Origin of the sequence: Solibacillus sp. FSL H8-0538 (genome assembly GCF_038003525.1) — a bacterium.
In the GTDB taxonomy this organism is placed as follows: Bacteria; Bacillota; Bacilli; order Bacillales_A; family Planococcaceae; genus JBBOPI01.
Genome location: NZ_JBBOPI010000001.1, coordinates 1,499,116 through 1,556,786 on the forward strand (window position 1 = coordinate 1,499,116; position 57,671 = coordinate 1,556,786).

Sequence of the window (57,671 nt, forward strand, 5' to 3'; positions counted from 1 at the left end):
GGGGAGCGTGGAATAACGATTTCAGGCGGTGAAAAACAAAGGTTAGCATTAGTTCGTGCTTTAATTAGAGATCCAGAGGTATTAATTTTAGATGAGTCTACATCGGCATTAGATGTAAACACGGAAAAAATAATTCAAAAAAATCTTGCCATAATTAGAGAAAATAAAACGACAATTATTATTGCTCATCGACTTTCTACTATTAAAGATTCAGACATAATCTTTGTTATCGATAGGGGGACAATTGTAGAACAAGGTTGTCATTCTGAATTATTACAAAATAAATCATTGTATTATGAATTAGTGATGAATGAGATAAAAGATACTAATCAGTAAAAAAATTATAGGGTTGCTGTTTAAATTACATATGCGCTAAATAGCCTAATGTTCCATGATTTAGAATGTTGTTGAACCAATTAATATAGTCATCCAATTCAAGAGTGAGCTTTTCATGAGAAGTGAGGTGTGCTCAGTTGAAGAATTCTGTTTTAAATTAGGGATTATTTCGAAGTACATTAGAATTGTAGTGAAATTATAAAATAGCTATCTAGAAGTGTGCTGAGAGTTATCAACCAATCACTTGGAATGTCAACACTAAACTGGACAGCTTTTATAAGGACTGCTGCTTAAACTCAACTGGCGTTAGATAGCCCAGTGTTTGATGAATTCGAATGTTATTGAACCAGTTCACATAATCCCAAAGTTCAAGATCCAGCTGTTCTAGGGAAAGGAAAGTGCGTTGGTACACAAATTCGATTTTAAAACTCTTAAATGTGGCTTCTGCTCATGTCTATCATAGGGACATCCCTTTGCACTTAGGGAACGTTGAATGCCGAATGCCTCGGTTACTTCTGCCATTAATTGATTATCAAATTCGGAACCACGATCTGTGTGAAATAATTGTACGTTGGTTAAGTTACCTTTAATACTGCTCAATGCTTTATAAACAAGCGCTGCGTCTTTGTTTGGCCCAGAACTTGCTCCAACTAGTTCTCGGTTGAAAAGATCCATAAATAAGCATACATAGTGCCATTTTTTTCCGACACGGACGTATGTTAAATCACTGACTAAAACAGATAATTCTTTTTCTTGTTGAAATTCACGGTTTAAAACATTGGCGACAATGGCTTCATTACTACGTTTTTTCTGAGGTTTGTAGTAGGCCACTGTGTAATTAGATGAAATTCATAGTTGTTTCATAATGCGACTGATACGACGTCTTGAAATGAATTTTTCTTGTTTCGCCAGCTCTTCTTTTATTTTACGCTTACCGTAATGATCACGACTTTGTTTGAAAATGACATAAATCGCCTGCTGTAACTCAGCTTCTTCTGCTTATCTTGCATCATCTTCACACTTTTTGACTTGATAATAATAGGAACTTCGAGGAATTTGTAGGACATCGCACATTGTGACTGTCGCTTTGCTTTCATCAAAGAAAAGATTTGCTGATACCGAGTATTTGTGAGTATTGGTACGAATCACATCTACTTTCGTCCCGAGACCTACGCTGCTTGCTTTAAAATGTCATTCTCCATGCGTAAACGTTGAACTTCTTTACGGAGTTGCAGTAATTCTTTTTCTTCTTTCGTTCGATTATCTTCCACAGTAAATGAGCCTGTATTTTGATGATTTTTAATCCAGCGATCTAACGCAGAAGGTGTAATTTCGTATTCTCTAGATATGTCTGCACGAGACTTACTTTTTTCATAAAGCTTGACCATTTGTAACTTAAATTCAGCTGTATAGGTTTTACGTTCTCTTCTCATTTTGACATTCTCCTTTGGGTAGTCTTTTTAGTGTACTAGCCCTTATAAGAACTGTTTAACAAAGTGTAGCCTATCCATTAGCCACAGGTAACTACATTCAAAACCACCACAACATCATCTTAATGGGCGCTTCAGGCAATGGAAAAACGTATATCGCGAATGCGTTAGGTGTATATGCCTATCGTCAATTTTACAAAGTAAAATACATTCGCCTACCAGAATTATTAGATGAACTAGCCGTAGCAAAATACGAAGCAGACGGCAGCTACCGAAAAATCATCCAAAATTATAAGAAAATCGATTTATTAATTCTCGACGAATGGCTTCTTACAGACCTTTCAGAAGAAAACGTATTAAGTGTTTTTGAAATCGTAGAAGCCCGCTTAAAACGAGCATCAACTATTTTCTGTTCTCAATTTGCGCCAGAATGCTGGCATGCCAAACTTGGCCAAGCCCAAATAGCCGATGCCATTCTAGACCGCATTGTCCATGACTCCTACCATATTTTAATTGATGGACAAGTATCAATGCGTGAGCGCCACGGCCTAACACCGATTAAACGCTAGAAGCTAATTAGCCTTAAATAAGAAAAGGAAAACGATCGCCTGAATAATCAACGATTGTTTTCCTTTCTCTTTCACTATAAGTGGCTCAATTGTCCGCAACAGGTGGCTCAAACATCCGCACTCGGTGGTATAATGTTCCGCACTGCTGGCTTAAACGCTCCGCAATACTCAAACAATACTTACGAGGGTTATTTTTCTGGAGTGAAGGTTAAGAAGAATTTGCTTTATCTACTCAGTAGAAAAGCATATTTTTTCACTTATCATAGCCCCTGACACAAACGAATCGCCAAATAAACTTATAAGATAGTGAATATCAGAGAAATCGTGATATGGAAAGTAAATATCTTATTGAAAGGAAAAGTAGATACATTATTATTTTTCTTCAATATCTCTGAAAGTCTAGGACAGGTTTTATTACTCTCTCTTAATTTTTGATATAGCTCCATTAAATAGAAAAGAATGATTTAGTATTATAAAATACGTGATAATAAACTTCATCAATTGAAAGCTTTTTTATTTCGGATATCGTTTTAATAGACTCTTTTATCATGGAGGGATGAGTCATCTTTTCGGTAAAAGGCCCTTCAAACGGCCATGGACCATCTGTTTCGACCATGATTTGCTGAAGTGGATAGGATTGAACGAGCTGTTGAATTTCCTCCTCATACAAAACATCGGGCGTGACAGAAATGTAGTACCCGTTTACAGCCATTCGCAGGATCGTTTTGGAATCACCTTTGAACCAATGAAAATGGGCTTTTGGAACGGAGTATCTCTCCAAAAGGTCACAAACGATGGGTGCATCTTCATAAACAGCATGAAGGACGATAGGTTTTTCTAATTCCTTACTTAGTTTAATAAATGCTTCTAATAGTTCAATGTACTGGCTACGTTGAAAAGTCGTTAGTTTTTGTTCTTTTCTTAAATAATACGGAAGCCCTACTTCACCAACTGCAACCATGTCATTTTGATTGCTCTTTATCCAACTGAAAAGTTCATCCACTTGCTTCTCCGTAGGGGGCGTTTGCTCAGGATGATAGCCGAAAGCGGGCTTAACCTTTGAGTATACTTTGGCAAGATCCTTATTTTTTTTACTTGAGTCTAAATCAAAAGAAACAGATATTAGTGCTTCTAAAGATGAGTCCCTTTCAATGATATCCTTTATTTCTTGATCGTTATAATGATCTAAGTGAATATGTGCATCAATCATTTTTAGCAACTTAATCACTCTCCTGTTTTTTTGAGAGAATAGTAAATTTTCCTTTTCCATTCTAAGAACTCGTCTTCTAGAAATAGACTTTCCTCTCTTGGACGTGGAAAAGAAACGTGAAATTCTGCTGCCACTTGAGAAGGTTTATTGGATAAAACAATAATTCGGTCGGATAGAAATAATGCTTCTTCAATATTATGTGTCACAAAAAGGATGGTTCTTCGATGTTCTTCCCAAATCGATAAAAGCCATTTTTGCATATCAAGCCGTGTTAATTCATCTAAGGCGGAAAAAGGTTCGTCCAAGCAAATGATGGATTGTGGACTTAATAATGCTCGAATAAAGGAAGCCCTTTGTTTCATACCACCTGATAATTCATGAGGATACGCATTTTCATAACCCGTTAATCCAGCGATATCGATCATTTCTAATGCTGCTTCTTTTTCTTTTTTTCCTTGCAGTTCTTGCCCTAGCAATACATTTTCAAGAATCGTTCTCCAAGGAAGGAGAGAAGGGGTTTGTGGCATATAGCTAATAAACCCCCGTTTTCCGTTAATGACTTGATGATCTAAGTGGATGGTTCCTTTATCTGGTGAGAGGATTCCTCCGATAAGACTAAAAATAGTACTTTTCCCACTACCTGATGGCCCAAGAATCGAAACAAACTCATTCTTTTCAACTGTGAATGCGAGATTTTTGATAACTTCATTCTTGTCAAATTGCTTAGAAATATTTGAAACCGTAAGATGACTCACTTCAATTTCGCCCCTTTCAACTGCCACCGAACGAACCTTCGCTCAATAAGAACGATTATAGAAAAAAATAATAAACTTAATGTCACAATAGCAAATATGGCCACAAATACTCTATCTGTTCGAAAGGATGAGGAGGCGAGGGTCATATAAACACCGATACCATTCTTCGCTCCAAGCCATTCAGAAATAACTGCCCCCATGACACTGTAGGTAGCGGATATCTTCAAACCTGAAAATAGTGAAGGAAGGGCATAGGGAAGCTCCAACTTCCAAAATAATTGCTTATTCGACGCACCTGCCATAATCATGTAATGCTTTAATTCATTGGAAGTTTGCTTAAATCCATCTAATGCGGCAACAGTGATTGGAAAAAAGCAAACGAGCGTGATGACGATCATTTTTGGTAATAATCCAAAGCCAAACCAAATCACCAAAAGAGGAGCCAAGACAATAATTGGAATGTTTTGTGATATGATTAACAACGGATAAATCGATTCCCGAATGAAAGGGAGCAAGTGCAATAAAATAGCTGTAAGTAAACCGATAAGTAAACCTAGTGCAAATCCGAGTAAGGATAGTTTGACGGTTGATAATAAATGTGGGTAAAAGTTGGACCAACCATCGAAACCTTCATAAAATATTTTTGTCGGAGAGGGTAAAAGCCAATTAGGAATACTAAATTTAATCACAATCGTTTCCCATACAATGAATAAAAGGAGGAGAACCAGTAATGGTCTCCACCCTTTCGATACGATCTTCATCATTATCTATATTTCTCCGTAAGCTGATCCATTAAGATGCCTGATGGCTGGTACAATACTTTTATTTGGGAGATAACGTTACGGCTTCCCATCTCAATCATACGATCGTTCATTTTCGTGATAACCTGAAGTAATTGCTGTAAATCGCCTTCCATTGTTGTTTCGAGAGGATGTACCTCAAATTTTACCCCGGACTCTTGTATCACTCGGATTGCTTCATCTACATACGGAATTACACTTTCGCCATTTTTTGTTTTTGGTATGATTTGAATACTGATCAGTGAATTTGTCATTTCATATCCCCTTATTGTGGTAAAAATTCATTTGTAAATGCTTTTTTGGCATCAAGCTCTTTCTCAAGCAGCCCATTGTCAAACATCCACGAAGCATAATTTTCCCATACTATTTGTTTTTGCTCGCCCCATCTTGGTGCATCATCTTGATATTTAGAGGCTAGCCATTCTTGACTTTTTTTAACAAGCTTTGGATCCAATTCAGGCACTTCTTTAATTAAAATGTCGGCAGCATCGGATGGATGTTTAATAGCAAACTCATACCCTTTGGAAACAGCTTTTACAAAAGCTTTTACTGTATCTGGGTTTTCTTTAATCATGTTTTCATTAGTTGCGAGAACTGGCGTGTAATAATCAAGTTTATCAGAGTAGTCTGTTAAATATACCATATTGAGCTTTTCTCCACGCAGCTCTGCCTCTACACCAGTCCAGCCATAATAAATCCATGCGAAATCGATGTCTCGTTTCACAGCTGTAAAGAAATCAGTATCTCCCATATTAACAAACGAGACTTTATTTACATCAGCATTTTCTTTTTGCATCAAGGAAGAAATAACAGATTTTTCAACTGGTGAGCCCCAGCCCCCATATGTTTTACCTACAAAGTCTTTTGGTGTAACAATGTTCTTCGCAACTGGTGAGGCAAAACCAGATGTATTATGTTGAATGATGGCTGCTATGGAAACAAGAGGAACGTCTTGTATGCGTGCTTGTGTGATTGATTCTTGATAGCTAACGCCAAACTCTGATTTGCCTGAAGCCACAAGCTGGTCTGCTCCAGCATCACCTGGCATAATGATGTTCACATCTAATCCTTCGTCTTTAAAATAGCCTTTTTCTTTGGCTACATATAAACCGGTATGATTCGTATTTGGTGTCCAATCAAGTACGACAGATACCTTTTTAAGAGAGTGTGTGTCTTTCTTTTTCGTTTCTGATTCTGATTTCGGATTGCTACAACCTGCAATTATAAATAATGAACATAATACGATTAACCACTTTTTCATTTCTATTCCTCCTATTTACATAATAAAAAAGCACCCTAGGAGAGAACCTAGGGCACATATAAGCAAACAAAATTAATTGTTCAAGAATATGTTCCCTCCGCTGGTATCAACCAGATCAGGTTCTAAGAGTCAACATCTTAAGGATGTAATCTCAACCGGCAACACCGGTCCCCCTACAATTCTAGCTATTAAATTATATTCCAAACTCATTATAACAGAATCCTTTATTTTGACTAGTGAAAAATATGGGAATTTGGTAGGAGCGGGTGAAAAGAAGAAATGATTATTTTAGAAGGTAAAGCATGGGCAAGTCATTATAGATTAAAGTGAGATTTGATAATAGATAATTAAAGAGAAAATAATTAATCACTAGTATTGAATAAATAGTGTCATAGAAACTTTCTAGTTACGGATATTTAAACGGTTAGTTTAAGATTTTAAGGAATCTTAATATTGTTAAAAAATAGTAAAAAAACCTCATTTTGATTAGTCGCGCTGAACCTTACCATAAATAGGTGCGGTTTTTGACTCATATTCCCCACACTAATAGCTTGTGTCTTTTCTATTACAAGTTGTTCCATTGCATATGCGTGAAACCACCGTTCACTATTGTGAAGGAAGTTTATATTCTTGTATGACTCCCACTGGAAATATATTCGTTTCCTTTTCTGATGAAAAATTTTAAAAAGGCAATTGTAAAATAAATTTAATAGACTGATAAAACAAAGCGAAAACTCCTAACGTGATTGTATATACAACAATCACGTTAGGAGTTTTTGCTTTTCTTTTAGTCGGAAGTAGTTAATATTTAATAACTAATCATATTAAATGCCATTTTTGTAATATTTTTATATTATTTTACAGTTACTTTCATCTTATTTCACATCTGTTTTGTATTATTGGGAGTGAAAGGAGATTGCAAACATTGAAAAAACTATTCGTATTAGGACTAATATTGTTAAGTATCATCTCAGTAGATTTAATAGACAACAAGCACAAAATAAATGCTGAGGCAGCTGAATCTAGTTTAGAAAAAGATGTACCAAATAAAACAAATTGCGCATTTTGCAATATGGTTGTGTACCAAAAAAAAGATAAAATGGGTGTTTTTTCAGCGCAGGCAATTAAAAAGAACGGAAAGGTTGTTTATTACGATGACATCGGTTGTCTTTTATACGATGAAGTAAAACATAAAACAAAAAATAAAAAGTATGTTCGTGATTACAAAACATTAAAGTGGGTTCAAGCTGAAAAGGCCACTTATGTTAAAACATCGCTAGCTTCACCAATGGACGATGGTTATATATATTTTGCTAAAGCAGCAGATGCGAAGAATTATATTGCCAAACATTCAGGTACAGAAATTGTCCGGTTTCAAACTGTTCAAAATGAGAGTGTTCAGAAATATCAATAAGTATATTTAAAAACACAATAAATTCAGAAAGGAAAATAAAGAATATGAAAAAATATATAGGGTTTGTATTGTTTATATGTGTAATTTTAGTAGCATTTTTAAATGGTAATCAAAATTCAAGTGTATTTGCAGCAACTACAGATGTGCAAGCTATTAAAAATGGAGAAGTAGTTTATTATAAGGATGTATTTTCATTGTTATATGATGAATTAAATGAAGGGGTTACACTCACAAAAAAAGTTCGGGATTATAGTACAAAAAAATGGGTTGCGTTAGATTCAGTAACGATTGTTAAAATTAATGCTTCAAAAAATATTTATTTCTCAGAAGCAGCAGCTGCAGATAAATATATTAAAGCTTATAAAACGAAAAAAAACGTTACATTAAAAAAGGTTAAATTAAATACAATTAAAACTAGTGCCCAGGCAAAATATAATAAGGAAGCACCAAGTATTGTATTAACAGCGGGTACAACAAAGCCAACGAATAAAGATGTCACAGTGAATGTAGCTGTTACAGATAATAAGAAAGTGACCTTAAAAAAATGGGCAATTGGTACTAAACCAACAATTAAGTTTTCATCTGCAGACACAACATTCACAAATAATTCATTTACAGTAAGTGAAAATGGAACATATACAGTTTATGCTTTAGACGATAATGGCAACAAAAGTACAAAGTTAATAAAAATCTCTAATATTGATAAAATAAACCCAACTATTTCATTAAGTCCAAGTACAACGGATGCTTCAAATGAAAATGTAGTAGTAACTGCTTCAAATGAAAATGTGAAGGTAGTATCAAAAAAATGGGCAAGTGATAACCAAACAGCTATGTATTTCATAAAGAATGGTACAACATTTACGGGCAATACGTTCGAAGTTTCAACTAATGGAACATACACAGTATACGCCGAAGACGATGCTGGAAATACGAGCATTCAAACAATCACAATTTCAAATATCGATAAAACTGCACCAGCAAAAACCCTTTCAATACCTGAAAGTGATGCAACAGCAGTCAGTAAAAAAATACAAGTTTCAACTAATGATGATAATGGGATTCAAGATCAAAAATGGGCATATGGAAATAAAGGTGTAGAATACTTCGTTGATAAAGGTTCTAGAATAGCACCATTACAAAATGCGAATCAAAAAGATAAAATTATCACACTAAAAAATGGTGTTTATACCGTAAGCCCGAAATATAAAAAAGCGCACCTTTTCGGTACGCACGACGAATGGCCATCTATCTGAAATTTTTTCGGATAGATGGCTATTTAGCACATGTGGCTTGGATATTTTTTGACCAAGGCATGTAGTTAATTAAAATTTGGGGTTGCTGATGGATCGGTAAATTCGGCAGCTCTGTCATTAACGTTACTAGGTATTGATAGAAGTCGATACCATTTGCTTTTGCTGTTTCAGCCAAACTTAAGCAGATCGCATTCGCTTTAGCACCAGCTTCACTAACAGAGAAAAGCCAGTTCTTTCGGCCGATCACATTAGGGCGAATCGCATTTTCAGCTGGATTATTATCGATTTCAATGCGACCATCGAGCAGAAAAGCTTTTAACCCATGTACACGATTTAATGTATATTCGGCAGCTTTTGCCAAGGCATTTTTTCCGAAGAAAGGGGATTCATCTACCCATTTTAGAAACTTTTCTACAATCGGTTTCGAATGTTTTTGCCGTGCTTTTCGTCGTTTACCTGGTGAAAGATGCTTAAATTGACGTTCTAAGTGATACAGTTGGTCACAGTAATCCACACCAATTTGACCGTTTCTGCTATCAGCTTTCAGCCAATAACGTCGTACATGCGCCCAACAGTTGGCGAACGTGACATCAGGTAGATTGCCGTATGCAGAATATCCATCACAAATCACGGTTCCTTTAAAGCCAGCTGTAAAGTTTTCTAATACAGAACGACTTCTCGATAAAGCACTTTGGAAAAGAACGATGATTGGTCCTTGGCTTGGCACGCTTCGGAACACCCAATTGTAGGCATTCGATTGACCTGATTTACCATCTGATCGTTTAATAATTTGCGCATACGTTTCGTCCACATGCAGAACAGATTTTGCTGTTAATGTCTGCTTCATCTGCTCATAAACCGGTAGAAGCCAATCTTCTGCTGCACGAATGACCCAATTCGATAAGTTTTTGTCATTGGTAAGCAGACCAAATCGGTCCCACTCCTTCACCTGGCGGTAAAGAGGTAAGTACTGGATGAACTTATCGTAGATGAGTTTTGCTAAAACAGTAGGTCCTGCAATGCTACGTTGAATGGCAGCTTGCGGTGCTTTTCCACGTTTCATCTGCGCTTTTTGAGTAGTATCTTTTTTACAATGCCTACACTCATAAGCGTGTTCAATATGTTGAACACGCTTCATTGTAGCCGGAATGAATTTTGCTTCCTCACGCGCAATGGTCGTACCAGCTTCGGTCATTTGACCAAGGCAACAGTCACATTGCGTGTTTTCAGGATGATGGTGAATTTCTTCTATTTCAATCCCGTCACGAAAAGAATCATTCCGTTTTTTCTTATGTAATTTACGGACAACGGTATACGTAATCATTGCCGTGCTTTGTTCTTCTGTCTGCTCAGAATCGCTAAAAGACGGATCGTCTTCGAATAAAGAACCTTGTCCGTCTGGTGCTTTATACTTTGATTTTTCCGATTTTGAACCGTATAAAGCCTTGGTTAATTGGCGAACTTGTTCAGTCAACGCTTCGATTTGTCGATTTGACTGAGCTAATTGTTGCTCAAGCATTCGAATTAATCGTTCATTTTGATTTTCTTGCTTAGGAGAAACGTTCGTCAAATCATTCACCACATTTCCGTTCAGTATAAGTTATGGATGATTATACCACCTTAATAGGTGGGTTTAAAAGACACCTTTTGCAGATTTCGCAATCGCTTTTGGCTGCTGAAGCGATAAACCTTCTAACAGCCAGCGAAGTTCCTTTTGTGAAAGGTTACGTACTTCCTTTTCATCTTTTGGCCATTGCAGTTTGCCATTATCTAATCGTTTATAAAGCATGGCGAAGCCATCTCCATCAAAATACAAACATTTATAACGGTCTTTACTCGTTCCAGAAAATAAGAAGATGGAATCACTATATGGATCAAGTTTAAAAGAATCCTGAATGAGTGTTGCGAGACCGTCAATACCTTTACGCATATCGGTCTTACCGCAAATAATGTAGATGTTCTGCACGCTCGTAAAATCATGCTTCATTGATTATTCAGCTCCTTCACGATCGTTTGGATGATGTGCTCATCTACGCCATTGAAGAAAGAGATTACTGCGGTAGCTGTTTTAATTACGCAGCTTGGATCAGAAGGAGATTGCGGTGAATTTGTAAATGAAGATTCGTCAATGATAGGGTCTAGCGACACGGGGACAATTGTTAGTTTAGTTGTTGGCATAGAAAACACCTCCCTTATTTGATATATCTATCGTACCGGGAGGTGCCTGTCATATATATGCGTTATTTGATTACGGGCTTACTTTATACCGTGTATGCTGAGGACAAATTGGGGAATAAAGCAGTAAAAACAATTACTATTGATGGAATATCTGAATTTACAGAAGTAACACAAACGGGTGTACATTGTGAAGTTTGTCGTATGGATCTTCATAACACTGACCCAAATAAAGTGTATTCTGCCAAAGCGCTTGACCAAGAAGAAAATACACATTATTTTTGTAGAATTGGATGTATGTATCATCAAGAGCAGGCAAATGGTGTAGCATATACTAATAAATTTGTTCGTGATTATAGTGCAACAGCACCACGCTTAAATAACTGGATTGCAGTTGAAAATGCAGTAACTGTGAAATTCAATAATCGTGAAACTGCCAAAGGAATCATGGGGTGGAAACTTTTCCATTTCACAGATTTATCAAGTGCAGCAAACTATCTAGCTGTGAGTAAAGAAAAAGTAGTAGCTGAAAAATTAGGAAACATCATTCAATATGCGAAAACGAATAATAAGGGTATGAATTATCAATACGAGGTCGATAAAGCAGTACAGTAATTTTAAATAACAAAAATTTGAATATTTATTATTTTAGACTAATAGAAAAGCGAAAACTCATGTATCGTAATTGTTGTAGAGACAAGTCACGATAGGAGTTTTCGCTTTGTGTCATTAGTTGAAATATTCTGTTTTATGATTACCGCCTTTTTAGGATTTTTACCTTATTAATATACAAATTTGGAGGTATTACATTCGTGGTTAAAAATTTGATTTCCATCATTATTATCATGGGTTTAATAACGATAGTTGCGATGAATGTTCTCGGTAACGAGAAAGAAACAGTGAAAACAGCACAAACAGCTAAAAAAAACGAAACAGCATCTACTAATGAAAAAGAGGATACGACATATCAAGTAGAGTATGTAGCACCAGATTTTGAGTTGAAAACGTTTGAAGGTGAAACAGTACGTTTGTCGGATTATGTAGGTAAAAAGGTGATTTTAAATTTTTGGGCAACATGGTGCCCACCTTGTAAAAAAGAAGTGCCACATATGCAAAAGGTTTATGAAGAGTATAAAAATCAAGGTGTTGAAATTTTAGCAGTTAACGTAACAAATAAGGATAAGGGAGAAGAAGCGGTTGCTAAATTTGTGAAAGAACATGGACTTACTTTTGAAGTTTTGTTAGATGAAGAAGGGTTTGTAGGTAATACATATCAAGTACTTACGCTGCCAACGACTTATATGATTGATACAAAAGGAAACATGGTTGACATCATTGAAGGTCCAATGAATGAGGCATTGATGAAAGAATTAATTAACAAGGCTGAATAATAAAAATTAAACAGTACTAAAGAACTTATTGAGTAAACACTATATTTGACGAGGATAATGTGTTTTTGTATCCTTTTGACTACAAAACACCACTACTCATTGAAAAAGAGATAAATCAGCCTGAATTATTCACCTGAATTTAAATTATTGAGAACTATAGTAGATTTACAATGTGAAAGTCAATTTAGAAGGATAAATAGCCGAATGAGAGAAGGTTTGAAACGAGTCTTGGGAAAACACCGATTTTTGGGTAGACTTCTCCCTGGTGCAAGTTCAATTTTAAAAAATTTGATTTAGTTGAATGTGAGCCGCTGCACTCGGGTCAGTACGTCCCAAAAGAAGTGTTCATAGACAAAACTGGAGGATATTTTGAAATACAGTGAAGGACCAGATTTTACTAACTTACTTGCGACTTTGATCAAGCGTGTTCGTATCGTTTGGATTTGAATCCCATTTTAGTTTTTAGGGAAACTGAGTGTGCGTAGCCAGTTCGTGAAGTTATTGGCAAGCAGATTCAACATCATCCGAGCTTCATTGACGAGAAAATCATGACCTTTCATCTTGCCTCGCTGTGTGTATGACTGCACAATGGCTTGTGGTGAAAAGGTTTCACCAAGATTTGTCACAAAAAAGCATGCGAAAAGAACAGTTCACCTGCTGGGCGCATGGACTGAAAATAATACGGCTAGGCTTCGACCAAGATGAAGCTCGATAAATCGATTCTTCGACGTAGCTTTCAGTTATGGAAACATCATTAATTTCATGTGTTGGGTGAAGTTCTTTCGCAAGTGCCTATAACTTGGCGTTCACTTTTAAACGAATGATGAAGTACACCGATTCTTTTTCACATAATTCGTAGAGGCCAGGTACCGCAAAACCACTATCACCACGTATGAGCGTAGAGGTTTCTGGAAATTTTTCATTATAGTGTTCGATGAGTGTCTACTATTCGGGGTTCAGTTCACGCTCCGATGGAATCATTCTTTGGGCACTTTAAAGATGAAGTCTATTTCAAGTCGGTGAATAACTTATTCGAATTAAAACAAATGGTGGATCATTATATGGAGTATTACAATCCTTCTCACAAGCAATGGCATCTAAAAAGATGGCTCCAGTAGAATACCGGAACCATCTCTTCACAGCTTAGACTGCCCAATCGCTTTTTATTAAACTGTCCGTTAAATGGGGTGCAGTTCAAATTTTTTGAGTCACTCTTTTTTTTAGCGAATTACCACAGTCACCATTAACATGAAGTAGATACTAGTCACAAATAGACAACTAAACAGAAAAGATACAATAATCGGTGCTTTTTTGAAAAATGATAATACAATTAATCCTATAAATAAGATGGATAGGAAAAAGAACAGTACTGTATCTAAGTTCACAACAAAGCCAATTGTACTACTAGAGTTGATAATGTCAGCGTGAAATAGACGAAATAAAGGTGACACTGCATCATTCGTTAAATAATTGCCATGAGGGGGTGAGTGTTGTGAAAAAGCAGCTGTAATCGTAAAAATTGTCAATAAAATAAAGCCTTCCACACGAATCCATGGAATTGGATTGAATGACGCATCTTTAGATAATCGATATTTAACAATTAAACTATTCACTAAAGCATAAAAAATAAGTGGCAGTAGGAATAAATGTTTTATTAATAATCCTTGTCCATACGAAACCATCCAAGATCCGATATACCCATCAACCATTACATCCATTAGAAACAAGCCACTAAGAGCCGTAACAGCTAAACAGCAAATAGCAACTAACGAAAACCAGTTCAAAAATTTGAGCCAATTATTTTTATTAATCGAACACCAAGAAATAATAAGTAGAATCCCTACCCAAATGCTGATCGCTGTTAAATGAAGAAAGTCGCTTATAATTCCTATTATTGGATCAAGAGCACCTGCATGGCTTGACCAAGCAACTGTTAAAATTAGTCCAAATGTTAATAGTGCCCCTAAAAAAGAAAAGATGCCCTGTTCAGTAGATCTCGCAAATGAAATTAATAGAACTAACACAACGGAGCCAAGTAGGGTAAAATCCCATGCAGTCCCAACTGTATAGGTTGTTAAAACAATTTTAAACGTTTCAAGTAAACCTAAGCGTGGAGCAATATATAATGTAATATCAAGAACAGGAATAAATGCGAAAACTGGTAGTGTAATGGCACTAAGAAGGAATATGCGCTTTGGAATTTTTATGTCAGGACGATATTTGCTTGGGACAAGTAGAAGAATAAAACTTCCAACTAAGACCGAAAAGCATAAATATAAAAGCGCCTGACTAATAATTACTAATATTTCCATGAATTATTTCTTTCTTTTTGTAAGGAAGAAGAAACCACTTACTGCAACGATAACTAAAAGAACGATTAGAATTACTGTCGTGGAAGATGATTCTCCCTCTTCATCCGCTGAAACTACTTCTTTAATTTCTGTCGATTGCTCAGTTTTTCCGTTTGTTTCTTCAATCGCTTTCGTTGTTTCTGAAGGTTCCTCTGTTACTTCTTCTACTGTTTCAGGATCTGGCGCATTTACTGTAAATGAGAATTCTCCATCTAATGGGTGACCATCTGCACTAATAATACTCCAATTAACTTGATATTCGTTATTTGGAAGTGGCTCAGCAACAGTTCCTGTTAATGTACCTTCACCAATAATAATTTCTTGTAGTTCAACAGTTTGACCCGATGTCGTTGTTACATCTATAAAACTACCTTGTTCAATTTGACCGTCAAATTCAATAACAATTTCATTTAATGGTTCCGTTACAACGTCACCATTTGCTGGATTGGATTCTCCTAAATGTGAGTGAGCAAATGCACTATTTGAAAGAGACAATGCTAGTAAGGCTGCTGCTGCAGCAGAAAAAATATGTTTCAAAATATGTCCTCCTAAACTTTTCACTATTTGAAAAATAAATAGTACTATTTATTTTCAATAATGATTATATAAAAAAAATGTGAAATTTAAATGAAGTATTCTGTAAAAAATAGAAATTTCATAGTCACGCACCTACTGTATCAAAGTAGTCCTTTTAAGTCTACTAAATAACCAAGTAAAGATGAGTTAATCATAATGGAATGGAAAAAAATAACCGACTAAATTCGTCTATAAAAAAGTGGAATTGTGAGAAGAGTTTATTAAACTAACGATTGCGTTGATCCAACAAGGGTCAACGCTATTTTTTTGAACGTATTTTGTACTAACGTAATATAGAAAATTTAGATTAAAAAAAGGCGAGGCAAATATAGGTGAATCAGGTTTTTAACTAATATCACGACATCATGTTTAATAATAATTTGATTTCAGCTTTTTGGTAAACTGGAATGCCCTGTACATTTGTGCATGAATAAAAAGGTTATTTCATCAAGAATAATCCCAATTACTGCGGGTACAATAACATCAATAATAGAATAAAAAGACCAAATTTTTTCTTACTCATTAAATTCAGATGTTTCACTACATTTTGCTGCTCTAAAATTAATTACTGAAGAAACTGTACACTTTGAATTTTTTGCAATTCGGTGTCTACAACAGGAGGAAAAACAACATGAAAATAGTAAAATGGTTCGTAACACTTGCCGTCTTATCATCACTAGTATTAGCCGCATGTGGCAATAATACAACAACACAAACAAAAGAGAGTAATTTAAACGCCCTTGAGCAAATTCAACAAGACGGTGTCATGACAGTTGGTATTATGGGAACCTATGCACCTTATAATTTTTTAAATGAAAATAAAGAATATGATGGCTTTGACGTGGACATTGCAAAAGAACTCGCAGAACGAATTGGCGTTGAAGCAGAATTTGTTGCGCAAGATTTTTCAGGACTCATCCCTGGCTTACAAAAAGATAAATTTGACATTTTAGTCAGCCAAGTAACGATTACAAAAGAACGACAAGTACAAATTGACTTTTCTGAACCCTATATTACAAACGAAGTAAAAGTCATCGTACCCAAATCAAATACAGATATTCAAACGGTTGAAGATTTTAAAGGTAAAACAATCGGGGTTGGCCTTGGAACAAACGATGAAACGTATTTACGTAATGAATTAATGCCAGAAGTCGGTGATTTTACAATTAATACGTATGATGATGTGATAACAACATTAAAAGACTTAGATGCGGGTCGGATCGATGCAACAGTTAATAATGTATATGCATTAAAACCAATTATTGAGGAAAATGGTTATGCTGTAAAAGCTGTTGGTGAAGCGATTAAAGCAGATCAAGCAGCAGTCGCAGTGAAAAAAGGAAATACAGAACTTGTAGAGGCATTAAATACAGCACTTAATGAAATGAAACAAGATGGTACGTATAAAGAAATCTTTGTGAAATGGTTTGACGAGGCGCCACCAGCGCAAATAAGAAAGTAGGTCTCTTTAATGAATATCGTTATTGAAAATCTTCCTTTCTTATTTAAGGGGGCATATTATACATTACTAATTACAGTGGTGTCGATGTTCTTCGGTTTAATCATTGGCTTACTTACCGCGATTGCTCGAATTAAGGGCAATCGCGTTCTACGTACGATTGCAAGAGTGTATGTATCCATTATTAGAGGAACGCCGCCACTTGTTCAAATTGTCATTGTCTACTACGGTTTAGTGGACTATGGCATCGAATTTGGGCCTTTAACCGCGGCTTATATTGCACTCAGTATTAATATTGGGGCTTATGTTTCGGAAGCTTTCCGCGGTGCCATTCAATCCGTTCCAAAAGGACAAACAGAAGCAGCAAGGGCAACGGGGATGACAGATAGACAAGCGATGCGTCGTATTGTGATTCCGCAAGCAATTCGTTATGCGATCCCGCCACTAGGGAATACATTTGTCGGCATGCTGAAAGAAACCTCGCTCGTTTCAGTTATTGCCGTAACCGAATTAATGCGTTCCGCGCAATTATTAATATCACAATATTACGTCTATATGCCGTTTTATTTAGCCATCGCTGTGATGTACTGGGTAATGAGCACAGTCTTCACAATTGTATTGCATAAAATTGAGAAACGATTGTCTGTTTACTAAGGGGGCAATAAGTATGATAGACATCAATCAACTACAAAAAAACTTCGGAGAGAACGAAGTATTAAAGAGCATTTCATTATTGATACCAGCACATCAAGTCGTTGCAGTCATCGGGCCGAGTGGTTCAGGGAAGAGTACATTTTTAAGGTGTATTAACGGTTTGGAAACCATCACGAGTGGCACAATTACTGTGAATGGTCATGAAATCAATTCATCGGCGCCGAGAAAAGTGCTACAAAAAGAAATTCATGCTATTCGTCAAGAAACGGGCATGGTATTCCAACAATTTAATTTGTATCCACATAAAACCGTTGTGGAAAATGTGATGGAAGCTTTAGTAGTCGTGAAAAGATTGAAAAAAGAAGCGGCACATCAAGTTGCATCTGACTTACTAGCAAAAGTAGGACTTGCCGCAAAAGAAGATGCTTTTCCATCTCAACTATCAGGTGGTCAACAACAACGTGTCGCCATTGCAAGGGCACTTGCGATGGAACCAAAATTGATGTTATTCGATGAACCTACTTCTTCGTTAGACCCAGAGTTAGTAGGGGAAGTATTAAAAGTAATGAAAAATTTAGCAGAGGATGGCATGACAATGGTCATTGTTACTCATGAAATGAAGTTCGCAAAAGACGTTGCCGGTCGCATTTTATTTATGGCAGATGGTGTTATTGTGGAAGATGCCGACCCAACTGCATTCTTCGAACATCCACAAACAGAAAGGGCACAGAAATTTCTACGACAAGTTTCAGAGTTTTAACTTTGTAGTGGATAATAGATTGTTAGCCTAAATTTGTTGCATCATTGCGACAATGGCAAACTGAACTGCTTCCTGCAGACCTAAGTTCGAGACAAAATGTGGACATTGGGTAGCGGAGCCTAATTGATTTGAGAAAGGAAGTAAACAATATGCAAATTAAAGCAAAATGGCAAGGTGGCCGTGCCTTTGAAGCTGTCGGTCCAACTGGATACCCGATAATAATGGATGCTACAGCTAACTACGGTGGAGAAGGGAAAGCCGCAACGCCAACTGAACTGTTATTAGCAGCATTAGCGGGCTGTATCGGCATCGATGTGACAATGATCTTAAAACCACATTTAGAGACCATCAACAATATCGAAATTACAGTAGACGGCGAACGCCGTGAAGAAATGCCAACAGCCTTCACAGCTGCCATACTAACATTCACAGTAGACGGCAACATCACACCGAAAAAAGTATGGCGCGCCATTCATTTAGGTGAAGAAAAATATTGTGCAGTCTCTGCATCCTTAAAAGCAGACATAACGTACAAGCTAATCTTAAATGGTGAAGAAGTATCCTCAGAGCAGATATAATGCAAAAATAAGAACGATTGTGAGAGATTTTGGTGCTCGTTCAATCGTTTTTTCTGTTTTATTACAAATAACACTTATATACTGATCTGAAATTAAGAGTAGTTTGAAAAAAGTTTCCTCACTCAAGGAGGGAGAATGGCAGAACTAATAAAAAATTCTCAATGAAAGATAGACGTCAAAATTGAATTTTAAGATGAACATCATGCACAGGGTTCAGCAATTTATTTTAAAAGTTGCGTCGATGATTTTAATGCAACGCTAATGAAAATAAGCTGACATGAAATATCAAGTGAATTACTTCCGATTAATGGGATTTTAAAAAACCACTGTAAGCCCGAAATATAAAAAAGCGCACCTTTTCGGTACGCACGACGAATGGCCATCTATCTGAAATTTTTTCGGATAGATGGCTATTTAGCACATGTGGCTTGGATATTTTTTGACCAAGGCATGTAGTTAATTAAAATTTGGGGTTGCTGATGGATCGGTAAATTCGGCAGCTCTGTCATTAACGTTACTAGGTATTGATAGAAGTCGATACCATTTGCTTTTGCTGTTTCAGCCAAACTTAAGCAGATCGCATTCGCTTTAGCACCAGCTTCACTAACAGAGAAAAGCCAGTTCTTTCGGCCGATCACATTAGGGCGAATCGCATTTTCAGCTGGATTATTATCGATTTCAATGCGACCATCGAGCAGAAAAGCTTTTAACCCATGTACACGATTTAATGTATATTCGGCAGCTTTTGCCAAGGCATTTTTTCCGAAGAAAGGGGATTCATCTACCCATTTTAGAAACTTTTCTACAATCGGTTTCGAATGTTTTTGCCGTGCTTTTCGTCGTTTACCTGGTGAAAGATGCTTAAATTGACGTTCTAAGTGATACAGTTGGTCACAGTAATCCACACCAATTTGACCGTTTCTGCTATCAGCTTTCAGCCAATAACGTCGTACATGCGCCCAACAGTTGGCGAACGTGACATCAGGTAGATTGCCGTATGCAGAATATCCATCACAAATCACGGTTCCTTTAAAGCCAGCTGTAAAGTTTTCTAATACAGAACGACTTCTCGATAAAGCACTTTGGAAAAGAACGATGATTGGTCCTTGGCTTGGCACGCTTCGGAACACCCAATTGTAGGCATTCGATTGACCTGATTTACCATCTGATCGTTTAATAATTTGCGCATACGTTTCGTCCACATGCAGAACAGATTTTGCTGTTAATGTCTGCTTCATCTGCTCATAAACCGGTAGAAGCCAATCTTCTGCTGCACGAATGACCCAATTCGATAAGTTTTTGTCATTGGTAAGCAGACCAAATCGGTCCCACTCCTTCACCTGGCGGTAAAGAGGTAAGTACTGGATGAACTTATCGTAGATGAGTTTTGCTAAAACAGTAGGTCCTGCAATGCTACGTTGAATGGCAGCTTGCGGTGCTTTTCCACGTTTCATCTGCGCTTTTTGAGTAGTATCTTTTTTACAATGCCTACACTCATAAGCGTGTTCAATATGTTGAACACGCTTCATTGTAGCCGGAATGAATTTTGCTTCCTCACGCGCAATGGTCGTACCAGCTTCGGTCATTTGACCAAGGCAACAGTCACATTGCGTGTTTTCAGGATGATGGTGAATTTCTTCTATTTCAATCCCGTCACGAAAAGAATCATTCCGTTTTTTCTTATGTAATTTACGGACAACGGTATACGTAATCATTGCCGTGCTTTGTTCTTCTGTCTGCTCAGAATCGCTAAAAGACGGATCGTCTTCGAATAAAGAACCTTGTCCGTCTGGTGCTTTATACTTTGATTTTTCCGATTTTGAACCGTATAAAGCCTTGGTTAATTGGCGAACTTGTTCAGTCAACGCTTCGATTTGTCGATTTGACTGAGCTAATTGTTGCTCAAGCATTCGAATTAATCGTTCATTTTGATTTTCTTGCTTAGGAGAAACGTTCGTCAAATCATTCACCACATTTCCGTTCAGTATAAGTTATGGATGATTATACCACCTTAATAGGTGGGTTTAAAAGACACCTTTTGCAGATTTCGCAATCGCTTTTGGCTGCTGAAGCGATAAACCTTCTAACAGCCAGCGAAGTTCCTTTTGTGAAAGGTTACGTACTTCCTTTTCATCTTTTGGCCATTGCAGTTTGCCATTATCTAATCGTTTATAAAGCATGGCGAAGCCATCTCCATCAAAATACAAACATTTATAACGGTCTTTACTCGTTCCAGAAAATAAGAAGATGGAATCACTATATGGATCAAGTTTAAAAGAATCCTGAATGAGTGTTGCGAGACCGTCAATACCTTTACGCATATCGGTCTTACCGCAAATAATGTAGATGTTCTGCACGCTCGTAAAATCATGCTTCATTGATTATTCAGCTCCTTCACGATCGTTTGGATGATGTGCTCATCTACGCCATTGAAGAAAGAGATTACTGCGGTAGCTGTTTTAATTACGCAGCTTGGATCAGAAGGAGATTGCGGTGAATTTGTAAATGAAGATTCGTCAATGATAGGGTCTAGCGACACGGGGACAATTGTTAGTTTAGTTGTTGGCATAGAAAACACCTCCCTTATTTGATATATCTATCGTACCGGGAGGTGCCTGTCATATATATGCGTTATTTGATTACGGGCTTACAAACCACTCATACAAGCGGTTTTTTATTTTGCTAAATTATTGTGTATTTATTTGCATAATGCAAGTAAGTGAGATATAAATATTTCATGAGGTCTATAAGGGCAAAGAATAACTGAGAGTACTTTATATTCATGTTCAGTCAGTATTTTTCTTAAATGCCTTCTAAATTCTAGTTATTTAGTTTAAATTTGTTTCTATTCCGTATGTAACGTGAAATCGAAAGGCAACGCGAATTGCGTAAATAAAGAAATTTCCTCATTGATAATAGTTGTGAAAAACAAGTAAATTGGAGGGTGTTGGCATGAAAGAGATACTTGATGCAATTGTTTTTGGAGGTGGTCAGGCTGGTCTTGCTACAGGTTATCATTTACAGAAGAAGGGACTACGTTTTCTGATTTTGGAGGCAAGTAATCAGATAGGCGGGTCTTGGCCAAGTTATTATGACAGTCTGAAATTGTTTTCTCCAGCAGGCTATTCCTCTATGCCGGGCATGAAATTCCCGGGCAATCAGAATCGTTATCCTCATCGAGATGAAGTCGTTCGTTATTTACAGGATTACAAGATAAAGTTTCAATTGCCAGTTATTTTTAACCAACGTGTAGAATTGGTCGAAAAAGATAGGGGAGGATTTTTAATTCGAACGATGACAGGGGATATTTTTCGGGCTCGAACTATCATTAATGCGACCGGCTCATTTAGAAATCCATTTTTGCCAACAATTGCAGGGATGGAGATGTTTCAAGGGGACATACTCCATTCTTCGGAATACCGAAATCCGAAGTCATTTCACAATCAGAGGGTAGTGGTCGTAGGAGGTGGGAATTCTGCGGTACAGATTGCAGTTGAGTTGACCGAAATGAGTCAGACTTCTTTAGCTGTGGTTCGACCAATCCAGTTTGTGAAACAACGTGTATGGGGCCAGGATTTGCATTTTTGGTTGAAGCTGATTGGTTTTGATACCTTCCCATTCTGGAGATTCGGGAAAACTGCACCGAGGTCAAAAGCAGTGAATGATACAAACAAATACAAAGAACGAATAACGGCAGGAAAACCCTATCAAGAACCGATGTTTACATCCTTTTATAAGGGGGGAGTCATTTGGCCGGACGGGATAAAAGAACCAGTGGATACCGTAATATTTGCGACCGGCTTCAGGCCACAATTTCCATACCTGCAAGCAATTGGCGCACTTGATGAGGAAGGTAGACCTTTACATAAGGCAGGCATTAGCATAGTTCCAGGTCTTTATTATGTGGGGCTGGAAGGGCAGCGTTCCTTTGCTTCTGCTACATTAAGGGGAGTAGGGCAGGACGCGGAATTTATTGTGAAAAAACTAGTGCAGTGTCTTAAATAATGACATGATTTGAATACTGAGTGCGCTGTTTTTTAAAGACTTTGAACTGCGAGAATATGCCTGTAATAGCTCCTCCAACCATCTAGAAAATACACTAATTTTACAATTAGTGTATTTTCCGAGTATGTTATTAAGGGGCGGTTATATTAATTGTACAATACGAGAAAAAATTAGGAGGTGAGGAAATGGAAAGCAAACGTGAACTATTCCAAGTTCTAACTCAGAGCTTTGGATATTTAAATAAAAAATGTTGTTCAGTTGGTTCTGTAGATATCTCACCTGTACAAAGTCACATTCTCTATGAGATTGACAAGCAAACTGAGCCTTCGATGCAACAAGTTGCCGAAATATTAGGAATGGATATTACTACCTTTAGTAGACAAATTCAAACTCTTATTAAAATGAACCTAGTTAAAAAAACACCTTCATCTACAGATAAGAGAGTATCCATTTTATTCCTAACGGTAGAAGGTAAATTTGTTGCTACAATAATTGATCAGACGATAAATGAATATTTAAATAATGTTTTCTCACATATGAATGAATTTGAACAAGAAACAGTCATTCGTTCACTAATTTTATTAAACAAAGCCATGACAAAATCAAGTATCTGCTGCACACCTCATTCTTTATCATAAGTGTGACTAAAATATTCAATTTGGCTCATTTAGTCCATCTATCGACACAAATAATGATTAGAATAGGAATATTATCAGTACAATTGAAAAAATTATGATATACGGCTATTTGTGATGCGTACAGGAAAGGTGCACTATATTTTTGTAATTCGGGCTTACAGTTATCCAACATCGAAAAGTTTAATAAATGACAAACTCCCTTGAAAATGAATTCATTTTCAAGGGAGTTTGTGTTTTCTGAGAAATTTTAGTTATTATCCAAAAAATATGTTAATTGTATAGTTGTATCTTCTTGTAACTTATAAGCTAGGACTAACATATACCAACCTTTATCTTCTACTGAAAGGTCTATTGCAAACTGATCTGCATTAGGTGCAAGCTGCTCAACAGCTACAGAAATTTCTTTATTGGTTTTCGTATGCCTAAGACCGATTTGGTAAGGATTTAAATAGTGACCGTCTAAGCCTTTTACTAGGTTTTCTACTGTCGTTACTGGTCCAGTTAAACTTTTCACTTCAACGATTTGAGGATGCGCAATCACAGTATCTAATTTAGTTAGATCTTTAAGTGGTGAGAAATCTGTTATCGCATTTCCTGAAATATCTAGTGAAACTAAATTCTTCGCGTATTGTAAGCCTTCAAGACTCGTTATTCGCGTAGTAGGACAATAAAGACTAGTGAGTTCATACAGATCACGTAGCGTTATTTCTCCAGTAAGTCCTAGTGTTTGCTGTATAGATTTCTTGAGATTGTTATCTTTTATAATGATAATTTGATTGAAGTCGATTGCTACTAACGTTGCTTTAGCCTGAATTAGTGCTCCTTCAGCTTGATCGATTTCTACCTGAGTAGCTTGCTTATTCGCAAGAAGTTCGTCCGCTTTTGCAATGCTAGCTAGTAATAAATTCACACTCTCAGATGTATAGCCTTCAGCATCAATGGCTTTCGCATCTTCAAAAGCTACTACTAAATCTTTTGTGAAAACTCTATCCGCGTTCGCGAAATGTAATTTAGCATCTCCCCATGATCCATGGTCAGAACCGTTTCCATTACCGCCGTCAGTAACGACTAACTTCAGCTCTTTGGCACCGCTAATATTCACTTCAATAAATTTTTGTGGATCTCTTGATTGCATTAAGCCACTGTCGAATTGTTTTTCTCCATCAACAATAACCTGGAATGTTACAGAACCAATTGAACCGTACATCTGACGGTCTACACCCACAAATGAAGTGAAATAATCAGCGTCTTTATCTGTTAAATCATAGACGATTGTTGAGTTAGAATGGGCACCAATACCTTTCTGGTAAGCCTTCTCACTGCCATCTTCTCCTGTTAATCGTAAAGTTTTGTGACTAATTGCTAGATCTTTCACAGGTACTGCATAGCTGTTTTGAGTAGAATTCCAATCGAAATCTGAAAGGAAATGAGCATCTTCCATATTCACGACAGAAATCGTTCGTTTCTTCGTGATTTCATTGCCGTCACTATCCGTTACAGTATAAGTAAGCTCATACTTACCAGCTCGATCGAAGTTTACTTGATCTGCTCCAGTCACTTGTACAGCGGCTCTTAAATCGCCATCTTCAGCATCCGTTGCGAAATATTTTCCGTTGATGTCGATAGGCGTTCCGGCTTTAGTAGCAACGGATTTAGGGACTGTCAGCTGTGGAAGCCCAATTTAAATACTTCATTGTAGGCAGTTAAAATGTCTTTCCCGTATAAGTCAAACTTTTTAACCGAAGCAATTGGAGTATTAGTAGTTGCTTCGGCTGAAGTCACGATAATTTTTCCATTCGGATTTTTACTCGCTAAAACATTAATTGGGCCACCGACTAAATTAAAAGCCAAGGCGGCTACTGCAGCAATCTTAACAACTTTCATTAACAATTCCTCCTGATGAATTTATTCCTAAGAAGCACATTAGAAAGACACATCTTGCCCAAAATAGGGCGAGATGCTGTCCCTTCATATCTACTAAAAAAAGCTACTCCAAAAAGAGTAGCTTTATTTTTATAAGGTAATCAAATAAATCCACACAAAATGCTTCATTTTTAATGAGCCTTACTAAACAAAAAGTAGAATGTACTCTTCGGCAACTGGCTGACATAGTTATAAACTTTAGTCCCTATAGCTTTGCGTCCCTAAATTTCTTTAGGTTTGCTTATTTAATTTTTCTACTACAAAGAATAGCATGATAAAAACTATTTCAATAGAATAATAAGCACTAGATTTATTACCTCACAACAGGGTAATATGGCAAAATTACATCATACTAAAACGATTTAAATTGTCATATTATTTGTATCTAACATTAAGTTATGAGATAGTAATAACATCAGAAAGTTATTTTAATATAGGATTTGCAGTAGCTGTGGGGGATAGGAATGCGAAAGCTTATTAAATTTTTACTTCTATTAGTTGTAGTAGGAGTGATCGTTTTTGTCTATGCAACATTTATCGAATCAAAGATATTAACCGTTACGTCTCATGAATTTTCATATGCAACACAGAGCGAGGAAAAAGGGACATCCATTAAAATTGCTCATTTTACAGATACGCAAGTTGGGGAATTTTTTAGTATGGAGCAGTTCGAGAAGGTTGTTAAGAAAATAAACAAACAAAAACCTGATCTCATAGTTTTTACTGGAGATTTATTTGATATGGGTGCAACAGAAGCGGAAATTCAAGAGATTATCTCTCTGTTAAAAGAGATGAAAGCGCCTTACGGTAAATTTTCGGTTTATGGTAATCGGGATGTAGGAGGCGGCATGGTCCGAAACTACGAACGCTTACTTACGGATGCTGATTTTACGCTTTTACAAAATGAAGAAACGACGATTATTTTTCCGAACGGGGAAGAACTACTCATATATGGATTAGATGATGCACTATTAGGTTCACCTGATATAGCTGGTGTGAACGATATGCTATCTCGTAATCAAAATACCCTTGTACTTTTACATGAACCAGATGTAGCAAAACAACTTGAGTCTACGAATCATGCATTAATTTTGGCCGGTCATAGTCATGGTGGACAAGTGTACCTACCATTTATCGGACCTCTTGCTACTACTTCATTAGCAGAAGAATACGTAAAGGGTTGGTATGCTCTTCCTGGTAATGTAAACCCTAATTTATATGTGAATACTGGGATTGGAAATACCAAACTGCCATTTCGTTTAGGCAACATCCCGCAAGTGGCTCTTATAAATCTTCAATAACAGGAAGAAAAGCGCTAAAGCGCCTGCTTAGCCCCGACAGCTGCTTGCGAGCCCGAAGCGACCTCGAGGGGCTAGCGCTTTAGCCTAGACGTTGCATTTACTTTTTTTAAAGTTGTCCACATGGCGAAATTTTATAATTTCCTTAACAGCAAAAAACTGGTTAGTATTTCTAACCAGTTTTTATTTTAGGGTTATTTAATTGTACTTACAAAATCTATTATTCTCTATGCTAATCCTATAAAACTATTTCACACTCGGTAATAATTTATTCAACACTATTGCTACGATGGCAGCTGTTGCGACAGGTGAGCTGAATAAATATTGCACTGTCGTTGGTAAAGAATATAAGAAATCTTTAGGAAGGAGTGTTAAAGCTAATGTTAAAATCATCGGAACAGCGATTACGTACATTTCTTTTTCGCCAATTCTTTCATTTTTCATCACTTGTAAACCGCTGATTGCAATGATGCCACAAACAATGACAAACACACCACCGATTACGGCTGAAGGAATGGCAGAAATCAAAGCAGCTAATTTACCTGAAAATCCAAATAATACAAACCAAGCCCCTGCAGCGACAAAGACATGTCGGCTTGCGATACCTGTGATCGAAATGACCCCTGCATTTGTTGAGTAACCGGTTACTGGAGTGGAGCCAAGTAAAGAAGCGATGAAACAGCCAATTCCTTCCCCGATAACGCCACGATTAATTTGTTTATCTGTTAATGGTTTGTCGATTACATTACTGACAGCAAACCATGTACCTGTTGTTTCAGCCATTAACACAATATAAATAATAACCATAGTAATGATTGCAGAAATATTGAAAGAGAAACCAAAGTCTGCAAAAGGAATTTGCGGCATGCTAAACCATTTTGCTTGAGAAACAGCTGATAAATCTAATACACCCATAAATTTAGCTGCGAAACAGCCTACGATTAACGCAATAATGACCGAAGTGATACGGAAAAAGCGACCTTTCGTATGGAAGAAAGAACCTAGCATAACGCAAACAATCAATACTACAGCTGTAATAAGCGCTAAATAGATGTTTTGGTTGATCGTAGCACCTGCACCGTTATAGATATTACTACTTAACCCAATGGGCATTAATGAAAGACCAACAACAAAGATAATCGTACCCCCAACAATTGGAGGGATGAACGTCTTCACAATCGTATTGAATACTCCTGTAAAGCCTAAAATAATGACTAAAATAGCGCAGATTAAGCTAGCACCTAATACTGAACTCCAACCAAGTTCACCACCACCACTAGCGGCATATATACCAATAATGGCGCCTAGTGGCACATAAGATGGACCTTGTGCGATAGGGAGTTTCATACAAAAGTGAGTTTGGATAATAGTTGCAATTCCTGCTGCAATAAAGGTCGATTGAATTAAAGCGGTTGATTGGCCAGACTGTAAGCCGATTAACATCGCAATAAGGAATGGAACTACATAAACATCCATAGCCATTACATGTTGCAATCCTAGTAGAGCTGATTGAACGGTTGAAACTTTTTCATCGGGTAAAACGGTTAAATTCGTGGGACTGATTTTATCGTTAGCTTGCTTGTTATTTTGTGTTTCCACTAAGATGCACACCTCAAAATTTTATGTTATTTAAATAAATGTTCGACAGTATTTACTAATAGGGTATTGTTATTTTGTTTATTGAGCTCGTTTATGAACCTTGTTGCCTTGAACCCATACTTCACGAATGTTTTCTGGTCGAACAAGGTACATGATTTTTTGGAAAATATCGTTTAATTCTTCATTAATATCGAAAATCGGTAGTTTTGCAGATGCTAATTTTGTATCGATGATTTGTACATCCCAAGTATAGTTTTCTTGTAAACGACCGATTGGGAGGCTTAAACTTTCACCACCACCAGCAGTTGCTAAGTAGAAAGCTTCATTAATGGTAATTCGTGAATTTGGTAGGCCACGTTTTTCTGCAGGAAGAGATGGATCTACACCGTCTTCTAACATTCTAGATGACATCACAGCTTGTCTCGCATTATCGAAAAGGCTTGGTGAAAAACCACCAGAAATATCTGAGCCTAAACCAATATCGACACCTTTTGCATGTAGATGGGCAACTGGAATGACACTGTTAGCAAAATAAGCATTGGAGATAGGACAATGACTAATGGCAGTGCCTGTTTCAGCAAATAATTCTGCATCGTCATCATTTAAGAAATTACAATGTGCCATGACAGCTTTATCGCTCAATAAACCGAAATCATGTAAGGCAAATGCATCGTTTTTCTTGAAGCGCTCTTGTACGTACCCATGTGCCCAATCACTTTCACTACAATGAGATTGAATATGCGTATCGTACTTAGCAGCCAATTCCCCTAATCCTTTTAATGCTCCATCCGAACAACTTGGTATAAAGCGTGGTGTTACAACTGGATAAACACCTTGTTTCGTCGATCTGGCTAATTCTTTAACCGCTAAGATAAATTCTTCTGTATCTGCTAATGCTGTTTGCACATCCGCATCACGATAAAATTCTGGTGTTTGTTCAGGATCATCCATTACAACTTTACCAACTAAACCACGTTGTCCTTTTTTAGCGCATATTTCAGCGAGCAATAGGCTTGCCTCTTTATGAACAGTCGCAAAATAAAGCGATGTAGTTGTGCCGTTTGCAAGTAAAGTGCTTACTAAATCTTCATAGACCTCTTTAGCAAACTCTAAATCTGAGAACTTAGATTCAATTGGGAAGGTATACTTGTTTAACCAATCATTCAGTGGAATGTCTAATGCAGTTCCAGATTGAGCCCACTGTGGTGCATGGACGTGTAAATCAATAAAGCCGGGTAAGAAATACTGTCCTTCAGCTAATTGATGAAAGTTTTCTTTTCCTTGATAAATATTTAGTAATCCTTGATAGTCCGCATGATCAGGTGCAACGGCTTTTTCAATCATACCGTCAGCGTTGATACAGAATAGATAATGTTTTAAGATTTGTACTTCTTTTGAAGACTTACTTGAGAAAGCAGTCCCTCGAAACAAATGCGTATATTCAGTCATGTAATCCACCTTAATGTTCGTGTTTCTGTAATTGTATCGATTATTATAGGGCATTCTAACTGTTAAGTCTATAAAAAAACAAATTTATTGATAAATATTTATATTAAAATGATAGAATAAACTAGTTTTTTACAAATGATTAGTATTATATAGTAGAGAGATGTGGGGGAATGTGGATGTATTATAGATGAATGGATATATCTCGGTTAATTAAATGGAACTGAGATTACGAGAGGACTTGTCCGACCGTGAGTATAAACAAATGCCATAAAGAATTTAACCAAACAGTAGTCGAACTTTATCGCTTGTGTACACCGATCCATCAACTAGCTAGGGAATATGGTGTGTCAGAAATCATGATTTATTAATGGATTAAACTACATTCTTCAATTGAAGGAATGGGGGAGTTAACTGCAGCGGAAGTGGCTGCGATGCAAAAAGAAAACCTTCGCCTAAAACAAGAGGTAGACATCCTAAAGAAGGCTATGACCATATTCGCACAAAAATAAAAGACCTTGAGCTGTTCGACCTTCCTTCACTTCTACTATAAAAAATAGTAGCACAAACCATGGTCTCGGTTTGTACTACTAATGTTAGGATGTTTTTGTTTGTGATAGTAATTAGATTTTCTAAAAATACTAACTCCCTACAGTAATTAGTTTAAACGACCAAAACCTGTAAAGTGATTTTCCCAATATGCGCCGTCGATTTTACTAATTTGTACGTAATAACCACTTGCAGCAATCATTTGATTATCGCCAATATATATACCGACATGTGAAATCCCAGATTTATATGTATCGCTAAAGAATACTAAGTCTCCAATTTGTGGTGTAGATACAGGTGTAGATGCATTGTAGTAGCCTGCTGCTGATAAACGAGAAGTTGAAATACCTGCTTTATTATAAACATAAGTAATAAAACCTGAGCAGTCAAAGCCACTTGGCGATTCGCCACCGAAAAGATATTTTACGCCTAAAAATTGATTTGCAATTGAAACAATATTATTACCTACTGAAGAATTCGGTGAAGTTGGCTCCAATGTTGTTGAGCGACTCACAATTAATTTTTGCCCAACAGAGATTGCTGTAGAAGATAAATTATTTAATTTCATTATGGTTGTATACGAAATGCCATATCGACTACCAATTTTAGATAATGTATCGCCTGATTTTACTGTATATGTAGATGTTGATGTATTATTTAAATCAGTTGAATCCGATGTTGATGTCGTAGATCCATTAACTACAAGTTTCTGTCCAATAAGGATTAGAGTTGAAGATAAATTATTCCACTCCATTAAAGTTTTATATGAAACACCATACTGACTACCAATTTTAGATAGTGTATCCCCAGATTGTACTGTATATGTAGTCGTAGAGCTTGGATCTGGAGTAGTAGATGTTTGATTTTCACCGATAATTAATTGTTGTCCAGGAAAAATCAAAGTAGATGTTAAATTGTTTGCATTCATAATTGTTTTATAGGAAATGTTATATGCTTTTGCTATTTCATATAATGAATCTCCTGATTTTACTGTATATGAAGCTGCTGAAGCTTGTCCAACAGACGTTAATAAGACCGTTGTTCCTACTGTTAATGCTGCTAGCTTTGAAGACCATTTATTCATAATATTATATTCTCCTTAATTACTATTACTTAAAGATAATATAATATCATTGTGATATAACAAATCAGTATCAAAAATATAACAAAAACGTTTTTTCTGTAACATTTCAAAATTTTGTTCAATTAGTAGCTAAAATTGCATAAAATAGAGGAAAAATGATAAATTCTGCTCGTAGATGAGTTTGGGACATTGAATGATGGATTATTTTTGATGTTTTTTTGATGAGTTATACTTTCGTTTTCTCCGATGGTATCACATTGCCCGAGTATGTGTTGTGAAATCATGGATCATTGATAATAGGAAATACATATTGAAGAATAAATAAGAGTAGTCAAAACGGAAATAATAAATCCTTCTTGTTCAATTTTTCTATCCTTTAAGTTAATTAATTTCTAATAATTCTCGTGAGCATTATCTGAAATTAGAGGTGTAGCACAGGAAGTATTGCGAAAAGGAAAAGCCTGGAGACATTGACATATCTACGTTTTCGGGATTTTCAAAAGATGGTACGAACTGGTCTCGAACCAGCCCCGCCCCCATGAGTCGAATTTATCTAGCTTAAAAGATTGAGTTGAACTGAATTCAACTGAGTTAAAATAAGTCTGATTTAATAAGGGTTTCGTGACTGGAAAAATCTTTTTAGTAAAATAATACCAGAACAAAAAATAATTCTGCGGACAAAAGAATAAACAGATGGTCTGTATTACTTTTTGTGATAGAACAGTGTGTTACAGGTATAAAGTGATGTAGAATTTGGTTTTAAAGAATCAAAATATATAGTTGGAATGCTACACTTTTAACAGATGTGGCATTTTTGTTTTATAAAATAGTTGGTTTTACTTTTGATACGGTGAACGTTATTACAAGTAAATGAAGTTTTTTTAGAAAAATAAGAGGAGGAATTATAAAAAGGGGCGGCACCTCACGGTTGCAGCCCGTTATTGACATAATTAAAAAACTCACCTTAATCATTTTATTTCTACAAGAATACTGCACTAGGTCCGTCAGTAAACCTATTGTGCATTCGATTTTCCATTCTGTATTTTACCGATTTTTTGCTAGTAAGCCAGCGTCGCTGGATCGGTATTGCCAAATGTCAAATACCACGGTACTCCTAAAATTCCGGGAGGAACAAATACATCGAACGAGCCGCTCTCAACGTCGTAGCGACGTACCGAGCCAGTATCAGGTCCGTTTCCAGAAATGGGGACAAATAATTTTCCTTCCGGTCCAAACAGGATAGCCATCGCGAAGGCACGGGGCTCTCCGACTTCATCAAGGTCAATCTTTTTGATAAAAGTACCCGTTTTGCCTTCAAAAACAAGGATTTTGTCGGTGTCATCCGCGTCCGCTCGGAAACTGGTGATGTAGAGGTTACCGTCTGGACCGAAGACCAAACCTTCAGGACGGTGCAGGTTATTGACAGAATTGCTCTCAATGAACACGTCAACGAATTCCAGTGTATGCGGGTTGAAGCGTAACACCCAGCCATTAAGGGGATCAAAAGGGTTAAAGACGGAGACATATAGCAAGCCGTCTGTTCCTATGACCACACTGCGGGGGAAAAATGGCCCGTTGAATCCAGAGTGGTTGAAAATGCCTAGAAAGGCCCCGTTTGTCCCACTATACGCTCTTAGTTCTCCCGGTTGAGGTTCTTCGTTAGAACTGACGCTCTCTATGTCTGCCACATACAGGACATTGCTATTCGAGAGGACGATGCCCCGCGGTGCAAACGAAGCACCTTCTTGAATGGAAGTGACGAGTTCACCAAGAAAAGCCCCAGTCTCTCCATTGTACTGCAACACGTTGCCGTTTTGAGGTTGCTCGACATTCTGGTTAGAGACAAGGAGATTGTCAACATGGTTGAAGATAAGACCTCGAGGACCGTGTAAGCTGCCGCTACTTGATGTTACAAAAGTGCCAAGGAAGTTCCCGTTGACTGCGTCGAAACGTTTCACGGTGTCATCACTTGTATCACCAATATAGAGAAAGTCACTACGAATACCCATAACAAAACCACCTTCTTTAATTTATTTAGTAAAAACGAATTTTCACTTCCTCTAATATATGTGAACGAGAGTTTTGAGCTATAGACAAACTGCCTGATTAAATAACATAATTTCTAAAATATGTATTACTAATTCTTTTATTGCAATAGTAAATGTAGAATTTAATGTAAGTATGTAAAAACTTTTATTAATTAGTTTCGTAGAACCGTATCAAAAGTATGTGAAGTTTGAAATAGATAAGAGTGAAAATTAATTTAGGGCCATTCATAGATGATATATTCTAAGGCATGATTCAATAGTGAATTGAAACATGCCTTAGTTTTTAGAAAAAATGTCAATGATTAAAAAAGAATTAGAAAAGCAGTCATGGCACACCTAGTTGCAATACCTTTTCCTCTACTTTCAAGACGACTTGATGATTTAAGCGCATACCTGAAATAAAGAAATGAACCTATCGTTAAGTAAGGCAAATAGGATGCTGGCAGAAAAAGGTTCCAATTATCCCCAAAGTAAGAGGCGGAAAATCACCCTCATTACCTGGGAGAATAGGCTTATCTAGACGTTGAACAATTACATCTATTATCCATTGGCTAAATACTACTGCACCAATAATAATCCTTAGTTTATTACATGGGATTAAGGTTATTCCGTATTTAAACCTTATTTAGATACATCACGTAGAACCGTACCATAAGTAAATGAGTTTTTTTTGTATAAATGGCCTCTTTGTTGCTTATTCTTTGTTTTTCTTTATTATTTTTTCGTAAATACTTTGGTCTTGTAACCTTTTAAAAAGCGAAACGTCGGGAACTAAGTTTGTTTCGAAAATCCAAATATCGCCTTTTTTATCAATGCCGATATCCATACCGATTCGGGTAATATCTAGGTAACAGTTCCCTAAATATAGGGCTCCAATCATGCAAATTTCATTTAGTTTAGAAAGTAATTTTTGGGGGTCGCTGTTTATTTTTGATTTTTGCAGAGCTTCTTCTAACAGGATTATAGACGTCGCCACATTGGTAACGATATATTTCTTTGAGGAAATCTTCGCTACTTTCGCGGTAACTTCCCAGTTGCTACCGCGGTTTTCTCTTTGAACCATCACGCGCGCGTCAAAGATACAATCTTCAATCGTCGCTAAGGGTATCCTTTCCTGAACGAGATAACTTTTTTGAGATAAGTAATGGGTTTGGAGGTAATCAATGAGGGAGGCTCTACCTTCTATTAAACGTTTTTTTCTTTCGTTATGAACTTCAAAGACATCTCCTTGCAGCCAGGAAACTTGTACAATGCCTATTCCCCATTGACCTAAACATGGTTTGAGCATTACCTGCTTGTGTTCTTGAATAAAATGAAGGATTGTGTGAGTGGTTGCTAGTTGGGTATGGGGAAGATAAGCTGCTAACTCATCAACGAAAGACAGTACTTGATACTGGCTCCACTTACTTTTTGAAAAGTGCAGGAAAATATCTCGAATATACCATTCCTCTTTTAATATTCCGATATCTAATACAATAGTTGGACATTCGGGATAATGTTTTTCGAGACATAAAACGGTTTGGATGGCCGAATCATCAAGTTTTTGTATTATGAAGTCTATTTCTTTTTGCTTTAAAAAGCCATTCTTTTCAAGTACCGCTGTTACACTCCAGTTAAAGAACTGATCTCGATGCATAGTTACAAATAGTTCAACAGCCTCTTCATTTCTGTTATTCAAGAAACTAAAATCCTGAAGAATATAATATTTTTCTGTTGTGCATATGTTTTCCAAATAATTATAAACATCTGATTTGTTATTGAAAATCATTGAAAAGCTTTCATTTTGAATTTTATACTTCTCTTTTTCCCCTGGTATTAAGAATACATGAATTTCTTTTGAACCAAAACACGGTCGGATAACCAATTGTTGATTTAAATTTTGATAAAAGGACTGTTCGTTAAACAATTCGGTATGAACAACATAAGGCTTAGTTTTTTCATTCGCATTTAAAATTTGATACTGGCTCCATCTTCCTCTTGTAATTTCCATTAAAATCTCACCTCTATAAGGCTTTCTCTTCAATGTATGAAAACAAGTTTGAATTAGTGTAGACATTTCAATAAGGCCATACCAATAGCCAAACTTACTTAAGTTATAATGCCCGATACACTTAAAAGATAATTTCAAATAGTGTAAAATATTTTCGTATTTTTAGTAGTCAACTGATAAAGAAAAGGGGGAAATGAAATGAGAATCTTTGATGCACATTTTCATATTGTTGATTTTGATTTTCCAATTATTGAAAACCAAGGATATTTGCCACCTAGTTATGTGGTAGAAGATTAACAAAATGAAACTGCTGATATAAATGTTTTAGGTGGTGCTATTGTATCCGAGTCATTCCAAGGACTTGACCAAGCATATTTATTAAAGGCACTGAAACAAATGGGCCCAACATTTTGCGGCGTAACACAATTACCATTTACAGTGACGGATGAAGAAATCATAAATTTAAATAAAAACGGGGTAAAAGCATTACGTTTCAATATTAAAAGAGGCGGCTCAAAAGATTTATCAAAGCTAGACTACTTTGCAAGAAGGGTTCATGATTTAGTAGGATGGCATAGCGAGCTTTATATTGATGCAAAAGAGTTGCCTGAAATTGCATCAACGATTGAAAAATTACCAGCAATATCAATTGACCATCTAGGATTATCTGAAGAAGGGCTCCCACATTTATTAAAGCTAGTTGATAAAGGGGTTACATGTAAAAGCTACTGGTTTTGGTCGTGCAGAGTTGAATGTTGAGTATGCCGATATTGAATTGATTCAACAGTTTTTTGATGAACAAGCCGTGGATAAAATTCTCTACACAAATGCACTTAAATGGTATTTCAAATAATGGACTTTCAGAAAAAATTTAAATTTTTAAAAAATTTGGAGGGTTTATTATGAATAAATCACTACAAGCTGGGATCGAGCATGAAATGAAGTTTGTTGTGGCACAGTCAAAAACCGTAGCAAATCTTAACCCGGAATCGGAAGAGTTTGGAGCAATGCCAGAAGTGTTTGCAACAGGTTATCTTGTTGGTCATTTAGAGTGGACATGTATGCAAGCGGTTAATCCTTATCTTGATTTTCCACGTGAACTGACACTTGGTACACACATTAACGTAAGCCATGAAGCTGCAACACCACCAGGGCTTGAAGTAACTGGACGAGTTAAGCTAATGCAAGTCGCTTTTCTGAAAAGGCTGCAAGTTAAGTGAACGAATAGGACAATTAAAAGCATTGCTAAAAACGCATAATTCTAATTGAATTAACAGTAATCATTAAACTTTATTATAAAGAATTAAATATTCCACATTAAATAAGCGCATGTTTTGATGTAACATAATTTCTGTAAAGGTTAGGGAAGTTGTGAATTATTTTGAATTTCTCCATATCTGAGAATAATAACCAAAATCCAAAGCGGTCTTTCAGTAATGAAAGGTCGCTTTATATTTCTTTTGGCATCGATTTTGCCAAAGCTAATTTTAAAAAATCGAGATATACTAGAAGTTCTTCTGGTAAATATACATCGTTTCGTTTCACAAATCCAACTTGAATCACTTGGTTTCCTTCCAATGGAATAGTGATGATATTGGGGTTCATGTAATTACTCACAATACAGCCTGTTCCCAGATTGTAGCTAGTTGTGTTTGACAAGAGATTATTCATGGTCCCTCTATCGGTCACATAGACTAGCTTCTCAATATTGTTTACATTAAGCGTTTCTTCCGCAAAATGTAGGAGCATATCATTCTGCTGGTAGCTTAAATAAGGATAGCCTCTTAACTGATCTAAGGTAATGGAAGTATAATGGGCCAGTGGGTGTTATTTACGTAAAAAGACATGTTGTTTCAATGAAGCAAGGGGTGTAAACAATAGGGATTTTGAGACAAAATGACGCTCGAAAAAGTGCTTATTTAAATCGGTTAGAGATAAAATTCCAAGAATACTTCTGCTTGCATACACGTCATCAATCACATCGATCGACTTACCTTCTCGAACTGCCAGCTCATATTTCCGTTCAGCAAAATGATCCATTAACTTCGCAACAGCCTCTATTGCAAAGCCATAATGTTGAGAGGAAATTGAAAACTTTGTTACGTCTGTTTTTTTCACTTTATCAAAATGATGGATGACAGTATCCATTTGCTCTAAAAGCATTTTTGCGTAAAACAATAATTCAGTACCTTCTTTTGTAAAAACTACCCCTTTGTTCGTTCAATCTAATATTATTATCCCTTACTCTGCTTCCAAATCGCGCACGGCTTTACTAATACTAGGTTGCGTTACGAAAAGTGCTGAAGCGGCTTTACTGATTGAATTATGTTTAGCAATTTCCACGATATAACGAAATTGTTGAAGCGTCATGTCCGTACCATCCTTCATTTAGTCCTAATTACGAATTTGCTATAATTATAGTCTATAGCAAGGAGTTAAAAAGTTCAATTTTACGTTTCTTTTGAACAGTCTTAATATAAAAGGTGAAAAACAAATTCATTATAAAAGGGTGATAAACATGATAAGAGAAGCAACACCAAAAGATTTAGAAGAAGGAGATAAAAGAAATGTCAATCAAGTACCATGTCTTGCTCCTATTAACCTGTTTATTTTGGGCAGGGAATTTTGTTGTTAGTAAATACCTTGTTGAACATACCTCACCGATTACACTAACTAGCCTTAGGTGGATGATTGCGGTCGTTTGTCTTGTTCCTCTTGTATGGTGGAAGGAAAAAAAGATGCTGCCACCGAAAAATGCAATACTTCCTTTGTTTTTAATGGGGTTAACAGGAGTTGTTCTATTTAACCTTTTTCAATTTTTAGCATTAGAGAAGACAACCGCAACAAATGCTGGCTTAATATCGACGTTAAATATGATTTCCATCGCTGTTTGTTCAGCTCTTTTTTTGAAAGAAAAAATGAATATGTTACAAATTTTCTCAATGATATTTTCCCTTTTTGGTGTCATTCTCGTACTATCAAAAGGGAAAATAGATTACCTGCTTTCATGGGATTTTAATACAGGTGATTTATGGATGATTACGGCTGTATGTGTATGGGGGATTTATACGATTTGTAGCAAATGGGCTATGACGAAAACTTCAGCTTTGATGTCTACTTTATACTCTGCTATTTTTGGGCTGATAATTCTTCTGCCATTAAGTATCTCTGAATTTACAGTTTCGAATATAAATGCCTCATTTTTAGGTTGGATTCTCTATACAGGAGTCATTTCAACATTAGTCTGTATGCTACTTTGGAATATTTGCATTCAAAATTTAGGTTCAACAACATCTGGAGTCTTTTTAAATTTTAATCCGATATTTACTGCAATTTTAGCATTTCTTTTTTTAGGTGAACAACTGACTTGGATCCAGGGAATAGGTAGTGCCATCGTGATAATAGGTTGTTATTTATTCTCATACTTTACAACAAAAGAATTGAAATTCTTATTAAGAAAGTTACGACATCATTAAAGGACAATAATCACTTTATATAAGCATGTTGGAGTCCGTTTTGTCTAATTGATCTGGAGGGATATTATGATTCAAGGTTCTTGGAGAGCGTTGGTATGGATTGGGCTATCAGTGTTATGTGCTTTAAGCTTATGGTATAATGCTTCAGTGATTGCGCCGGAACTAATTGAAATTTGGAATCTTAGCTCTAATTCGGAAGCCTGGTTTTCTGCTTCTGTTCCTATTGGATTTGTAATAGGCGCATTACTTAGTTCATTTTTAGGGGTTGCTGACCGTTTTAATCCCCGAAAGGTTTTTGCAATTTCAGCATTTTTAGGTGCAATATTGAATGCCTTATTAGTTCTAGTTGATTCCGGCTTTTTCGGTATTCTGCTAAGGGTATTTACTGGAATTACCCTTGCAGGTGTATACCCAATCGCTGTAAAAATTTTATCAGAATGGTTTCCTAGAAAACGTGGTTTGGCAATTGGAATTTTAATTGCAGCATTAACATTAGGATCATCATTGCCACATTTTGTTGTTCTGTTCTTTTCTTCATTAAGTTGGAAATTCGTGATCATTTGTAGTTCAGTCTTGGCTTTAATATCAGCTTTCGTTGTCACATTTATATTAAAAGATGCCCCAATAAAATCGAAAAATTTGCCTTTCTCTTTAAAATTAATAAAAAAAGTAGTTACGAATAAACCAGTAATGCTTGCAAATTACGGTTACTTCGGCCATATGTGGGAATTGTATGCGATGTGGACATGGCTTCCCGCATTTTTGACTGCTAGTTTCTTAAACTATTCACCAGAAATTCCTCATTGGTTCATTGCATTAACCTCTTTTATTTCAATAGGAATTGCAGGAGGGATTGGTTGTGTGGTGGGTGGACTAATTTCAGATAAAATCGGAAGAGCAAATTTAACGATTATATCTATGTCTATAAGTGCTATCTGTTCGATACTAATAGGTTTTACATTTGGGCAATTTATTTGGTCAACGCTAATAATCTCCATTATTTGGGGGGTGTCCGTCATATCTGATTCCGCTCAATTTTCTGCAGCAGTTTCAGAAATAGCTGAAGATGAGTATGTAGGTACAGCCCTTACTTTTCAAATGTGTATTGGTTTCCTAGTTACTATATTTTCTATAAATCTAATCCCTATTATTCAGAGAATCATTGGTTGGGAGTGGGCCTTTACAATATTAGCGATTGGACCTATTCTTGGAATTATAACTATGGTCAAATATAGACGTTACGAATTCAATAACGAGAAAGTGCAATTGTAACTTTTGATTAATAAATCATCATAATTTAATTTTAGGTATTATTTTCGTGGTATTAACGTTGATTTATACAACCATTTTAGCCGTCTTTACGGGGACAATTGGACAGTTGTTCAAACGTAGGGCTGGAATCAACAGGTGGGGTAATATTGTTTTGGGCCTGCTTTATTTCGGACTAGGCATACAAGTTGTACTATTAGGTCCATAACCTATTTTAGATTAATGGACTAATTCCGAAAGGTTGTTAGCTATTTTTATTTAGAAAGGAGTAAGTACTGTGTACATTCCCAAATACTATCAAGTCAAAAATATCGATGAAATTATAGAATTAATTGAGAGGAACTCATTTGCAACGATAGTCACAACAAAAAATGGGAAACCGATTGCTACCCATCTCCCTTTACAGCTACATAAAGAGGGAGAGGATTATTTCATAACCGGGCATATGGCAAATGGGAATCCCCAATGGAGAACATTTGAAACTTGTGTGGATGTTCTAGTCATATATCAGGGACCACATGCTTACATTTCTTCTTCATGGTATGTGCATGAAAATGTACCTACCTGGAATTACCAGGCAGTACATGTGTATGGTCAAGCAAGTATTTTAAGTGAAGAAGAGTTGAAACAAGATCTTATGGAGCTGCTAGAGAAGTATGAGAAACGGCGTGAAAATCCGGTTTTATGGGATAAGTTATCGCCTCAGCTATTAGAAAGTGAACTAAAAGGAATTGTTGGCTTTAAAATAAAAGTGAAAGAAATTCAAGCCGCTTATAAATTAAGTCAGAATCGAAATGAAAAGGATTATCATAACATCGTTGAAAAATTACAAGAAGAAGAAAATCTAAATTCTCAAAAACTAGCTGAAGTGATGAAAAAGAGAATTAAAGCTAATAAGTAATCACACTTTTGGTGATGAACCAATTATCATCAACTACGCTTTACGAATGCGGAGGTAGAGGGCAAAAATAATCTTATTAATGCCTTGCAAAGAAGGCACTTTTTCACGCGTAATCTGCAACACTATAATTAAATGATTTTACTTGAGTGAAATGCCGAGTAGATTCACCTCGGTTCTTAGTCAAGCATATGTTTTGGTGAAGAGCCTATTTTACTAATTGATATTTTTCTAGATCTTCACTCGAACGATTAACCATCGCTGCTATTTGCGCCCTTTTAACATAATCGCTAGGGTAAAATCCGCCGTCTTCTCTACCTTTGATAATACCATTACTACTAAGTTTTAAAATATCTTGATACGCCCAATGTTCTTTTTGTACATCATAAAAAGGAGATTTATTCGTTTCATTTAATGGATAATCTAATATTCTCGATAATATTGCGGATAATTGAGCTCTTGTGATTTTAGCATTTGGTTTAAAGTTGTTTTGATTCGTGCCATTAACAATATTATACGTATATGCTATTTCAATAGCTCGTTTTGCCCAATGGTTTGTAGGAACATCAGTAAAATAATCGGGTACGGTTTCGTTTGTTTCGCCTAAATCGATAGCGTTTATAAGGATAGAAACAGCTTGTGCCCTTGTTAGTTCACCATTTGGATCAAAAGTGTATTCATTTTTTCCGTTAATCCAACCTTTTCTAAATAGGGACATAATATCATTCTCAGCCCAATGATGTTCTGAATCTATAAAATTATGTTCTCCATTCGCCCAAGATGAATAAAAATCCCATATTCCGTTATCTGCTTGATTTAAATCCCAACTACCAGTTCCTCGTAAATTGTATTTCTTTACTAATCTTAATTTATATTTTAAAGATAAATCATTTTCATACCATATTGTGTAATTCCCCGGTGTTAGTTTTTTACCACTAATATACGTTGGTGAATCACTGCTTTTAACTGTAAATTTGGCATAAGCTGATTTTGAGGCATGATCAAAATAGAATTTTCCTTTATGGTTATTCACGATGCTTACTACAGCTTTATTCGCAACACCATCTCCTCCTAATTTCTCGTCATCGTTCCAGATTCGACCATAAAAAGGGAGGCCTAAAATGATTTTATTTGAATCAACACCTTGATTTAGTAAAGATTTAATCGAATTTTCAACAAAAGATATGCTAGCAACTGGACCTACTTGACCACCTTTCCAACTTTCATCATATGCCATTACCATTAAGTAATCGCTATATTCACTTAGTTTTAAATAATCATAGGACCCATGCCATCCTACTGTCCAACCATTTGGATTTGCAGCAACCGCTATGGAAATTGTTTTATCATGAGGCATTTTTTCATTTAATAATCGAATGAAATCTGTAAATACTTCCTTATCGGTATAGTTTAAATTCTCAATATCGATATCTATTCCATCTAAATTATTTTTTACTACAGAATCTACAAGTTGAGTAGATAAGCTTTCTCTATTTTTCATCGCAATTTGAGCTAAATTTCGATCCCAATGGTTAGAAATAAATGGAACGACTTTTATTCCTCTATTGTGTAACTCTTCTATTAAATTTTTATCAATAGAAGATTTCAAACTACCGTCATCGTTCAATTCATAGAAATCTGGCGTAGCTGTACTTAACGCACCTAATGTCATCTCTATATTTTTTAAATAGGTGCTAGAATTTTCGCCATATAAATAAGTCATATGTATGTCATTTACTGAGGCATCAGTACTAAATGGAGAGGCAAATAATGTAGTTAACAGAGCTGGGATTAGAAAATATTTTTTTAATTTTTTTTTCATTGCTTACTTCCTTTAAACTATATTTATTACTTAATTATCTATTATTCAGGCCAAATACATCAATTATAAAAATATGGTGTTATTGATTTATTTTGTTAGTTTATACTATTTGAGGAGTCGTTTAGTTAAAAAGATTGAGTATAGAAATTAGTTTTTCTGATATTTACTCTTCAAATAGTAGTATCAAATATTCTATAAAAAGTCGAGATTGACGATGAAAATAGGGGAGAACTTCCTCCGAACGCATGCACAAGTGCTCTTGACAAACAGATAAAAAGAATGCGCTTTTTTTGACAATACGAAAGAAAGTAAGGGGATGTACAATTGAGAAAAGTAACAACAATAGTGGCCGCTTTTGTAATTGTATTATTAGTTGGATATTTTTCAATTCGCCTTTATACAGATATGAAGCTAAATGGTGTTAAGGAAAAAGTAATAGAAAATAATCCTGGAATTTCTAAAGTAGAAAATATAAATAGTAAAAACCACTGGGGAGAATGGTTTTCTGAATATATATTAGTGGTTGAAATGAATGGGTTAAAATATCGTATTTGGACATCTGACGAAGGAGAAATTACAGATAAAGAGGCATTGTAATTGTTCAACTAAAAAAGCGGGTTAGTGTAATAAAGGGAGTCTGTTAAAAAATGTAAAGGGGTGGATTATAATGATGCTTTTAGGACCTTTTCTAATGGCGCTTATACCAGGGATTATTATATTGATGTTTACGTGGTGGTTCAGTAAAAAAGGCTTTTCCTTTTTTGTAAGGAGGTTACCTGGAGTCCTAGCCATTATAGTGGCTACCAATCTCATCTATATTGGTTTTGTTAACATTAGAGGATTCGAAGGTGTAGGTTATGGCATTCTAGGTTTCTTTTTAATCTTCTTTGCCATAATATCGTTTGCTATTGGAAAAAAGGATACAATTAAACGTTAAGAAGTATTATTCAACATGTAAGGTCATTTAATAACGTTAGATTGCTAAGTTCTTCTCCAACTAATGAGGGGATTGTTCAAAAGAGCAGTTGCTTCTTTTCCTTAAGCAACAAATGACTTTTGTTGATTTCAAATGGGGAATTTAATAAAAAATGGAACTTATATTTGTTTCAACCGTATTTAAGTAATAGGTTCATAGAAGTTTATTATGAAGGAGTTGATTAGCTTGATAATTTTCGCTGAAGCCTTGCGTGCAATTTCTATAGCAGTGCTAATTATTAGTTCCTCCTTTTATTTTCGACATCTGGCTAAAACGAAGAAACAAAGAAAACTTTCAACCTTTGATTTAACAATGTACATAATAATTCAGATGGCGTATGCCTTTTTTACAATCAGTTTATTGATTTTTATATTTGTTGAGTAATTGTTGCAGGGGGATCTGGGGCGTCTATGTTAAAAGAAAATAACCCTTTTATCCATGCTCGATTTACTAATTATGTGATGTAATGGCTGATTGACAATAGTATTCTGAAAAATACCCGATCGGCTCACATTTTCCTAAAGGCATAGGAGACTTTGTCCGAAATTGGAGGAATAACTACATTAATATAATTCTATAAGATTCCGATAAATTGACCATTTCGTTTGTTTTAAAGGAGACGTAATAGAAATGCCGGTCTACAAGATTACTGTTGCAGATGTAGCGACGTACGCATTACGACAACAACATGTTAACCGCAATATAAAACAAGCACCTTTCGTTACAAACTAAGTAAAGTAGGTAGCGCTGCATTCCAAAAATTAGCTAGTGTGGAAAGTTGTTTTTTTTTACTAGTAGGCTCTTTATTTAATGGTAATATAGCAAATACACGTCTCACTAACCTTCTTCTAATCCTTCTAAAATTGAAATCGTTTTACTCGCTTTTTTTTCTTAAAAACAGTGCTAAAAGTAAACCAACAATGCTAATAACTGTTGCCAATATGAATGCCACCCGAATTCCAAGAAGCATGGCCTCTGTAGATTGTGCATTTAATATCGTCATCGTCCCACTCATAGACGCAACAAGTAGTGCTGAAACAATGGCTCCTCCAACCATGCGAAGAGTGCTATTTACCGCAGTCCCGTGTGCCATCAAATGTCCCGGCAATGCATTCATTCCCGCAGTTGTAAGAGGCATCATAATCATCGCAATCCCCAAAGAAATAGCCACAAAGACAATCGATAATAGCCAAATCGGTGTGTTCATCGTAATAATTACATAGACGAGCAGGCTGATAGTAATCAAGCTATAGCCAACAATCGCTAACAATCTACCGCCAATTTTATCGAAAATTTTCCCCGTAATAGGAGACATAAAGCCCATCAGTATTGCCCCTGGAAGAAGCATGAGTCCCGTTTCTAATGCCGTTAAGCTACGGACATTTTGCATGAAAAATGTCAATAAAATTTGTGAACCAATCATTAAAGCATATACGAATACAGAAAGCATCGTTGAAATCGTAAATTCCTTCGTTTGAAAAACACGAAATTCTAGTATAGGCTTTGGTAATTTTAACTGACGAACAATAAATAAAGTTAATGCGATTGCACCTATTATAATTGGAATTTCTACTTGCCAGTCCATTAACCCGACTGAACCAGCTATACTAAAGCCATAGAGCAATCCACCCCAACCAAATGATGACAAAATAATAGACAAGGAATCAAACTGACTTTCGCGTTTAGGTGTTACATTTCTCATAAAGAAAAAGACGCAAACAAGAACAAGAAGCGCTACAGGTAATACTGTATAAAATAAGTACCGCCATGTAAAATGAGCGATTAGCCAACCTGATAATGTCGGTCCAATCGCAGGAGCAAATCCTGTCACAAGACCAGCTACTCCCATTATCGCTCCACGTTTTTCTTTGGGATATAATGTTAATAAGATTGTTTGCATGAGCGGCATAATTATTCCCGCACCTGCTGCTTGAATAACTCGAGCTACTAATAACACAGAAAAACTAGGTGCAATTGCCCCAATCGATGTTCCAATACTAAAAAGTCCGAGTGCAGCAATTAACAGCATTCGATTTGAAAATTTACCAATTAAAAAAGCTGTAATTGGTATCAATATTCCGTTCGTAAGTAAATAAATCGTCGTCAGCCATTGTGCAGCACTTACATCAACCTGAAAATCTGCCATAATAGGCGGCATGGCAATCATTAATAAAGTTTGATTCAAAATTGAAACGAACGCAGCAGAAAGTAAGATCGCCACAATCATTGTTCGTTTTGAGTTCGTTATTTGCATATATGTTCTACTCCTCAAATGTTAGTACGAACTAACATTTGTTTATAAAAAAAGAGGCAATTATTTCTTTGCCCCATTCAAAAATAGCTCGACATGGTGATGAATAAAAGATTGTCGCTGGTCATGTAAAAAATGATTATGAGCAATTGTAGTCGAAACAAAAAAGCCGAACAATCCAGTTAAAAACATAATCGCCGCATTTTGTGTATCTAGTAGTCGAAGTGTGCCATCCTCTACTTTTTGCTGTAAATAATGAGACAGCAAATTTTGTAGCTGCTTCGTATTGTCTTCAGAAATAAATTCCGTTAACTCAGGGATTGTTTCCCTATCCTGTACTGCAATTAAAAAAATGACTTTATTTTTTTCCATAAAATCTAAGTACTTATTTGCGATTTGCAGTAGATTTTCCACGATATTTGCAGTGAGTGCTTGTGAAAAAAACTGCTCAAAATATGGAATATAGGAATGTACCTTTATGAGCGACTGTAAAATTCCTAGTTTCGTTTGAAAATGACGAAACACCGTCATTTCACTTACATTTGCCTCCTCGGCAATATCTTTTACAGAAACCGCATGAAAGCCTCGATTTGCCATTAGCTTTCCCGCTGCTTCAAGAATCCGTTCCTTCGTTTTTTTCGTCATGTGCATCCCTCGTCGAATGTTAGTTTACACTAACATTATGGATTGAAGTGATTGTTTTGTCAAAATTATTAATTTTGCTAAGTCCAACTTTGTTATATATTTGTTTTGTTATACCTATTATTATAAAAGTAAACGAGATCAATATTTGTTTAGATAAGTATTTTAAAATGATCGTATTAATTCCTATCGCTTCAGTATCAAGGGTTTTAAAAACAAAAAAAACGGGTACCTCCACAATTTGGTATAATTTAGGTGGTAAAAATCTAAATTATCTACGAGGTGAATACCTGATGACTTTTGTAAAACAAATGAGCCTATTTGACATCCATGAATTATTGAAAATGGAAAGTTCTCGACGTTTTGACCTATTTTTATCACGTTCGATGTGTAGTCGATTTTTCAGTTTTTCTTCAGCGTAGTGCACCACATGAACTGAATTATGGTCCGCAGATTCATTCGCAAATCATTCGGATTATGGAACGCATTTCAACAATCAAGGATTTAGTATAGCGTTTGGTCCATGATCCTTTATTCCGTTTGTATTGCGGGTTACTTAAATCCGATTCCTTGCCAATTGTGTGCGTGAACATAGCTACTATTACGAAGGAATTGTTGAAAAGTACCGCACATTAATATTCTCATGACCAAGGAATATACCACTTGTCCATAACGAGGGTATTCGCTTTGTCAAAAGGTGTTCAAAATCAAATGCGAAACCGATCTTCGCAAATACACATATCCAGCACGTGGTACGGATTTGTGATGGAAGTTCTCAAAAATTGAGTAAATTTCCTAGCTGCTATTAATGAGATTCTTCAAGTAGTTGTAAAGGAACTCATTCACCTTGAAGAGCTAATAAAAGAGCGACTTCCCTATTATATAGCGAAAATCATACTGCTTTTTCAACAGCTCATCGACCAGTTTAAAGACAACGGAGACTTACGAAACACACCAAATGAATAAATCTTAAACCTAATTCTTCCCCTAGTCGGTGTTTTTTTAGTTTTGCGATTTGTACTATTTGAAAACTATACAGTAACAGATAAAGAGATTGAAAACCTCGTGAAATTTGGCATGGGATAGTCTTCAGTTTCTCCATAAAAAGATTCATCACTTGTAATGATTGAAAGGAGTTTACTTATGTCAGTTATTAAAATAGAGCAATTAACGAAAGATTATGGGCATAATCGAGGCGTTTTTGATGTATCGTTTGCAGTTGAAGAAGGGACGGTCTATGGCTTCTTGGGACCGAATGGAGCAGGCAAAACGACGGCGATTAGACATATTATGGGGTTTTCTCGTCCGCAAAAAGGATCAACGACTGTCAATGGCTTAAATAGTTGGGAACACGCGAGCGAAATTCAAAAAACACTCGGCTATTTACCAGGTGAAATCGCCCTCCCTGAAAATTTGACGGGTATACAGTTTATTCAAATGATGGCGGACTTGCGCGGGATAAAGGATATGACGTATACCAATGCACTCATTGGAAAATTTGAGCTTAATCCTTCTGGAAGGTTAAAGCGCATGCCACTTGGAATGAAACGTAAATTGGCGATTATTACAGCCTTTATGCATGACCCTGCTGTGCTTGTATTAGACGAACCGACAAGCGGTTTAGATCCTATTATGCAAGATCGATTTATCGAATTTATTAAGGAGGAAAAAGAGAGAGGGAAAACCATTTTACTCTCAAGCCATCTTTTCCATGAAATTGATGCAACATGCGACATCATTTCTATTATTAAAAGTGGTCGAATAATTTCGACATTTATAGCAGATGAACTACGCAATTCGTCCGCAAAAACGTATAAATTTGAATTTAAATCACAAGAGCAATTTGACCGCTTTAGCAGTGAAGTTAAAAATCATCTGCATTTTAAAGTACAAACACTAACGTCACATAAAAAACAGGTCATACTTACTGTAGATAGCGCCGCAATTAATGATTTTATAGCGTTTATTGCTATGTATGAGCTAAAGTTTTTCTCAGAAATTAAATTTACGCTGGAAGATTATTTTATGAAGTTTTATGATCGAAATGCAATTGTAGAGAGGGGGATCGAGTAAAATGGCTTTCATTGAAATTGAGCAGATGACGAAAGATTATGGCGATGGGCGAGGCATTTTTAATATAGCTCTATCCATTGAAAGAGGGGAAGTATTTGGCTTTGTTGGTACGAATGGTTCAGGAAAAACGACAACGATACGTCATATGATGGGTTTTTTAAAGCCGCAAAGTGGTCGCGCAATGATTAATGGTTTGGACTGCTGGCGTGATGCTGCGGAAATTAAAAAATGGCTTGGCTATATTCCGGGAGAGATTGCATTTCCTGATGCGTCAACGGGATCAGAATTTTTAAAAGGACAGGCCGAATTGTTAGGGTTAACAGATATGTCTTATGCGGAAACGATCATCCAGAGGTTGCAACTCGATCCAACTGCAAATTTAAAACGTATGTCGAAAGGTATGAAACAAAAAACAGCAATCGTCGCAGCATTGATGGCTGATCCAGATGTATTAATTCTAGATGAGCCTACTACGGGACTTGACCCATTAATGCGAGCTGAATTTATTGCTATATTAATAGACGAGAAGAAAAAAGGGAAAACGATTTTCATGTCGAGCCATATGTTTGAAGAGGTTGAAGAAACATGTGACAAAGTAGCCATGATAAAAGACGGTAAAATTATTGCCATAAAGCCAACTGTAGAAGTAAAGCACAGCAACAATAAAGTGTATAATATTGCATTTGCAACACGGGATGCGTATGAGCTTTTTGGAAATGAGTCGTTTGAAGTGACCGCACAAGATCATGTAAAACAAGAAGTGACGATTCATCTCCATGACAGTCAAATAAATACCTTATTCCACATATTACAAGGGTACAACGTCAAATATATAACGGAAACGAAGTACACACTTGAACAATACTTCAAAAGTCTAAATTAGGGGAGGGGAGTTTCATGTTTAGTAAGACGATTTATAAACACACATTAAAAGCAAATTTTAGGTTATGGCTTATTTTCACCCTTATAATAAGCGTCCTAAATGCATTGATAATCGCAGTCTTTGATCCGAGTACGATTGACAGCATGTCTGAGATGGTGCAAGGAACACCGCTTGAAAATTTATTACAAACAACAACTTTTTTAGGTATGCTTGCGCAGACGTTTTATTCAATCCATGGTGTCATATTACCGCTTGTTTTCATTGTCATGACGGCAAATAGTTTAATAGCGTCACAGGTAGATAGAGGATCCATGGCGTATTTATTATCAACACCCACAAAAAGAAACACAGTCGTATTTACACAAGCTATTTACCTTATCTCAGCTCTGATTGTGATGTTCACTATTTTAACAGGGGTTGGTGTGGCTGCAATAAAGTTTTTCCAAGGAGATATGGAATACAATTTGAATGAGTACGTCATGCTAAATGTCGGTTTATTCCTATTGATGTTTGCAACGAGTAGCATTTCTTTCTTTTTCTCCTGTCTATTCAACCTATCGAAAAACTCATTAGCTCTAGGTGCTGGAATTCCGCTTGCCTTTTTCTTTTTGCAGCTGATGAGCACTTTGGATAGCAGTCTAGAAAATTTGAAATATGTAACGTTAAATGCGTTATTTGATTCTACCGCCATTTTAGCTGGTGAAGGGTATGTATTAAAGCTACTTATTCTGGCCGTTGTTGGGGTTATTCTGTATATGGCCAGCGTTAAAGTATTTAAAGAAAAAGATTTACCACTATAAATCGAGGGCACTTAAAAAGTCTATTTGATTTAGTATAGGGAAGTATGTTATTCGTGAAATAGAATAGGGCAAGATGGTGTGGAGAGCAGAAGCCACTTTTAAAAAGTGTAAAAGCTTGAATGCTTCCTTTATCATTAAGGGCTGTTAAACGCTACTGTAATTTTATTAGCTAATACAACTGTGCTAATCGCGCGGTTGTATTAAGTTAACACTACAAATGTTCACTTCCATATGAACAACTATATATTGCTCAAAAGTTTTTAGCTAATTAGTTGATACTCTTTATGAGAAAGGGCTGTGTTAAAAAGTCAATTTGACTATTAACACAGCCCTTTGGTTTTTTTCGTATTCGTAATAAACATGTTGTTAACAATTAAAAAAGTCACTGTGGCGCAGGTTGTCAGCAGAGAGAGCAACTTGATCGAAGGATTGGCTTAGTTGGTCTATAACTTTGACGAAGTAGTTGAGTTCGTTTTCGATTTTGTTGTTTTGGTGTTTGGTTTCGCCAACTGTTTGTAAGATGTGTTTAAAATCATTTTCTGTTTCTTTTAGTTGGTCATTTCCTTTTGTTACTGCTATTGTAATGGTTTCGAGGGACTTTGTCAGGTTGCCTACTTGTGAATTTAAGGACGTGATTAAAGTCGATACATTGGTTACGGATTTTTTTGTTTCTTCGGAAAGCTTACGGACTTCTCTGGCTACAACAGCAAACCCTTTGCCTACTTCACCAGCACGAGCTGCTTCAATGGTTGCATTTAGTGATAATAAGTTCGTTTGGTCGGCGATAGTCGTAACGATACTGACAATTTCTTGCATTTGTTTTGATATAGAAAGTAATACTTGTACATCCTTTGCTATCGTACAAACGGATTGATGGATATTTACCATATTCGTATTTTGATTGGTTAGTTGCTTTTTGCCATTTTCAGCGTATTGCTCTGAAAGGGTGGAAATTTCCGCACCCTCATTGGCAAGTGACATGACTTCATGTGATTGTGCTTGTAATTGTTGAAAAGAAGCATTCGTTTGTACAGAAATTGCTGCAAGTCTTTCCGAGGCTTTTGCAACATTTTGCCTCATTAACGTTTTCTCTTCTTCCCCTTGATTTCTGACGCGTTCACTTTCGGAATCATATGCTTCAAGAACTAGTTGCTGCTCTAGGTTTACTATTTTAGTCACAGCTCTTATGGCTAGAAAATATTCTTCTTTATCCTTCACATGCGCTTCAATAATATCCATTAGTGATAGGAGAAGGTCTTGAAAAGCGCACATATACCACTTCGTTTTGAGACCGATTTTAACATGAATACTGGCAATGCGAATTCTTTTTTCGAAAAAAGCTTGATCAATCACACCATCAAATAGCTCACTAATATGTTTAGAAAGAGTCTGGGTCAATCTAGAAATCGAGCTATTGTCATTAATAATTTTTAATAAGGACGATTGGCTTTTTAAATTTTCATAAAATCTGTTCACGATTTGCTCTATTTGTTCATTCAAAAAGGGCTTTAAATTGCTAATGATACGAAGATCTTCTCTAGTTAGCCCAATCATTTGAACCTGTTTTTCTATATCTGAACCTTTAGAAATGGCCATTGTAACATTAGCTTGTTTAGTTAATACTTTTTCTATTGGTTTATTAGTTTTTTTGGAAAACATAATCGTCACTCCATGTTTCTTTCATTTGTTGAAAGAACTTTTTTTTCAAGTGATCAAACGAAATCGGTTTACTAAACAAAAACCCTTGGATTGAATCGCATTTCATCTTTTTTAATAATTGGAGTTGTTTTTTTGTTTCAACACCTTCAGCGACAATATTTAAGTTCAGTTGATGACCGAGCGTTATAATCATTTTAACTATTTTTTGACTAGTCTTATCCATTTCTAAGTTTGATATAAAGCTGCGATCAATTTTTATTTCATCAATCTTTAAGTCTTTCAAATATTGTAAGGAAGAATAAGAAGTGCCAAAATCATCTATGGATAATTTTATGCCAGTTGCCCTAAGACGATTGACAATATCGATATTTTCTTGATGAATAAGAAAGCGTTCAGTAACTTCTAAAGTAAGATTTCTCGGTTGGAAGGACATCCTTTCTAAAAGCTCTGCCACCATTTCGGGAAAACGAGGATTGTCAAATTGTTGGGCAGAAATGTTAACCGAAAGGCTTAGGTCAGGCCAACCAGATTGATGTAACTTTTTCAATTTATAGATGGATTGAGTTAAAACCCATTTTTCTATGTCAAGAATAAATCCTGTTTCCTCAGCAACGGGTAGAAAAGAGGCTGGTGACAATAATCCTAAATGAGGATGATCCCAACGAATAAGGGCTTCGACACCTAGTAACTGTTCGTTTACACCAAAGTAGGGTTGATAATATACCTCAAATTCTTCACTTTCTAAGGCTGTATTTAATTCAGTAAGTACTTTTTCGTTTGTTTCGTTTAAACGTTTATCTATTTCAAATGAATAAAGGAGAGAATGATTACTATTATTTGTACTACTATTTGAAATCTCTATGGCCAAAGAGGCTAGTTTGCTATAAAAATCGACTGCATTCAACGTTTTTTCATCTGGTTTTCCTACTTCACTACTGTAAAGTGCGATTGTTCCTAATAATTCTTTTTTTGAAGAGAGAAGAGGTGTTGAAAAACAAGCACGAATTCCATGTACAATTGCACTATGCCGATACTTTTCCCAAAGAGGATTATTTTCAATATCTGATACGGTAACAGGTTGTTTTAAAAAGGCAGCAGTTCCACATGAACCTCCATAGGGGCTGACGTCTGCTGGTTCAATCGAGTTAATAAAGTTTGTAGGGAGAGAGGAACTCACCGTTTCTCCTAATTGCTTTAGTATGGGATTGTACAACATGATGGACCCATACAAACTAAAAGAATCGCAGGAATTTTCAATACTATTCACAATAAAAGTTAGTATTTTTTTTAATTGCATACCAGATGAAATCATTTGGATAATGGTTGTTTGATTCTTAAATAAGGATTTCTGAACTGTAATCATCATTTTTCCCTCTTTTCAAAAAAGTTATGGATGTGCTGAAATATTCTTATTTACTATTATTACAAGTAAAAATAATTATCACTATAAGGGAAACCCCTAAGTGTCATTTGAAAAAAACCCTATATCGTACTAGGTCATCCCCTAAATTCATGGGGTATTCACCCTATCTTGTAAATATAATAGGAATTTCCTATGTTTATCCAATATTGACCATAATTATGGTATAGTATTTTCATAGAACTCTAATTTAGGAGGTGCAAGTATGATTTCAGTATTACTTGCCGACGATCATGCCATTGTACGCTCGGGAATTAAACATATGATTAATAGTCAAACGGACATGAAGGTAATAGATGAAGCAGAGAACGGAGAAGAAGTCGTTCATAAAGCATTAGAAAAAACCCCTGATGTAATCATCATGGATTTAAATATGCCAAAGAAGAGCGGTCTTGTGGCAACAAAGCAAATTAATGAAGCTAATAATAAGGTGAAGATCATCGTTTTAACGATGCATGAAGGGAAGGAATATCTATTCCACGCATTGCAGGCAGGGGCTTCTAGCTACTTATTAAAAAGTTATCATGAAAATGATTTAATAGAAGCAATTCGGACAGTTTACCGCGGAGAAGCTTACTTATATCCTAATGCTACAAAACTTTTATTAGAAGAATATATGAAAAAATCAGATGCCAATGAGAGTGATTTGCAAAAATTAACGGGCCGCGAACAAGAGGTATTATCTTATTTGGCTAAGGGTTATACCAATCGGGAAATAGGGGAGAAGTTGTTTCTTTCAGTAAAGACGATAGAATCCCATAAATCGAAAATTATGGATAAATTACAACTGAAAACACGTCCAGATTTAGTGAAATTTGCAGTAAAAAACGGCTATTTAGATTTTGATTAAGGGAGCACAAGAAGATGGCAGCCTTAAAGAAACAGGAAATTCAATTTATATTTTTTGCAATCTTCGCATTACTTTTACTGTTCCGTTTTCAAATGGCACACACATCTATTAATGTAGATAATCATTTTTTATCACTACATACATTGCTTGAGTTATTTAGTATATTTGTTTCTTTTTCTTTATTTGTACAGGCGTGGACAACTTACTCTACCCATCGAATTAAATCACAATATTTTATTGGGTTAGTGTTTCTAGCAGTAGGTTGTTTTGATTTAGTTCATACTTTCACTTATAAGGGAATGCCCTTTATTAACGATGAGTTTTCTGCTACCCGTGCCACATGGTTTTGGATTGTAGCACGATTAATAGAAAGTATTGGCGTTGCTCTGTTTGTCTTTAGACCAAACCAATTGCTATTTATTAACCGTGGTTGGGGTCTAAGTGTAACCGTCCTATTTGTGAGCATTTGTACAACGATTATTCTTACAATACCAGAGCGACTTCCCGTACTACTTAATGAGCAAGGGGTTACAGGTCTTAAAGTTTCTCTTGAGTATGTAATAAGTACAACCATTTTTATTACATTTATTACTTTATTAACAAGATATATAAAAGAATTACGACCAAATACCGATTCGCTTCGTATGATTTTTGCCCTGTTTGTCATGATGGTAGGGGAGCTCTTTTTTACCCTTTATAATCATGTGTATGCGATTGAAAATTTATTGGGGCACTGTTTCAAATTTATTGGATACATTTATATTTATCGTGCTATCTATTTCCCTGAGATTCAGCAGATCTTAACTGACAAAGAAAATGCGGAAAAGCAACAAATGGAAGCAGAGCTGAAGTTATATGAGGCTGAAAAAAACTTATCCAGACAAGTGTTTGAAGCACATGAAGAGGAAAGAAAGCGTGTATCTAGAGAGTTACATGATAGTATCGGGCAATCCCTATTTAGTATTTTAGTTACTTTAAATACGGTAAATAAAGATCAATCAGTAGAAACGAATGAAGATAGCCTACAAACTATAAAGAAGATGACACAAGAGGCAATGAAGGAAGTAAAAGAAATTGCACGTTCATTAAGGCCAAGTACATTAGATGATTTAGGGTTTATTCCAGCTGTGAGGTCCTATCTTGAATCATACAAACAGATTCATAATATCTCAGTTCAATTTGAAATAAAAGGGGTAGTAGGGAGGTTAGAGCCAGAAGCTGAAACAGCTCTCTATCGAATCTGTCAAGAAGCGCTAACTAACACAGCGAAATACGCGAAAGCAAGCGAAGTCTATGTATCTCTCAATATGGATGAAGATTCAGTAGATTTGACAATTATAGATAATGGCATAGGATTTTGCATAGGGGATTATTTAAAAAACGCACAGCGAAAAGGTATTGGTTTATATAGTATAAAGGAGCGAGCAGAAGGGGTAGGTGGATCTGCACAGTTTCATTCTAAAGTAAATGAGGGAACGACGATCAAAATTTTTGTCCCGAGAAATGTGGATGAAAAAGTTGATCATTCACTATTCCCTTAAAACATTACTCTTTTGTAGAAGACATAGTTCTAAGTCTTCTACAAAGGAGTTTTTTGTTTTTAATGGATAGGAAGTAACGCGGTTCTTTAAGTACGCGGCGATTTTTTGTTAGTGTTGTCTAATTTTTTGTTTGTAGAACCAGATTAAATTGACATTCATTTTGCTCTATAATCTCAACGTCTTCTATACTGTCTACTAATTCTTTAAATAGTTGATATTTAGAAGAGTGGTTTAGTCGTTCTGCTAAAGCCTCTCCCTCAAATGTTAAAACGATTCGACCATCCTTTTCATTAATAGAGACACTTAATGAGGCAACAGTATTAAGGTTGTCAATAATTTGAATCAAATGTTGAATGAATCGAAATATATTAATCTCTATTTTATGAGGCTGCCTTTTAAGCGTTCCTTTAAAGTCAATGTCGATCGTTATGTTATTTCCTTCTTTAAGTAGTTCATAGTAAGATTTAATTGCCCCGTAAGGCCCCAAATCTTGCATACATATTGGATATACACTAATCGAAGCTTCTTTCAACTGGTTTAATTGTCTTTCAATTTCTTTTTTAAGTGAAGCTAAATACTTTTTTGCAGAGTCTGATTGGGCTTCCTGGTCTAACGTACGGATTCCTAATAAAGTGCTATATAAAATTTGTTCTAGTGGATCCAATGTTTCTTGAGCCAATTGATACTTTTCATTTTCATGGAAATCCCAAATTCGATTAATCATATCATTTTTTTGTTTGAACAACTGTAGGAGTTCTTCATAGTCATCTAAGATTTTATTTGTTAATTCAGATTCATTTGCGCTGATTTTGGATCGATATTCTTGAATCAGTGGTTGAATGTCACCAATACGGTTCATCACTATGTACACTCCCACCCGTCATGTTATTTTCATTTCACGTTAACATTATCTCGCAATTATATAGCGATAATCTATAGGGGTTTTCCCTATACTTTGGGAAAAACCCTTCATATTAATACTATTTTGTAAAAGTTCCTAGTGAGATTCCGGGGTTTTTATTAGTAATTGGTAGGGGTTTTCCCGATAGTGAGATTCTTTCTCCGATTGCTGGGATCCACAATATGTATAATACCGTGATGGCCTTTTGTACTGCTAAACTGATAGGTCTGAATCAGGATGCCATTATTGCGTCCATTTATGATTTTAAAGGGGTGAAAGGCAGATTTGAAATTTCGAAGCTGCCAAATGGTGCGACAGTTGTGATTGATTACGCACATACTGCCGATGCCTTCAATTTTATAAATTGCTCGAATTAACTTTCGGAAATTAAATTGTTATGTATGACAGAGAATTGATGTAAAAAATTCCTTGTCTTTTTTTGTTTGGCGGTATGTTGCCAACTACGTGATGAATTTAGGAATAATAATACGATCCGCCTATTGCCAACTCGCAATTTTTCAATTCGGCTATTTTGATATACAACTTATTAACAATTAAGTGACAAAACCTTCAATTGACACATATTTGCGGTTAAGTCGTATGTCGATCCTGCCAAATTCAATTTTTGCGTTTGAAACCATGTTCTTAATAAAAT

At 35.9% G+C, this 57,671-nt stretch carries 52 protein-coding genes, 6 pseudogenes and 2 riboswitches (1 of these 60 running past the window's edge); of the genes and pseudogenes, 27 read left to right on the forward strand and 31 right to left on the reverse strand.

The window, feature by feature from the left end; genetic code table 11:
• Nucleotides 1-336: the 3' portion of an ABC transporter ATP-binding protein gene (locus MHH87_RS06995; RefSeq protein WP_340748605.1), read on the forward strand. The gene continues 1,389 nt to the left of window position 1, outside the view; the window shows 336 of its 1,725 coding nt (coding positions 1,390-1,725); the start codon falls outside the window, past its left edge; its stop codon occupies nt 334-336.
• 25 nt (nt 337-361) lie between these two features.
• Here MHH87_RS06995 and MHH87_RS18870 read toward each other — a convergent pair.
• Nucleotides 362-451, reverse strand: a pseudogene (locus MHH87_RS18870) (IS3 family transposase); the annotation flags it as partial.
• A 159-nt stretch (nt 452-610) separates the two neighbouring features.
• A pseudogene (locus MHH87_RS07000) lies at nt 611-1,769 on the reverse strand (IS3 family transposase).
• Between the two features lie 77 nt (nt 1,770-1,846).
• On the opposite strand from MHH87_RS07000, the pseudogene MHH87_RS07005 reads away from it, so the two are divergent.
• A pseudogene (locus MHH87_RS07005) lies at nt 1,847-2,335 on the forward strand (ATP-binding protein); the annotation flags it as partial.
• Between the two features lie 445 nt (nt 2,336-2,780).
• Here the strand turns inward: MHH87_RS07005 and MHH87_RS07010 are convergent.
• The 5 genes from MHH87_RS07010 to MHH87_RS07030 are packed head-to-tail and all read right to left on the reverse strand — an operon-like array spanning nt 2,781 to nt 6,361.
• The gene (locus MHH87_RS07010) at nt 2,781-3,605 is read right to left on the reverse strand and encodes a TatD family hydrolase (RefSeq protein ID WP_340748606.1); all 825 of its coding nucleotides are present in this window, start codon (nt 3,603-3,605) and stop codon (nt 2,781-2,783) included.
• Complete coding sequence (locus tag MHH87_RS07015; protein ID WP_340750920.1) at nt 3,560-4,300, reverse strand: ABC transporter ATP-binding protein; 741 nt, start codon at nt 4,298-4,300, stop codon at nt 3,560-3,562. The genes MHH87_RS07010 and MHH87_RS07015 overlap by 46 nt, the downstream gene beginning before the upstream one ends.
• Complete coding sequence (locus MHH87_RS07020; RefSeq protein ID WP_340748607.1) at nt 4,297-5,064, reverse strand: ABC transporter permease; 768 nt, start codon at nt 5,062-5,064, stop codon at nt 4,297-4,299. The genes MHH87_RS07015 and MHH87_RS07020 overlap by 4 nt, the downstream gene beginning before the upstream one ends.
• Nucleotides 5,064-5,354 carry a thiamine-binding protein gene (locus MHH87_RS07025; RefSeq protein ID WP_340748608.1) on the reverse strand — a complete coding sequence of 97 codons (291 nt, stop codon included), beginning with the start codon at nt 5,352-5,354 and terminating at the stop codon, nt 5,064-5,066. The genes MHH87_RS07020 and MHH87_RS07025 overlap by 1 nt, the downstream gene beginning before the upstream one ends.
• Nucleotides 5,355-5,365: 11 nt before the next feature.
• Nucleotides 5,366-6,361 (reverse strand): ABC transporter substrate-binding protein, encoded by a 996-nt coding sequence (locus MHH87_RS07030; protein WP_340748609.1) that lies wholly within the window; start codon nt 6,359-6,361, stop codon nt 5,366-5,368.
• A gap of 75 nt (nt 6,362-6,436) precedes the next feature.
• Nucleotides 6,437-6,546, reverse strand: a riboswitch (TPP riboswitch).
• Nucleotides 6,547-7,286: 740 nt separating this feature from the next.
• On the opposite strand from MHH87_RS07030, the gene MHH87_RS07035 reads away from it, so the two are divergent.
• The gene (locus MHH87_RS07035) at nt 7,287-7,775 is read left to right on the forward strand and encodes a nitrous oxide reductase accessory protein NosL (protein WP_340748610.1); all 489 of its coding nucleotides are present in this window, start codon (nt 7,287-7,289) and stop codon (nt 7,773-7,775) included.
• 44 nt (nt 7,776-7,819) lie between these two features.
• Nucleotides 7,820-9,031: a hypothetical protein gene (locus MHH87_RS07040; RefSeq protein WP_340748611.1), complete on the forward strand. Its 1,212-nt coding sequence runs from the start codon at nt 7,820-7,822 to the stop codon at nt 9,029-9,031.
• A 19-nt stretch (nt 9,032-9,050) separates the two neighbouring features.
• On the opposite strand, the gene tnpC (MHH87_RS07045) is transcribed toward MHH87_RS07040, so the two are convergent.
• From tnpC (MHH87_RS07045) to MHH87_RS07055, 3 genes are all read right to left on the reverse strand, one after another.
• Nucleotides 9,051-10,601, reverse strand: coding sequence for an IS66 family transposase (tnpC, locus tag MHH87_RS07045; protein WP_340748686.1), 1,551 nt, complete (start codon nt 10,599-10,601; stop codon nt 9,051-9,053).
• Nucleotides 10,602-10,664: 63 nt separating this feature from the next.
• Entirely contained in the window at nt 10,665-11,018 is a 354-nt protein-coding gene (gene tnpB / locus MHH87_RS07050) for an IS66 family insertion sequence element accessory protein TnpB (RefSeq protein WP_340748613.1), read from the reverse strand.
• A complete protein-coding gene (locus MHH87_RS07055) occupies nt 11,015-11,209 on the reverse strand; it encodes a hypothetical protein (RefSeq protein WP_340748614.1) in 195 nt (64 codons plus the stop codon). Before MHH87_RS07055 ends, tnpB (MHH87_RS07050) begins: the two co-directional genes overlap by 4 nt.
• A 57-nt stretch (nt 11,210-11,266) precedes the next feature.
• Here MHH87_RS07055 and MHH87_RS07060 point away from each other — a divergent pair, with 57 nt between their 5' ends.
• Entirely contained in the window at nt 11,267-11,821 is a 555-nt protein-coding gene (locus MHH87_RS07060; protein ID WP_340748615.1) for a nitrous oxide reductase accessory protein NosL, read from the forward strand.
• A 197-nt stretch (nt 11,822-12,018) separates the two neighbouring features.
• The gene (locus tag MHH87_RS07065) at nt 12,019-12,597 is read left to right on the forward strand and encodes a redoxin domain-containing protein (RefSeq protein WP_340748616.1); all 579 of its coding nucleotides are present in this window, start codon (nt 12,019-12,021) and stop codon (nt 12,595-12,597) included.
• A gap of 293 nt (nt 12,598-12,890) precedes the next feature.
• On the opposite strand, the pseudogene MHH87_RS07070 reads toward MHH87_RS07065, so the two are convergent.
• Nucleotides 12,891-13,536: pseudogene (locus tag MHH87_RS07070) on the reverse strand (transposase); the annotation flags it as partial.
• 23 nt (nt 13,537-13,559) lie between these two features.
• Here MHH87_RS07070 and MHH87_RS18875 point away from each other — a divergent pair.
• Nucleotides 13,560-13,744 (forward strand): annotated as a pseudogene (locus MHH87_RS18875) (IS3 family transposase); the annotation flags it as partial.
• 73 nt (nt 13,745-13,817) lie between these two features.
• Here the strand turns inward: MHH87_RS18875 and MHH87_RS07075 are convergent.
• Both MHH87_RS07075 and MHH87_RS07080 read right to left on the reverse strand, forming a co-directional pair.
• Nucleotides 13,818-14,909 carry a copper resistance D family protein gene (locus tag MHH87_RS07075; RefSeq protein WP_340748617.1) on the reverse strand — a complete coding sequence of 364 codons (1,092 nt, stop codon included), beginning with the start codon at nt 14,907-14,909 and terminating at the stop codon, nt 13,818-13,820.
• A gap of 3 nt (nt 14,910-14,912) precedes the next feature.
• The gene (locus MHH87_RS07080; RefSeq protein ID WP_340748618.1) at nt 14,913-15,485 is read right to left on the reverse strand and encodes a copper resistance CopC family protein; all 573 of its coding nucleotides are present in this window, start codon (nt 15,483-15,485) and stop codon (nt 14,913-14,915) included.
• Between the two features lie 670 nt (nt 15,486-16,155).
• On the opposite strand from MHH87_RS07080, the gene MHH87_RS07085 reads away from it, so the two are divergent.
• The 4 genes from MHH87_RS07085 to MHH87_RS07100 all read left to right on the forward strand — a co-directional run bounded on the left by MHH87_RS07085 (nt 16,156) and on the right by MHH87_RS07100 (nt 18,975).
• Nucleotides 16,156-16,986: a substrate-binding periplasmic protein gene (locus MHH87_RS07085; RefSeq protein ID WP_340748619.1), complete on the forward strand. Its 831-nt coding sequence runs from the start codon at nt 16,156-16,158 to the stop codon at nt 16,984-16,986.
• A 9-nt stretch (nt 16,987-16,995) separates the two neighbouring features.
• Complete coding sequence (locus MHH87_RS07090; protein WP_340748620.1) at nt 16,996-17,637, forward strand: amino acid ABC transporter permease; 642 nt, start codon at nt 16,996-16,998, stop codon at nt 17,635-17,637.
• Between the two features lie 13 nt (nt 17,638-17,650).
• Entirely contained in the window at nt 17,651-18,397 is a 747-nt protein-coding gene (locus MHH87_RS07095) for an amino acid ABC transporter ATP-binding protein (protein WP_340748621.1), read from the forward strand.
• A gap of 149 nt (nt 18,398-18,546) precedes the next feature.
• Nucleotides 18,547-18,975: an OsmC family protein gene (locus MHH87_RS07100; protein ID WP_340748622.1), complete on the forward strand. Its 429-nt coding sequence runs from the start codon at nt 18,547-18,549 to the stop codon at nt 18,973-18,975.
• A gap of 410 nt (nt 18,976-19,385) precedes the next feature.
• On the opposite strand, the gene tnpC (MHH87_RS07105) is transcribed toward MHH87_RS07100, so the two are convergent.
• From tnpC (MHH87_RS07105) to MHH87_RS07115, 3 genes are all read right to left on the reverse strand, one after another.
• Nucleotides 19,386-20,936: an IS66 family transposase gene (gene tnpC / locus MHH87_RS07105; protein WP_340748686.1), complete on the reverse strand. Its 1,551-nt coding sequence runs from the start codon at nt 20,934-20,936 to the stop codon at nt 19,386-19,388.
• Between the two features lie 63 nt (nt 20,937-20,999).
• Nucleotides 21,000-21,353 carry an IS66 family insertion sequence element accessory protein TnpB gene (tnpB, locus tag MHH87_RS07110; RefSeq protein WP_340748613.1) on the reverse strand — a complete coding sequence of 118 codons (354 nt, stop codon included), beginning with the start codon at nt 21,351-21,353 and terminating at the stop codon, nt 21,000-21,002.
• Nucleotides 21,350-21,544, reverse strand: a complete 195-nt coding sequence (locus MHH87_RS07115) for a hypothetical protein (RefSeq protein WP_340748614.1) — start codon at nt 21,542-21,544, stop codon at nt 21,350-21,352. Before MHH87_RS07115 ends, tnpB (MHH87_RS07110) begins: the two co-directional genes overlap by 4 nt.
• A gap of 383 nt (nt 21,545-21,927) precedes the next feature.
• Between MHH87_RS07115 and MHH87_RS07120 the strand changes: the two genes are divergently transcribed.
• Together MHH87_RS07120 and MHH87_RS07125 are read left to right on the forward strand one after the other, a co-directional pair.
• On the forward strand, nt 21,928-22,980 hold the full coding sequence (locus MHH87_RS07120; protein WP_340748623.1) for an NAD(P)-binding domain-containing protein: 1,053 nt from the start codon (nt 21,928-21,930) through the stop codon (nt 22,978-22,980).
• A 185-nt stretch (nt 22,981-23,165) separates the two neighbouring features.
• Nucleotides 23,166-23,618 (forward strand): MarR family winged helix-turn-helix transcriptional regulator, encoded by a 453-nt coding sequence (locus MHH87_RS07125; protein WP_340748624.1) that lies wholly within the window; start codon nt 23,166-23,168, stop codon nt 23,616-23,618.
• Nucleotides 23,619-23,865: 247 nt separating this feature from the next.
• Here MHH87_RS07125 and MHH87_RS07130 read toward each other — a convergent pair whose 3' ends face one another.
• Nucleotides 23,866-25,299, reverse strand: a complete 1,434-nt coding sequence (locus MHH87_RS07130) for an NPCBM/NEW2 domain-containing protein (RefSeq protein ID WP_340750921.1) — start codon at nt 25,297-25,299, stop codon at nt 23,866-23,868.
• Nucleotides 25,281-25,502, reverse strand: a complete 222-nt coding sequence (locus MHH87_RS07135; RefSeq protein ID WP_340748625.1) for a hypothetical protein — start codon at nt 25,500-25,502, stop codon at nt 25,281-25,283. The genes MHH87_RS07130 and MHH87_RS07135 overlap by 19 nt, the downstream gene beginning before the upstream one ends.
• A gap of 207 nt (nt 25,503-25,709) precedes the next feature.
• Nucleotides 25,710-25,793: riboswitch (cyclic di-GMP riboswitch) on the reverse strand.
• Between the two features lie 212 nt (nt 25,794-26,005).
• On the opposite strand from MHH87_RS07135, the gene MHH87_RS07140 reads away from it, so the two are divergent.
• A complete protein-coding gene (locus MHH87_RS07140; RefSeq protein ID WP_340748626.1) occupies nt 26,006-26,842 on the forward strand; it encodes a metallophosphoesterase in 837 nt (278 codons plus the stop codon).
• A gap of 243 nt (nt 26,843-27,085) precedes the next feature.
• On the opposite strand, the gene MHH87_RS07145 is transcribed toward MHH87_RS07140, so the two are convergent.
• The 5 genes from MHH87_RS07145 to MHH87_RS07165 form a co-directional block, all read right to left on the reverse strand.
• The gene (locus MHH87_RS07145; protein WP_340748627.1) at nt 27,086-28,438 is read right to left on the reverse strand and encodes a uracil-xanthine permease family protein; all 1,353 of its coding nucleotides are present in this window, start codon (nt 28,436-28,438) and stop codon (nt 27,086-27,088) included.
• A 78-nt stretch (nt 28,439-28,516) separates the two neighbouring features.
• Nucleotides 28,517-29,887, reverse strand: coding sequence for a guanine deaminase (gene guaD / locus MHH87_RS07150; RefSeq protein ID WP_340748628.1), 1,371 nt, complete (start codon nt 29,885-29,887; stop codon nt 28,517-28,519).
• A 655-nt stretch (nt 29,888-30,542) separates the two neighbouring features.
• Nucleotides 30,543-31,517 carry a C40 family peptidase gene (locus tag MHH87_RS07155; RefSeq protein WP_340748629.1) on the reverse strand — a complete coding sequence of 325 codons (975 nt, stop codon included), beginning with the start codon at nt 31,515-31,517 and terminating at the stop codon, nt 30,543-30,545.
• A 1,058-nt stretch (nt 31,518-32,575) separates the two neighbouring features.
• Nucleotides 32,576-33,526 carry a hypothetical protein gene (locus tag MHH87_RS07160; protein WP_340748630.1) on the reverse strand — a complete coding sequence of 317 codons (951 nt, stop codon included), beginning with the start codon at nt 33,524-33,526 and terminating at the stop codon, nt 32,576-32,578.
• A 733-nt stretch (nt 33,527-34,259) separates the two neighbouring features.
• On the reverse strand, nt 34,260-35,555 hold the full coding sequence (locus MHH87_RS07165; protein ID WP_340748631.1) for a YheC/YheD family protein: 1,296 nt from the start codon (nt 35,553-35,555) through the stop codon (nt 34,260-34,262).
• Between the two features lie 315 nt (nt 35,556-35,870).
• Here MHH87_RS07165 and MHH87_RS07170 point away from each other — a divergent pair.
• A pseudogene (locus tag MHH87_RS07170) lies at nt 35,871-36,408 on the forward strand (amidohydrolase family protein).
• A gap of 49 nt (nt 36,409-36,457) precedes the next feature.
• Nucleotides 36,458-36,775 carry a thioesterase family protein gene (locus tag MHH87_RS07175; protein WP_340748632.1) on the forward strand — a complete coding sequence of 106 codons (318 nt, stop codon included), beginning with the start codon at nt 36,458-36,460 and terminating at the stop codon, nt 36,773-36,775.
• Between the two features lie 607 nt (nt 36,776-37,382).
• Here the strand turns inward: MHH87_RS07175 and MHH87_RS07180 are convergent.
• Together MHH87_RS07180 and MHH87_RS07185 are read right to left on the reverse strand one after the other, a co-directional pair.
• The gene (locus tag MHH87_RS07180) at nt 37,383-37,733 is read right to left on the reverse strand and encodes a hypothetical protein (protein ID WP_340748633.1); all 351 of its coding nucleotides are present in this window, start codon (nt 37,731-37,733) and stop codon (nt 37,383-37,385) included.
• A gap of 63 nt (nt 37,734-37,796) precedes the next feature.
• Nucleotides 37,797-37,925, reverse strand: coding sequence for a LysR family transcriptional regulator (locus MHH87_RS07185; RefSeq protein WP_340748634.1), 129 nt, complete (start codon nt 37,923-37,925; stop codon nt 37,797-37,799).
• 197 nt (nt 37,926-38,122) lie between these two features.
• Between MHH87_RS07185 and MHH87_RS07190 the strand changes: the two genes are divergently transcribed.
• From MHH87_RS07190 to MHH87_RS07200, 3 genes are all read left to right on the forward strand, one after another.
• Nucleotides 38,123-39,031, forward strand: a complete 909-nt coding sequence (locus tag MHH87_RS07190) for a DMT family transporter (RefSeq protein WP_340748635.1) — start codon at nt 38,123-38,125, stop codon at nt 39,029-39,031.
• A gap of 66 nt (nt 39,032-39,097) precedes the next feature.
• A complete protein-coding gene (locus MHH87_RS07195; protein WP_340748636.1) occupies nt 39,098-40,303 on the forward strand; it encodes an MFS transporter in 1,206 nt (401 codons plus the stop codon).
• Nucleotides 40,304-40,577: 274 nt separating this feature from the next.
• Nucleotides 40,578-41,201: an FMN-binding negative transcriptional regulator gene (locus MHH87_RS07200; RefSeq protein WP_340748637.1), complete on the forward strand. Its 624-nt coding sequence runs from the start codon at nt 40,578-40,580 to the stop codon at nt 41,199-41,201.
• Between the two features lie 205 nt (nt 41,202-41,406).
• Here the strand turns inward: MHH87_RS07200 and MHH87_RS07205 are convergent, their stop codons facing one another.
• Nucleotides 41,407-43,020 carry a glycosyl hydrolase family 18 protein gene (locus MHH87_RS07205; protein WP_340748638.1) on the reverse strand — a complete coding sequence of 538 codons (1,614 nt, stop codon included), beginning with the start codon at nt 43,018-43,020 and terminating at the stop codon, nt 41,407-41,409.
• Between the two features lie 324 nt (nt 43,021-43,344).
• Here MHH87_RS07205 and MHH87_RS07210 point away from each other — a divergent pair, with 324 nt between their 5' ends.
• Both MHH87_RS07210 and MHH87_RS07215 read left to right on the forward strand, forming a co-directional pair.
• Nucleotides 43,345-43,617, forward strand: coding sequence for a hypothetical protein (locus MHH87_RS07210; protein ID WP_340748639.1), 273 nt, complete (start codon nt 43,345-43,347; stop codon nt 43,615-43,617).
• Nucleotides 43,618-43,687: 70 nt separating this feature from the next.
• On the forward strand, nt 43,688-43,957 hold the full coding sequence (locus tag MHH87_RS07215) for a YesK family protein (protein ID WP_340748640.1): 270 nt from the start codon (nt 43,688-43,690) through the stop codon (nt 43,955-43,957).
• A gap of 913 nt (nt 43,958-44,870) precedes the next feature.
• Here MHH87_RS07215 and MHH87_RS07220 read toward each other — a convergent pair.
• Both MHH87_RS07220 and MHH87_RS07225 read right to left on the reverse strand, forming a co-directional pair.
• The gene (locus MHH87_RS07220) at nt 44,871-46,250 is read right to left on the reverse strand and encodes an MDR family MFS transporter (protein ID WP_340748641.1); all 1,380 of its coding nucleotides are present in this window, start codon (nt 46,248-46,250) and stop codon (nt 44,871-44,873) included.
• A 60-nt stretch (nt 46,251-46,310) separates the two neighbouring features.
• On the reverse strand, nt 46,311-46,892 hold the full coding sequence (locus tag MHH87_RS07225) for a TetR/AcrR family transcriptional regulator (protein WP_340748642.1): 582 nt from the start codon (nt 46,890-46,892) through the stop codon (nt 46,311-46,313).
• A 1,140-nt stretch (nt 46,893-48,032) separates the two neighbouring features.
• On the opposite strand from MHH87_RS07225, the gene MHH87_RS07230 reads away from it, so the two are divergent.
• From MHH87_RS07230 to MHH87_RS07240, 3 genes are read left to right on the forward strand one after another with little or no spacing between them, the layout of a single operon-like run.
• Nucleotides 48,033-48,962, forward strand: coding sequence for an ABC transporter ATP-binding protein (locus tag MHH87_RS07230; protein WP_340748643.1), 930 nt, complete (start codon nt 48,033-48,035; stop codon nt 48,960-48,962).
• A 1-nt stretch (nt 48,963) separates the two neighbouring features.
• On the forward strand, nt 48,964-49,845 hold the full coding sequence (locus MHH87_RS07235) for an ABC transporter ATP-binding protein (RefSeq protein ID WP_340748644.1): 882 nt from the start codon (nt 48,964-48,966) through the stop codon (nt 49,843-49,845).
• 14 nt (nt 49,846-49,859) lie between these two features.
• Complete coding sequence (locus tag MHH87_RS07240) at nt 49,860-50,645, forward strand: ABC transporter permease (RefSeq protein ID WP_340748645.1); 786 nt, start codon at nt 49,860-49,862, stop codon at nt 50,643-50,645.
• A gap of 366 nt (nt 50,646-51,011) precedes the next feature.
• On the opposite strand, the gene MHH87_RS07245 is transcribed toward MHH87_RS07240, so the two are convergent.
• Complete coding sequence (locus MHH87_RS07245) at nt 51,012-52,304, reverse strand: globin-coupled sensor protein (protein ID WP_340748646.1); 1,293 nt, start codon at nt 52,302-52,304, stop codon at nt 51,012-51,014.
• A complete protein-coding gene (locus MHH87_RS07250) occupies nt 52,285-53,667 on the reverse strand; it encodes a sensor domain-containing phosphodiesterase (protein WP_340748647.1) in 1,383 nt (460 codons plus the stop codon). The genes MHH87_RS07245 and MHH87_RS07250 overlap by 20 nt, the downstream gene beginning before the upstream one ends.
• Before the next feature lie 262 nt (nt 53,668-53,929).
• Here MHH87_RS07250 and MHH87_RS07255 point away from each other — a divergent pair, with 262 nt between their 5' ends.
• Together MHH87_RS07255 and MHH87_RS07260 are read left to right on the forward strand one after the other, a co-directional pair.
• Nucleotides 53,930-54,574: a response regulator transcription factor gene (locus MHH87_RS07255; protein WP_340748648.1), complete on the forward strand. Its 645-nt coding sequence runs from the start codon at nt 53,930-53,932 to the stop codon at nt 54,572-54,574.
• A gap of 14 nt (nt 54,575-54,588) precedes the next feature.
• The gene (locus tag MHH87_RS07260) at nt 54,589-56,115 is read left to right on the forward strand and encodes a sensor histidine kinase (RefSeq protein ID WP_340748649.1); all 1,527 of its coding nucleotides are present in this window, start codon (nt 54,589-54,591) and stop codon (nt 56,113-56,115) included.
• 118 nt (nt 56,116-56,233) lie between these two features.
• Here the strand turns inward: MHH87_RS07260 and MHH87_RS07265 are convergent, their stop codons facing one another.
• Complete coding sequence (locus MHH87_RS07265) at nt 56,234-56,977, reverse strand: hypothetical protein (protein WP_340748650.1); 744 nt, start codon at nt 56,975-56,977, stop codon at nt 56,234-56,236.
• A gap of 221 nt (nt 56,978-57,198) precedes the next feature.
• On the opposite strand from MHH87_RS07265, the gene MHH87_RS07270 reads away from it, so the two are divergent.
• Nucleotides 57,199-57,393 carry a hypothetical protein gene (locus MHH87_RS07270; RefSeq protein ID WP_340748651.1) on the forward strand — a complete coding sequence of 65 codons (195 nt, stop codon included), beginning with the start codon at nt 57,199-57,201 and terminating at the stop codon, nt 57,391-57,393.
• The last annotated feature ends 278 nt before the right edge of the window (nt 57,394-57,671 follow it).

Excerpts from the sequence above, each read along its gene's own strand:
- MHH87_RS07010 (WP_340748606.1), bottom strand. The coding sequence starts at position 3,605 with ATGGAAAAGGAAAATTTACTATTCTCTCAAAAAAACAGGAGAGTGATT.
- MHH87_RS07020 (WP_340748607.1), bottom strand. The coding sequence starts at position 5,064 with ATGATGAAGATCGTATCGAAAGGGTGGAGACCATTACTGGTTCTCCTC.
- MHH87_RS07025 (WP_340748608.1), bottom strand. The coding sequence starts at position 5,354 with ATGACAAATTCACTGATCAGTATTCAAATCATACCAAAAACAAAAAAT.
- MHH87_RS07030 (WP_340748609.1), bottom strand. The coding sequence starts at position 6,361 with ATGAAAAAGTGGTTAATCGTATTATGTTCATTATTTATAATTGCAGGT.
- MHH87_RS07040 (WP_340748611.1), top strand. The coding sequence starts at position 7,820 with ATGAAAAAATATATAGGGTTTGTATTGTTTATATGTGTAATTTTAGTA.
- tnpB (WP_340748613.1), bottom strand. The coding sequence starts at position 11,018 with ATGAAGCATGATTTTACGAGCGTGCAGAACATCTACATTATTTGCGGT.
- MHH87_RS07055 (WP_340748614.1), bottom strand. The coding sequence starts at position 11,209 with ATGCCAACAACTAAACTAACAATTGTCCCCGTGTCGCTAGACCCTATC.
- MHH87_RS07060 (WP_340748615.1), top strand. The coding sequence starts at position 11,267 with ATGCGTTATTTGATTACGGGCTTACTTTATACCGTGTATGCTGAGGAC.
- MHH87_RS07075 (WP_340748617.1), bottom strand. The coding sequence starts at position 14,909 with ATGGAAATATTAGTAATTATTAGTCAGGCGCTTTTATATTTATGCTTT.
- MHH87_RS07085 (WP_340748619.1), top strand. The coding sequence starts at position 16,156 with ATGAAAATAGTAAAATGGTTCGTAACACTTGCCGTCTTATCATCACTA.
- MHH87_RS07090 (WP_340748620.1), top strand. The coding sequence starts at position 16,996 with ATGAATATCGTTATTGAAAATCTTCCTTTCTTATTTAAGGGGGCATAT.
- MHH87_RS07095 (WP_340748621.1), top strand. The coding sequence starts at position 17,651 with ATGATAGACATCAATCAACTACAAAAAAACTTCGGAGAGAACGAAGTA.
- MHH87_RS07100 (WP_340748622.1), top strand. The coding sequence starts at position 18,547 with ATGCAAATTAAAGCAAAATGGCAAGGTGGCCGTGCCTTTGAAGCTGTC.
- tnpB (WP_340748613.1), bottom strand. The coding sequence starts at position 21,353 with ATGAAGCATGATTTTACGAGCGTGCAGAACATCTACATTATTTGCGGT.
- MHH87_RS07115 (WP_340748614.1), bottom strand. The coding sequence starts at position 21,544 with ATGCCAACAACTAAACTAACAATTGTCCCCGTGTCGCTAGACCCTATC.
- MHH87_RS07120 (WP_340748623.1), top strand. The coding sequence starts at position 21,928 with ATGAAAGAGATACTTGATGCAATTGTTTTTGGAGGTGGTCAGGCTGGT.
- MHH87_RS07125 (WP_340748624.1), top strand. The coding sequence starts at position 23,166 with ATGGAAAGCAAACGTGAACTATTCCAAGTTCTAACTCAGAGCTTTGGA.
- MHH87_RS07135 (WP_340748625.1), bottom strand. The coding sequence starts at position 25,502 with ATGAAAGTTGTTAAGATTGCTGCAGTAGCCGCCTTGGCTTTTAATTTA.
- MHH87_RS07140 (WP_340748626.1), top strand. The coding sequence starts at position 26,006 with ATGCGAAAGCTTATTAAATTTTTACTTCTATTAGTTGTAGTAGGAGTG.
- guaD (WP_340748628.1), bottom strand. The coding sequence starts at position 29,887 with ATGACTGAATATACGCATTTGTTTCGAGGGACTGCTTTCTCAAGTAAG.
- MHH87_RS07155 (WP_340748629.1), bottom strand. The coding sequence starts at position 31,517 with ATGAATAAATGGTCTTCAAAGCTAGCAGCATTAACAGTAGGAACAACG.
- MHH87_RS07160 (WP_340748630.1), bottom strand. The coding sequence starts at position 33,526 with ATGGGTATTCGTAGTGACTTTCTCTATATTGGTGATACAAGTGATGAC.
- MHH87_RS07165 (WP_340748631.1), bottom strand. The coding sequence starts at position 35,555 with ATGGAAATTACAAGAGGAAGATGGAGCCAGTATCAAATTTTAAATGCG.
- MHH87_RS07175 (WP_340748632.1), top strand. The coding sequence starts at position 36,458 with ATGAATAAATCACTACAAGCTGGGATCGAGCATGAAATGAAGTTTGTT.
- MHH87_RS07185 (WP_340748634.1), bottom strand. The coding sequence starts at position 37,925 with ATGACGCTTCAACAATTTCGTTATATCGTGGAAATTGCTAAACATAAT.
- MHH87_RS07190 (WP_340748635.1), top strand. The coding sequence starts at position 38,123 with ATGTCAATCAAGTACCATGTCTTGCTCCTATTAACCTGTTTATTTTGG.
- MHH87_RS07195 (WP_340748636.1), top strand. The coding sequence starts at position 39,098 with ATGATTCAAGGTTCTTGGAGAGCGTTGGTATGGATTGGGCTATCAGTG.
- MHH87_RS07205 (WP_340748638.1), bottom strand. The coding sequence starts at position 43,020 with ATGAAAAAAAAATTAAAAAAATATTTTCTAATCCCAGCTCTGTTAACT.
- MHH87_RS07215 (WP_340748640.1), top strand. The coding sequence starts at position 43,688 with ATGATGCTTTTAGGACCTTTTCTAATGGCGCTTATACCAGGGATTATT.
- MHH87_RS07220 (WP_340748641.1), bottom strand. The coding sequence starts at position 46,250 with ATGCAAATAACGAACTCAAAACGAACAATGATTGTGGCGATCTTACTT.
- MHH87_RS07225 (WP_340748642.1), bottom strand. The coding sequence starts at position 46,892 with ATGACGAAAAAAACGAAGGAACGGATTCTTGAAGCAGCGGGAAAGCTA.
- MHH87_RS07230 (WP_340748643.1), top strand. The coding sequence starts at position 48,033 with ATGTCAGTTATTAAAATAGAGCAATTAACGAAAGATTATGGGCATAAT.
- MHH87_RS07235 (WP_340748644.1), top strand. The coding sequence starts at position 48,964 with ATGGCTTTCATTGAAATTGAGCAGATGACGAAAGATTATGGCGATGGG.
- MHH87_RS07240 (WP_340748645.1), top strand. The coding sequence starts at position 49,860 with ATGTTTAGTAAGACGATTTATAAACACACATTAAAAGCAAATTTTAGG.
- MHH87_RS07245 (WP_340748646.1), bottom strand. The coding sequence starts at position 52,304 with ATGTTTTCCAAAAAAACTAATAAACCAATAGAAAAAGTATTAACTAAA.
- MHH87_RS07250 (WP_340748647.1), bottom strand. The coding sequence starts at position 53,667 with ATGATTACAGTTCAGAAATCCTTATTTAAGAATCAAACAACCATTATC.
- MHH87_RS07255 (WP_340748648.1), top strand. The coding sequence starts at position 53,930 with ATGATTTCAGTATTACTTGCCGACGATCATGCCATTGTACGCTCGGGA.
- MHH87_RS07260 (WP_340748649.1), top strand. The coding sequence starts at position 54,589 with ATGGCAGCCTTAAAGAAACAGGAAATTCAATTTATATTTTTTGCAATC.
- MHH87_RS07270 (WP_340748651.1), top strand. The coding sequence starts at position 57,199 with ATGTATAATACCGTGATGGCCTTTTGTACTGCTAAACTGATAGGTCTG.